The organism is Micromonospora zamorensis (assembly GCF_900090275.1).
Lineage (GTDB): Bacteria > Actinomycetota > Actinomycetes > Mycobacteriales > Micromonosporaceae > Micromonospora > Micromonospora zamorensis.
Genome location: NZ_LT607755.1, coordinates 4,619,693 through 4,675,533, shown reverse-complemented (window position 1 = coordinate 4,675,533; position 55,841 = coordinate 4,619,693). Strand labels below are relative to the sequence as shown.

The window sequence follows — 55,841 nt, the reverse complement described above, 5'->3', positions numbered from 1 at the left end:
ATCGTCCCCAGGGAGCCGCCGAGCGCGACGTCCACGACCAGTGCCACGGTGCCGGTGGCCAGGCTGGTGCGGGGGGCGACCCGGCGCAGGCCGACGGCCACGCACATCGCCAGCAGCGGCGGCAGGAACAGCGTCGTCGGTAGGCCCGCGTCCCGGTGGATCTGCGGTTGCCAATCCAGGGCGTACAGCGCCAGGCCGCCGGCGAGCGACGCGCCGGCGAGCGCGACGTCGCGGGCCAGGGTGCCGGAGCCGAGCCACGGTGGCGGACGCATGCCCCGATCCCACCACAGCGGCCGACCCTCGGACACCGTCCGCAGGAGGAGCCCGCCGACGCCGACATGCGCCGAAAGGGGTACGCGGACCCCGAGTCGCCGACGCGATAATGATCATCATGACCGATGTGGGAACCCTGGCCGCGCTGGCTCGCGAGATCGACACCACCTGCCGGCTGACCGGCACGTTCGTGCTCCGCTCCGGGCGGACCGCCGACGAGTACTTCGACAAGTACCGCTTCGAGGCCGACCCCCGTCTGCTGGACCGGGTGGCCTCCCAGCTGGCGCTCCTGGTCCCGACCGACACCGAGGTGCTGGCCGGTTTGGAGATGGGCGGCATTCCGGTGGTGACCGCGCTCGGCCGGCACACCGGGCTGCCCTGCGCCTTCGTCCGCAAGAGCGCCAAGCCGTACGGGACTGCCCGGCTGGCCGAGGGGGCGGAGCTGGTCGGTCGGCGGGTGCTGGTGGTCGAGGACGTGGTCACCTCCGGCGGCCAGGTGGTCATCTCCACCGGGCAACTGCGCGACCTGGGTGCCCGGGTGGAGCACGCCCTCTGCGTCATCGACCGGGCCGAGGGTGGAGCGCAGGCGCTCGCCGGCCACGGCGTGGCGTTGCGAGCGCTCTTCACCCGCGCCGACCTGGAGGCTCACCGCACCCGCTGAGCACCGCTCCGCCCCGGCCGCGCCCCCACGGTGAACGGCACGAAAAGAAGCTGTGAACTGCGTAACCAGGTCCCGCGCTCCCCGTCGTCCGGATGAACCGCCCGGTCCTGACCCCGGGGTACGCGGCGCGCGGCCCGCCGGTCCCGGCCAGTACGGTGACAGGGCACGTCGGGGGGAGCACCCGAGGTTGGGACGAGTGTGAGGAGACCGGGGATGGCGCACGGGGAGGCCGAGCACGGCTGCGCCCAGGGCGAGCCCTGCCGACCGGGGCACCACGACCCGCAGGCGGCTGGCAAGCACCGCCGGCCGGTCGGCGGCGCACCGTCGCACCCGGTGGAGCCGCTCGCCGGCCGGGCCGACGACGATGCCGCCCTGCCGCGCCAGCGCTCCGGGGAGCCCAACATCCTCGCCGAACCCGACTCGGACGTTCCCGCTGGTTGCCTCAGCGAACTTCCCGGCTGGGCCGGGGCGCATCGGCACGGCCCGGTCCGACCTCGGCCGCGGGCCACCCGCCGGCAACGCCCACCGCGCCGCTGGTGCTGACCACCGGGCGGGGGTAGCTCAGCGGGTGCGGCGACGGATCAGCAGGGCGATCCCGGCGAGGCCGACCGTGATCGTGAGCATCACCCCGACGTTGAGCAGCAGCAGGCGTTGCAGGTCGCCGAGCGCCTTGTCAAGGTCCTTCGCGGGGTCGAGCGTGTTCTCCGGGAGCGCCCGTTCGCCGCCGCCCACGCCACCGCTGACCGTGTCGAACTGCCGCTCCAGCGGGACGCCGGCGGTGCGCAGGGTCTCGGACATGCTGAGCCGACCCAGGAACCAACCGGCGCTGATCTTGCGGCCGTCCGGCTGCTTCGCCGGCCGGTAGACGCGGGGGCCGCCGACCGCCTTGGGATAGAGATCGTAGGTCTGCTTCGGCGTCTCGCCGGCGAGCACCACGACCGTGTACTTCGGACCGAGGTCGGCCGGCTTCGGGCCCTTCGGCATGCCGGTGGGGGCCAGGAAGTTGACCTGGTCGATGACCGCGCCCACGTGGGTGGGCTGCGTGTCGGCGCGCAACCGCAGCGGCGCGGAGAGGCCCTCGCCGGCGATGTCCACTCCGGCGGGTGGCGGCTTCGGCGCCGCCGAGGCCGGGCCGGCAGTGCCTAGTGACAGCAACGCCGTGGCCAGCGCGCCCGCCAGCACGGTTGCCAACCACCTCATGTGACGGACCATCCCGCCTCCTCGCCCCGTTCGATGGATGGCATCGTTGTGACGTCTGGATCGGTCTGCCGATGCGGCACCGACCAGATGGTCGGGCTCACCCTTACAGACTCCGGAAAACGTCGATGAGTTGCAGCTTGTGGAACAGTAATTGGAACTATCTGCGATCTCTGCTCGACTAATGAGGAGCGGTTAGATCAGCGGGCGGATCGTACCCTTACGGAGGGGTTCATGGGGGGCAGGGTTACACGTATGGCACGGGTCGTGCCAGTGGTGTTCGGCGTGGCGTTCGGTGTGTCGTTCCTGGCGCCGGCAACGCCAGCCGCCGCGCACAACTCGCTGACTGGCAGCGACCCGCGCGACGGTGCCCGGGTGGCGACGGCACCCGCCCAGATCGAGCTGCGGTTCCTGGCCAAGCCGGCACCGGCTACGACGAAGATCACAATAACCGGGCCGGACAATGTGGTCGCTGGCGGCCCGCCGGCCTTCGACGGCAGCCGGGTGCGGGTGCCGTTCAAGCCGGCGGCGGCCGGGCTCTACATCGTCGGTTACCAGCTCGCGTCCTCGGACGGACACCCGGTGAAGGGCGAGGTGCGATTCACCCTCACGACCGGCACCGCCGCCGACCCGTCCGCCTCGCCGGCGACCGCTGGCGGCTCCGCCCCGACCGCCGGTGGCTCCGCCCCGACCGCGGCGGCGGGTCCGACCTCCGGCGGGGCGTCGTCGGCAGCCCCGGCCGTCACCGCGACCGCCGGTGCGACCGCGGCGGGCAGCCCGGTGCCGGCCGCGCAGGAGAGCAGCCAGATGCGCGGCTGGCTGTGGACGATCGCGGCGGCCCTGCTGGTGGGCGCGCTCGTCGTCGGGTTGCAGCGGTGGCTCCGAGCCCGACGCCGCTGAACGGCCGGGCATCAGCCCGGTTGGCCGGCGACCGGCGGCGGAGACGGCGCCGGAGCTCGGAGGTCAGACCAGTCGGAGCCGGGCGGCGCGCATCCGGGTCAGGGCGCGCTCACGACCGAGCACCTCCAGCGACTCGAACAGCGGCAGGCCCACGGTGCGGCCGGTGACCGCGACGCGTACCGGCGCCTGCGTCTTGCCGAGCTTGAGGCCACGCTCGGCGCCGACCGCCTCCAGCGTCGACTTCAGCGACTCGGCGTCCCAGGACTCCAGCGCCTCGAACGCCGCGACGGCGTCGTCGAGCAGCTCGGCGGAGCCTTCCTTCATCGTCTTGGCCCACGCGGCCTCGTCGATCAGTGGCGAGGCCAGGAAGAGGAAGTCGACGTTCGGCACGATCTCGCTGAGCACCGTGATCCGGGTCTGGGCCAGCGGGGCGACTGCGGCGAACGCGTCGGCGTCGAACTCCTCGGGCTGCCACGGCGGCGGCGCGATGGTGCCGGTGCCGGTCAGCCACGGCTGGCAGGCGTCGATGAACTCGTCCACCGGCAGCGCGCGAATGTAATCGCCGTTGAACGCGCGGAGCTTCTTCTCGTCGAAGAACGCGGGGGAGGGGTTGACCTCTTCGAGCCGGAACTCCTCCTCGATGACCGACCAGGGAACGATCTCCCGGTCGCCCGACGGCGCCCAGCCGAGCAGCATCAGGTAGTTGCGCATGGCGCCGGGGAGGTAGCCCTCCTCGCGGTACGCCTCCAGAGCGACCTTGTCCCGGCGCTTGGACAGCTTCTGCCGCTTCTCGTTGACCACCACCGGCACGTGGGCCCAGATCGGCGGCTTGACCCCGAGGGCGTCCCAGAGCAGCTGCTGCTTGGGCGTGTTGGGCAGGTGCTCCTCGGCCCGGATCACGTGGGTGATCCCCATGGTCATGTCGTCCACGACGTTGGCCAACAGGAAGACCGGCGAGCCGTCGCCCCGGGCGATGACGAAGTCCTCGATGAGCTTGTTCTCGAAGGTCGGCTCACCGCGGATCAGGTCGACGACCACTGTCGCGCCCTCGTCCGGCGTACGGAAGCGCAGCGCGTGCCCCGGGCCCGGGCCGAGGCCACGGTCGCGGTGGTAGCCGTCGTAGCCCTGGTACTGCGAGCCGGTGCGGGCCTGCACGTCCTCGCGGGTGCAGTCGCAGTAGTAGGCGCGACCCGACTCGTAGAGCCGGGCGGCGGCGGCCCGGTGCTCGCCGGCGTTCTCCGACTGGAAGTGCGGGCCCTCGTAGCTGCCCCGCGAGATGCCGATCCAGTCCAGCGCGGAGAGGATCCCCTCGGTCCACTCGGGCTTGTTGCGCGCCGCGTCGGTGTCCTCGATACGCAGCACGAACACCCCGCCCTGCTGCTTGGCGTAGATCCAGTTCTGCAGCGCCGAGCGGGCGCCGCCGACGTGGAACATGCCGGTCGGGGAGGGGGCGAAGCGCACACGTACTGTCACGTCCCCCAGCCTACGGCGACGGTCGAGCGCATTCCGCCAGGGGCCTCGACTCAGGGAACCGAGCGGATCTTGACGACCAGCGCGCTGCCGATCAAGGTGACCACGGCGGTGACGGCGTAAAGGGTGGGATAGCCACCCAGGTACACGACGAGCGGGGCGGAGAGCGCCGGGCCGAGCACCTGCGGCGCGGAGTTCGCGATGTTGATGACGCCCAGGTCCTTGGCCCGGTCGGTGGCCCGGGGCAGCACCTGCGTGATCAACGCGGCGTCCACGGCGAGGTAGACGCCGTAGCCGGCGCCGAGCAGCAGCGCGGCGACGATCGCCATCGGCCAGACCGGCGCCACCGCCAGCAGCAGCGCCGCCACCGCCATGATCACCCCGGATGCGATGACGTAGATCTTGCGGCGTCCGGAACGGTCCGACAGCCGTCCGGCGACCACAGCGGTCAGCATCATGCCGAGCGTGTAGAGCAGGATCAGCACCAGCAGCCCACCCTCAGGATCGGGGTGGCGCACCCCGTCGGTGAGGAAGTACAGCAGGTAGAGGGTGCCCAGGGCGTTGCCGAGCTGCACCAGGAACCGGGTGATCCAGGCCCAGGCGAAGTCCGGGTGCCGACGCGGGCTGATCCACATCGAGGCCAGCAACGCCCGGGTGCGCACCACGGGCCGGTGCGTACGTGGCAGCGGCTCGTCGGGGGTGAACAGCGCGAACGGCAGCGACAACAGCAGGATGGCCACGGCGATGGCCAGATAGCCGGCGGCGTTGCCGGTGACCACTGCGGTCACCAGTACCGCGCCGAGCACCAGCCCGAGCGCCTGCGGGATGCCCACCCAGCCCGAGACGCCACCGCGCTGGGTCACCGGGACCCGGTCCGGGACGGCGGCGCTGAGGCTGGCCAGCATCGCGTTGAAGCAGACCTGCGCGGCCACCCAGCCGAGCGCGACCCCGAGGATGGTCCGCTGCTGGGCCAACAGCACCAGGGCCGCCGCGCCCAGCAGGGCCCCGCCCGCCGTCCAGACGTGCCGGCGACCGAACTCGCGGCCGGCCACCCGCAGGCAGGTGCGGTCGGAGAGCGCGCCGGCGAGGGGGTTGGCGAGCACCGCGGCCAGGGCGCCGAGGCCGGTGACCACGGCCAGCATGTTCTCCTTGTCGCCGGGTGCGATCTGCTCGATCTGCTGGGGCAGCAGCACCTGGATGGGCGTGAAGAACGCCATCCAGACGCCGAGGTTGGCGGCGAAGATCAACCCGATCCAGCCGCGTCGCACCGGCACGGTCGGCTCGGCGAGCGCCGCCGGCAGCGACGCCGGCGTCGGGTCGAGGGTGGTCACCGCGCCGACCCCGGCCGGGAGGCCGCGATCACGTCCCGCAGCCAGGTGTACGACGACTTCGGCGTACGCCTCTGGGTGGCGTAGTCGACGTGCACCAGGCCGAAGCGTTTGGTGAACCCCTCGGCCCACTCCCAGTTGTCCAGCAGCGACCAGACGAAGTACCCGCGCACGTCGACTCCGTCGTCGATGGCGGCCCGGACGGCGCGCAGGTGCCCGTCGAGGTACGCGATCCGCTCCGGGTCGGCCACCTGCCCGTCGGTGTCCGGCGCGTCGTCGTACGCGCAGCCGCTCTCGGTGATCTCGATGGGTGGCAGCGCGTCGCCGTAGGTGTCGTGCAGCCAGCCGAGCAGCTCGTGCAGCCCCTCGGGGGCCACCGGCCAGTCGAAGGCGGTACGCGGGTAGCCGTCCAGCGGCACCAGGTCGAACGGGAGCGGTGAACCCTCCTCGGCGGCCCGTACGCCGGTGGGGTTGTAGTAGTTGACCCCGAGCACGTCGATCGGCGCGGCGATCGTGTCGAGGTCGCCGGGGTGGATGACGCTCGGGTCGAAGCCGGGCAGCTCCGGGTAGCCGCGACCGAGCAGCGGGTCGGTGAAGAGCCGGTTGTGCAGCGCCTCGTAGGCGGCCCCGGCGGCCCGGTCGGCGTCGCGGTCGCCGAGCACCCGCACGGGCGAGTAGTTGTTGGCGATCGCCACCGGGCTGGTGGTGCGGGCCCGCAGCGCGGTGACCGCGAGCCCGTGCCCGAGCAGTTGGTGGTGGGCGACCGGAAAGGCGTCGAAGAGCATCATCCGACCGGGAGCGTGCACTCCCATGCCGTACCCGAGGCTCATGTGGATGAATGGTTCGTTCAGGGTGATCCAGAGCCGGACCCGGTCGCCGAGTCGGGCGGCGGTCAGGTCGGCGTACTCGGCGAACCGGGCGGCGGTGTCGCGGTGCAGCCAGCCGCCGGCGTCTTCGAGGGGTTGGGGCAGGTCCCAGTGGTAGAGGGTCGCCACGGGGTCGACGCCGGCGGCCAGCAGCTCGTCGACCAGCCGGTCGTAGAAGTCCAGGCCGGCCGGGTTGGCCAGGCCGGTGCCGGTGGGCTGCACCCGGGGCCAGGCGATCGAGAACCGGTACGCGGAAACGCCCAGCCCGGCCAGCAACGCGACGTCCTCGGTGTGCCGGTGGTAGTGGTCGCAGGCCACCTCGCCGGTGCTGCCGTCGCCGATCCGGCCGGGGGAGCGCGCGAACGTGTCCCAGATGGACGGACCACGCCCGTCGACCGCTGTGGCGCCCTCGATCTGATGGGCCGATGTGGAGACACCCCAACGGAAGCCGGTGGGGAACTGGGGCATCGGTGCGGTCGACATGCGCCCTCCCGGTCAACGTGAAACGTGCTCGGGACTTTAGGGCGCTCTCGATGAATGCGCCATAGGCCGGCTTGGCGCAATCCGCAATGGTTGATCGGCGTGTCTTTTTCCGAACCCGTCCAGGTAAGTCCGATTTAACGCATAGAGTGCCGATATCGTGGGATGTCCTCACCGGAGGAAGACGGAAATGATCCTCGTTGAACGCAGTGCGCACGTGGCGGCGCCGATTGAAGTGGTCTGGGATGTTGTCCAGCGGGCCGAGCAGTTGCCGGCCTGGTTGGCGGGTGTCCGCGCGGCCGAAGTGCTCTCGGGAGAGGGCTTCGGCCGGCGACAACTGGTCCAGGCGGGGCGCGGCTCGGCGCATGAGGCCGAGGTGATCGCCTACCAGGAGCCGACGCTGATCGGCTGGCGGGAACGGGCCAAGGGTGCCGGTGCTCGTGCGGAGGCGCGCACCGAGATCTACGTCCAGCTCACCACCGACGAGGAGGAGGGCGGGACCGTCGTGCGGCTCATCGTCGTCCGCTGGCCGGCCGGTCCGGTCAAGGCGGCCCTGCTGCGCCTCGGACTACGTCGGGTCGGCGCCGACCTGGAGGACTCGCTGGCCCGGCTCACCGACCTGGCCGCCGTCGGCTGACGAGCGCACATCCTCCCGGCGTCACCCGCGACGGCGGTGGTCCGGATCCCCGCCAGGGACCCCGGACCGCCGCCGCTTCCGGCTCCGGACCGCCGCTGGGCCCTCCGCTGGGCCCTCCGCCGGGCCGTCCGCCGGGCCGTCCGCTGCGGTCGATCATGGAGTTGTGGTGCCCGTTGCGAGGTGACTTGACAGCTTCGTCCCCCACCACAACTCCATGATCGACCCGAGTGGGGGTGGGTCGTACCGAAGGAAGGGCCCGGCGCGCAAGCGCCGGGCCCTTCCTTGGTCGTGCTGGTTCAGCTGTCGCCGCCGGTCTCGCCGACCGGGGCGGCGTTGACGTCGTCGATCGCGTACTTCTTGGCGGCCTCGGCCGGCACGGTGGCCGCCACCGCGCCGCTGCGGGCAAGCTGCCGCAGCGTGGCCACCACGATCGACTCCGCGTCGACGTGGAAGTGTCGACGCAGCGCGTGCCGGGTGTCCGACATGCCGAAGCCGTCGGTGCCGAGCGACGTGTAGTCGCCTGGCACCCAGCGGGCGATAAGATCCGGCACCGCACGCATCCAGTCGCTGACCGCGACCTTCGGCCCGTCCGCGTCGGCCAGCTTCTGCTGGATGTACGGAACCTTCGCCTCGGCGCCCGGGTTGAGGAGGTTGTATTCCTCGGTCTCCACCGCGTCGCGGCGCAGCTCGGTCCAGGAGGTCACCGACCAGACGTCGGCGGCCACTCCCCAGTCCTGGGCGAGCAGCTGCTGGGCCTTGAGCGCCCACTGCATGCCGGTGCCCGAGGCGAGCACGTTGGCCTTCGGGCCGTCGACCTCCGGTGCGGGGGAGTAGCGGTAGATGCCCTTGAGCAGGCCCTCCACGTCCACCCCGGCCGGCTCGGCCGGCTGAAGGATCGGCTCGTTGTAGACCGTCAGGTAGTAGAAGACGTTCTCCTGCGCGTCCCCGTACATCCGGTGCAGGCCGTGCTCCATGATGTGCGCGATCTCGAACGAGAACGCCGGGTCGTACGCGACCACCGCCGGGTTGGTGGCGGCGATCAGCATCGAGTGGCCGTCCTCGTGCTGGAGGCCCTCACCGTTGAGCGTGGTGCGACCGGCGGTGGCGCCGAGCAGGAAGCCCCGGGCCATCTGGTCGGCCGCCGCCCACAGGCCGTCGGCGGTCCGCTGGAACCCGAACATCGAGTAGAAGATGTACATCGGGATCATCGGCTCGTCGTGCGTGGCGTACGCCGAACCGGCCGCGGTGAACGAGGCCACCGAGCCGGCCTCGTTGATCCCCTCGTGCAGGATCTGCCCGGTCGTCGACTCCTTGTACGACAGGAACAGCTCCCGGTCGACCGAGGTGTAGCGCTGGCCGTGCGGCGAGTAGATCTTCGCGGTGGGGAAGATCGAGTCGAGACCGAAGGTGCGGGCCTCGTCCGGGATGATCGGCACCCAGCGCTTGCCGAACTCCTTGTCCTTCATGATGTCCTTGAGCAGGCGGACGAAGGCCATCGTGGTGGCCACCTTCTGCTTGCCCGAGCCGCGCTTGACGTCGGCGAACCGCTCCGGACCGGGGATGGTCAGCCGCTTGGTGCTGGTCCGCCGGGACGGCAGGTAGCCGCCGAGCTGCTCGCGCCGCTCCTTGAGGTACTGGATCTCCTCGGACTTCTCACCCGGGTTGTAGTACGGCGGCAGGTAGGGGTTGTCCTCCAGCGCCTTGTCCGGGATGTCCAGGTAGAGCCGGTCGCGGAAGGTCTTCAGGTCCTCCAGAGTCAGCTTCTTCATCTGGTGGGTCGCGTTGCGGCCCTCGAAGTGCGAGCCGAGCGTCCAGCCCTTGATCGTCTTCGCCAGGATGACGGTGGGCTGACCGGTGTGCTCGGTGGCCGCCTTGTAGGCCGCGTAGAGCTTGCGGTAGTCGTGCCCACCCCGCTTGAGGTTCCAGATCTCGTCGTCGCTGAGCGGGTCGACCATCTTGCGGGTCCGCGCGTCGCGCCCGAAGAAGTGCTCCCGCACGTACGCGCCCGACTCCGCCTTGTAGGTCTGGTAGTCGCCGTCGGTCGTGGTGTTCATGAGGTTGACCAGCGCGCCGTCGGTGTCCGCTGCGAGCAGCGGGTCCCACTCGCGGCCCCAGACGACCTTGATCACGTTCCAGCCGGCGCCCCGGAAGAACGACTCCAGCTCCTGCATGACCTTGCCGTTGCCCCGGACCGGGCCGTCCAGCCGCTGGAGGTTGCAGTTGATCACGAAGGTGAGGTTGTCTAGCTCCTCGCGGGCGGCCACGCCGATGGCGCCCAGCGTCTCCGGCTCGTCCATCTCACCGTCGCCCAGGAACGCCCACACGTGCTGCTGCGAGGTGTCCTTGATGCCGCGGTGCTGTAGGTACCGGTTGAACCGGGCCTGGTAGATCGCGTTCAGACCGCCGAGACCCATCGAGACGGTGGGGAACTCCCAGAAGTCCGGCATCAGCCGCGGGTGCGGGTACGACGGCAGCCCGCCGCCGGGGTGCGACAACTCCTGGCGGAACCCGTCGAGCTGGTGCTCGCTGAGCCGCCCCTCCAGGAACGCCCGCGCGTACATGCCGGGGGAGGCGTGGCCCTGGTAGAAGATGTGGTCGCCGCCGCCCGGGTGGTTCTTGCCCCGGAAGAAGTGGTTGAAGCCCACCTCGTAGAGCGAAGCCGAGCTGGCGAAGGTCGAGATGTGCCCGCCGACGCCGATCTCCGGGCGCTGCGCCCGGTGCACCAGCATCGCGGCGTTCCACCGGACGTACGCCCGGATCCGCCGCTCGACGTGCTCGTCACCCGGGAACCACGGTTCGCGTTCCGACGGGATGGTGTTGATGTAGTCGGTGGTGGTCAGGGGCGGAACCCCGACCTGGCGCTCACGGGCCCGCTCCAGCAGGCGCAGCATGACGTAGCGGGCGCGTTTGGCGCCGCGTTCGTCGATGACACCGTCAAGCGACTCGACCCATTCGCTTGTCTCGTCAGGGTCGATGTCCGGAAGCTGGCTCGGTAGGCCGTCGCTGATCACCGGGCGCTTGCGTTCCGTAGCCACAGGCGTTCCCTCGGTTGTGTGTGGGATAGGTCTCTAGCGCCATCCTGCCCCCTGGTGGCACCCGCCGTCACGTCTAGGGGCCCCTGACGCGACGCTCAACACAGGTACCCGCCGGTAACTTAGCGCGACGACGAGCTTTCGACCCTTGTTCTCGTTTCCTACCGTGGTGACATGTTCGGGCGACGAGTAGTTGTCGGCGGTGCACTCCTGGCGGTCGGGGTGCTCGTGGCGATCCCAGCGACCTGGGTGCTCCTGTCGGGTGATCCCGCCGTGCTCCCGATCATCGTCCTCGGCCTGGCCGCAGCCGTCTTCGGCGCGGCCCAGTTGCGCGGCGGCCTGCGGGCACCTGCTGACCGGAGGGCGCGGCCCGTGCCCGGCCAGCCCCGCAGGCACGCGGACACAGGTATCCCGGCGACCTACTACGGGAGCGACTCGGGCGGCTGGGACTGGTCCGGCGGCGGTGGCGACTCCGGCGGTGGGGGTGGTGGGGACTCCGGTGGCGGTGGCGGCGGGTCCTGACCCGCTCGGGCAGAATGCGACGTATGCGCAGCGACGTCATCACCGTCCGGACCGGGTCCCGCCCGAGCGTCCACGACATCACCGCAGAGGCCCAGCAGTTCGTCTCCACTGAGGGTGACGGCCTGCTGCACGTCTTCGTGCCACACGCCACCGCCGGCCTCGCGATCATCGAGACGGGCTCCGGCTCCGACGACGACCTGCTGACCGCCATCGACGCGCTGCTGCCCACCGACGACCGCTGGCGGCACCGGCACGGCTCGCCCGGCCACGGCCGGGACCACGTGCTGCCGGCGTTCATTCCGCCGTACGCCACACTGCCGGTGCTCGGCGGCCGGCTGGCCCTCGGCACCTGGCAGTCCGTCTGCCTGGTCGACACCAACGGTGACAACCCCACCCGCCAGGTCCGCTTCTCCTTCCTCCCCGGCTGACCGCGCCTCGCGCCGCCGTCGCGCGCTCAAGATCCGCGCAACTTCCCTGAAAGTGCTGCCTCAACGCGCGCCGAGACAGCAACTTCCCTGATGTTGCGCGGATCTAGAGGCTTCGGTCGGGGGCCTCGGTGACCGGCCCCGTGCGTACGATGTGGCCGTGACGCAGGAGGTGGGTTCCGCAGCAGGTGGGCCGGTGGATCGGGCCGGTCTCGCCGCCGATGTGCTACGCCGGATGGCCCACGTGAGCGACGCCCTGCGGCACCGGCAGGGCTCCGCGTTCGCCGAGTTGGGACTCACCCCGGCGGCGGCCCGGGCGTTGCGTGAACTGGACCCGGACCACCCGCTGCCCGCCCGTGACCTCGCCGGCCAACTCGGCTGCGACCGGTCGAACGTGACGGTGCTGGTCGACAAGCTGGAGCACGCCGGGTTGGTCGAGCGCCGCACCGACCCGGCGGACCGCCGGCAGAAGACGTTGGTGGTGACCGAGAAGGGGCGCGTCGAACGGGACCGGGTGACCGAGGTGATGTCTGACTCCCGACTCCTGTCGGGGCTGACCGACCGGGAGCTGAGCACCCTTCGTGACCTGGTGTGGAAGGTGTCCGACGGTGGCTGCCCGGAGCCCTGCGGGCCGGAGTGAGCCGACCCGCCCCAGCCGTGTCCCACTGGGCGAGGCGGCCTCCCGTCGGTAATGCTGTCCGACGTGACCACCCCGCAAGACCTCGACGACCGATTCCGGGAGACGCTGGCGGCGCTGCCCGCCGCGCAGCAACGGCGTGATCCCGCTGACCCGGTCACCGACGACGCCCCACTGACCGGCGCGCAGGTGCTGGACCTGTTCGACGCACAGGTGACCAGCCGGCAGCTCGACCTGGCCGGCCGTTGGCTGCGCAGCTTCGGGGAGGGCTTCTACACGATCGGCTCGGCCGGGCACGAGGGCAACGCCGCGGTCGCCGCCGCGCTACGTCCCACCGATCCGGCGCTGCTGCACTACCGCTCCGGCGCGTTCTACTGCCAGCGCGCCGCGCAGGCCGCCGCCGAGGCGACACCGGCGGACCAGGCACAGCGGGCCGCCGACACGCAACCACCCCCTGGCACGCAACCAGCCACCGGCACGCCACCAGGCACCGGCACGCAGCCCGCCGTGGACCCGCAGCGAGCCGTGGACCCGGGGCCCGCCGCCGAACCCGAGGCAGCCGACCAGTCCGAGCCGTCCGAGCCGTCCGGGACCGAGCCGCCGACCGGTGGGTTCGCGGCGTACGCGGACGCGGCCCGGGACGTGCTGCGCGGCATGGTCGCCTCCAGCCAGGAGCCGATCGCCGGCGGTCGGCACAAGGTGTTCGGCCGGGCCGACCTGGCCATCGTGCCGACCACCTCCACCATCGCCTCGCACCTGCCCCGTGCGGTCGGCATGGGACTGGCCGTGGAACGGCTGCGCCGGCTGGACAGCGCCGGGCGGCGTACCGGGGCGGGGGTCCGGGCCGGCAGCGGCGCGGGCGCCGCGCACGCTCCCTGGCCACCGGACGCGATCGTGGTCTGCTCGTTCGGCGACGCCTCGGTCAACCACGCCAGCGCCACCGCCGCCTTCAACACCGCCGGGTGGTACGACCACGGCAAGCTGCGCATCCCGGTGCTCTTCGTCTGCGAGGACAACGGGCTGGGCATCAGCGTCCGTTCACCGGAGGGCTGGGTCGAGGCGACCCTGCGGGCCAAGCCGGGTATCCGCTACTTCAGCGCGGACGGGGCCGACCCGGTGCAGACGTACGCGGTGGCGGCGGAGGCCGCGGCCTGGGTACGCCGTACCCGGCGGCCTGCCGTGCTGCACCTGCGCACCGTACGGCTGATGGGGCACGCCGGGGCGGACGCGGAGTCGGCGTACCGCAGCCCGGCCGAGCTGGCCGAGGACCTGGACCGGGACCCGGTGGCCGCCACCGCGCGGCTGCTCGTCGACACCGGTGTGGCGACCGGCGAGGAGCTGCTGGCCCGGTACGACGAGACCGGCTGGCAGGTACGCCGGCTGGCCGAGGAGGTGCTGGGCGAGCCGAAGCTCGCCTCCGCGGCCGACGTGGTGTCGACGTTGGCGCCCCGCCGCCCGATGCGGGTGGCGCGGGCGGTGGCCGACGCCGCGGCGCGGGCCAGCGGCCCGGGCGCGGGTGCCCGGGCGGAGGCGTTCGGTGGCAAGCCGCCGGAGCTGAGCGGGCCGATGACCCTGGCGCAGAGCATCAACGCGGCGCTCGCCGACGGGATGCTCGACCACCCGCAGATGGCGATCTTCGGTGAGGACCTGGCTGCCAAGGGCGGCGTGTACGGGGTGACGAAGGGGCTGCGCGACCGTTTCGGGGCGGCCCGGGTCTTCGACACCCTGTTGGACGAGACGTCGGTGCTGGGGTTGGGCCTGGGCGCGGGGCTGGCCGGGATGCTGCCGGTGCCGGAGATCCAGTACCTGGCGTACCTGCACAACGCCGAAGACCAGCTGCGCGGCGAGGCGGCCACCATGCGGTTCTTCTCGCAGGGGGCGTTCCGCAACCCGATGGTGGTGCGGGTGGCCGGGCTGGCGTACCAGGAGGGGTTCGGCGGGCACTTCCACAACGACAACTCGGTGGCCGTACTCCGGGATGTGCCTGGTCTGGTGGTCGCGGTGCCGGCGCGGCCGGACGACGCCGCGCCCATGCTGCGGACCTGCCTGGCCAGCGCGGCGGTGGACGGCAGTGTCTGCGTGTTCCTGGAGCCGATCGCGCTCTACCACACCCGCGACCTGTACGCCGATGGCGACGGGGAGTGGCTGGCCGGATACCCGGAGCCGGGGGCGTGGGTGGCCGGGCACGTGCCGATCGGCCGGGCCCGGGTCTACCGGGTCGGTTCGGCGGACGACCTGACCATCATCACCTTCGGTAACGGGGTGCGGATGTCGCTGCGGGCAGCGGCCGTCCTCGCCGAGGAGGGGGTGGGCACGCGGGTGGTGGACCTGCGCTGGTTGGCCCCCCTGCCGGTGGCCGACATCATCCGGGAGTCCTCGGCGACCGGTCGGGTGCTGGTGGTGGACGAGACACGCCGCTCCGGCGGGGTCGGCGAGGGAGTGATCGCCGCGCTGGTCGACGCCGGATATGTCGGTGCCGCGCGACGAGTAGCGGCAGTTGACTCGTTTGTACCATTAGGTCCGGCAGCACGTCACGTACTGGTCTCCGCGGAAGCCATTACCGACGGTGCCCGTACGCTGCTGGCACGGTAAATTCCGTTCCACCCGGTGCGCCACTTGCGCGCGGACGCACAACTGTGTGGACTTTGCCTGACGGCGTCGCACCGACGCCGCGAGCAGGGACGAGATGAGGAGGCACGCGACAGTGAGCGCGACCGCTGGTCAGGCCGCCGACGGGGTACGCAGCCTGGCGGACCGGTTCGGAATCGAACCGGGGATGGTCGTCATGGAGATGGGGTACGACGACGACGTCGACCAGGATCTCCGAGACGCCCTGACCGACCGCTGTGGAGATCTGGTCGACGAGGACACCGACGAGGTGGTCGACGCCGTGCTGGTTTGGTACCGCGACGGCGACGGTGACCTTTTCGAGCTTCTCGTCGATGCCCTCGGCCCGCTGGCCGACAACGGGGTCGTGTGGCTCCTCACCCCGAAGGCGGGGCGTGACGGGCACGTCGAGCCGAGTGAGGTCGCGGAGTCCGCACCCACCGCCGGCCTTCAGCAGACCTCGACCGTCAACGCCGGCCGGGACTGGAGCGGCGCACGTCTGGTGCTGCGCCGAGGGGCCAAGGCCAAGAAGTAGCCCGTGCCGCTTCGCGCGCCCGGCGGTCTGCACCGCCGGGTGGCAAGCCGGTGCCGTTTTCGTGACCCGACCCGAGGAGAGTTCGCATGCCCATCGAGGTTGGTGCCGAGGCACCGGACTTCGTGCTGAAGGACCAGAACAACCAGGAGGTCCGGCTCTCGGGCTTCCGGGGCAGGCGCATCGTCCTGCTGGTCTTCTACCCGCTCGCCTTCACCGGCACCTGCCGGGGTGAGCTGTCCGAGATACGGGACAACCTCGACGAGTACGTGAACGACGACGTCCAGGTGCTGACCGTCAGCGTCGACTCGGCCTACAGCCACAAGATCTGGGCTGACCGCGAGGGCTACCAGTTCCCCATGCTGGCCGACTTTTGGCCGCACGGCGGTGTCGCCCAGGCGTACGGGGTCTTCAACGACGTCGCCGGGTTCGCCAACCGGGGCACCTTCGTCATCGACAAGGCCGGCGTGGTCCGCTTCGCCGAGATGAACGGCCCGGGCGAGGCCCGCGACCAGCAGGGCTGGCGCAAGGCCATCGCCGCAGCGACCGTCTGACCGGGGTACGCCGTGCGCCGGGACCGGTGGCGGGCAAGGTAAGCTTGCCCACCACCGGCCCGCCGCACGGGCGATCCGGGCGCGTAGCTCAGTGGGAGAGCACCCGCCTTACAAGCGGGGGGTCGCAGGTTCGAAACCTGCCGCGCCCACCCCTCATCATGAAAACGGCAGCAGTACGTGCCCGCGAACGATCCCTGGCAGCTCAGCAGCGCGGCGTTCGGCGTGTCGAGCTGCCCGACCGCCAACCATCGACCGCGTGCTGACCCGGAGTCGACCCGCGCCCGGGTGACGACGCCCACTGCGCGCGCCGCCATGATGGCCGGGTGCAGGACACCGTCGCCGTCGCGCTGATCACCTCACTGTCCACGCTGGCCGCCGCCGCCCTGACCGGGTTGGTCGGCGCGTTGAGCACCCGACGGCAACTGGCCCACCAGCTCGCCGTGGCCCGGCAGGAGAGCGTCGAACGGCGGGCGACGCGCCGGGACGAGCTACGGCGGGACGCGTACGTCGGGTTCCTGAGCGCCTGCGACCAGGCGTACCGGCAGTTGGACCGGCGGTGGCTCGACGCCGGCGGGAGTGAGCCGGTTTCGGGCTACGACGAGGCGTACGTGGCGATGCGCGCCGTGGACGAGGCGTACAACCTGGTGTTGTTGGAAGGGCCGGCGGAGGTCGAGGCGGCGAGCCGGGCTGTGCTGACCAGCATCGGTGCGGAGCACGCCGACCAGCGTCGGCTGGGCGACGAGCCGGGCGGGGCGACGACGCCCTTGCGCGAGGGCCATCGGGAGCGCTGGCTCGTCGCGATCGAGGCACGGGCGAATCACCGGATCTCGTTCGTCGACACCGTTCGTCCGGTCTTGAATCGGGGCGAGTGACGCCGACCGTGCTGCTGCCGTCTCTCACCCACCAGCCCGGCGGGCCCGCCTGACGCGTCGATCGTCGAGCCACAGCGCGATCCGTTGGCGGCTCGCGTACAACACTCCGACCGTGACCAGCATGGTGACGAGACCCGTCCAGAGCCAGAACCGACCACCCACTCCGCCCGGCGGCTGCGCGTCGCGGACGCGTCCGCTGCGGACCACCTGGTCGGCGACGTCGACGGCGATGACCTGGTCCGGCGCGGTCAACACGGTTCGCGGCGCGGTGGCGCCGGGCGTGAGCGCCAGCACCCGCACGGTGCGCACGCGCTGGTCGCTCGTGGGCGGGGCCGTCTGCTCCTCGAGCGGCAGGTCGGGGGCGAGGGCGTCCGGCTGATAGGCCGCCACCAGGGCCGACCCGTCCGGCGCCCAGCCGAGCAGCCGGATGGCGACGACCCCGGACACAGCGGGCAGGCGTAGTGGACCGACGTCCCGGCCGCTGGCGGGGTCGACCTGACGCAGGGTCCACTCGCTGTCCGCCCGGCGGACAGCCAGCGTCAGGTTCGTGCCGTCCGGACGCCATGCGCCCTTGCCGGCCAGCCATGTCTCGTCGGGCAGGGCGAACGAGGAGAGCTCGCGGCCAGCCAGATCGGTCACCGCGACGGTGCGGCCGTACTGGTAGGCGAGCCGACCCGGGGCGGCGGCGACGGTCGAGCCGAAGCGGGCCTCCTGGGCGCCGGCGGCCAGCCTGGTCCAACGCTCCCCGCCGAGGGTCACCGCACTCAGCACGGTGGTGTACGTGGCCCCTTCGAACGCGACCGGCACTTCGTCACTGACCACCAGCGACCCGCCGTCAGCGGACCAGCCGACAGGTGTGCTCCAGACACTGCGGTCGACGGGCGACGTGAGTCGCTGGGTCCGGCCGGTGATCAGGTCGATGACCTCGACGCCCGGATCGTCCTGGACCCCGTCCGGCCGGGCCACGTACCGGCCGTCGGGGGAGAGGTGGACCGACACGCCTGCCAGTGACTCCCCGCCCATCCGCATGATCCGGTAGCGGTCGGAGTCCGCGTCGACCACGCCGACCACGTTCACGTCGTTCCAACCGTGCAGACGCGGCGCCGGCCCGTCGAAGATGACCGACGCCGGACCGAGCCGGGGACGGTCGGTGACATGCAGCGTGCCGATCGGCGGCAGGGCGATGTGGTCGGGCAGCGCGGCGTTCGCGGCGGCGGCCGGGTCGAGGCCGGGGGTACGCGTCAGCGGCACCACGACGCCGGCCAACGCGAGCAGCAACAACGCCGCGGCGCCGACGCCCACGCGGCGCAGACGGTCGCGGCGGGCGGTGGCGAGAGCGCGCTCGTACACCGGGTAGGTGGGCACGTCCTCGGCGGTGGCACGCAGTGCGTCGCGGAGCCGGGCGGTCATCGGGTGCTCCTCTCCGCGGCGGCGTCCAGCAGGTCGGGAGCGACCGCTCGGAGTCGGCGCAGTGCGTCGTGGGCGTGGCGTTTGACGGTGCCGAGAGAGCAGCCGAGCAGGTCGGCGACCTGCGCTTCGGTGCGGTCCTCGTAGTAGCGCAGCACGATGACGGCCCGTTGGCGGGGGGTGAGGTGGCGCAGCGCGGCGGTGAGGGTCAGTCGTAGGGCGGTGGTGTCGGTGTGGTCGCCGCCGGCTCGTTCGGTGGGTTCGGCTTCGAGTCGTTCGGCGAGGCGTCGGCGTCGCCACCAGGAGACCTGTTGGTGGTACATGACGCGGCGGACGTACGCCTCGGGATCGCCGTCGCGGATGCGTCGCCAGTGGCGGTAGGTGCGCGCCAGGGCGGTCTGCACGAGGTCTTCGGCGAGTTGATGGTCACCGGTGAGGAGGTAGGCGGTCCGGGACAGGGCCGGCGAACGCTGCACCACGAACTCGTGGAACGTCTCGGTCATGCCCACCCCCTCGGTGAGAAGAACGCCTCCCGTGCGGCGGATGGTTGAGGCCCCCTGCCGAGCTGAGGACACCACCCGCCAAGATCCGCGCAACTTCAGTGTTGTTGCTGCCTGGGCAGTCGGCGAGGCAGCAGGATCCCCGAAGTTGCGCGGATCTTGGGGCGGGGGAGCGGGGCGGCTATTGTCGTCCGACGAGCATCAGGGGGAGCGTGGCGTGACATTGGCAGGCATCGGCGCGGTGCTGTTCGACATGGATGGCACCCTGGTCGACTCCGACGCCGCCGTCGAGCGGGCCTGGGAGCGGTGGGCCGTCGAGTACGCCGTCGACCCCGCTGCGGCGCTGGCGATCGCCCACGGCAGCCCCGCCGACCGGACCATCCGCCGGCTGCTGCCCGCGCTCGACGACAGCGCGGTCGCCGCGGCTGCGGCGCGGCAGCTCTCGTTGCAGTACGACGACCTGTCCGACGTGACGGCCACCGTCGGGGCCCACGACCTGCTGAGCGCGCTGGCCCGGTTGGGGTTGCCCTGGGCGGTGGTGACCAGCGCGGACGCGCGACTGGCCGAGGCTCGGCTCGGTGCCGCCGGCATCGTCGCGCCGGTGCTGGTCACCGTGGAGGACGTGCGGGTGGGCAAGCCGGACCCGGAGGGCTATCTGCGGGCCGCCGCTCTGCTGGGCGTGCCCGTGGCGCGGTGCCTGGTGGTCGAGGATGCCGAGGTGGGGCTGCGGGCCGGGCGGGCGGCCGGTGCGATGACCGCCGCGCTGAAGGGCCTCGACGGCGATCTGCGCCTTGCCGACCTGGCGCAACTGGCACGCCACCTGCAGTCGACGCCGACGACGCCCTGACCCGCCCGCCGGTCAGCGGGGGTCGACGCCGACGGCGCCCTGACCCGCCCGCCGGGTCACCGGAGGCGGGTGGCCAGCCACGGGAGCAGGGCGTCGGCCTGGGCCTGCTGAAACGCGCGGACGGTGGGGATGCCCTGCGGTGGCGGACGACGAGCGCCGTCGGCGAAGAACCCGGCCAACCCGGCGTACACGCCGGTGAGCGTCATCGGGTCGACCTCGGCGGTGATCGGCAGCCGGCGCAGCAGGGACTCGGTGTCGTGCCCGCCGTGCAGCCGGACGTTGACCAGCAGCAGCGCGGTGTCCAGCCAGGCCGGCCCCCGGCAGGCCCACGGCCAGTCGACGACGGTGACCGTGCCGGTCGCGTCGAGCAGCAGGTTGTCGGCCCGTACGTCCACGTGGCAGAGCGTGTCACCGGTCAGCGCGGCGATGCCGTGGTCGGCGGCGGCGCGCAGCTGGTCCAGGTGCTCCCGGGCCCACGGGTCCAGCACAGCCGGTGGGTCGGCGGCGATCCGGTGCCACCCGGCGAAGTCCTCGGCCAGCCGGTCGGCGGCGGTCGGCACGTGCGTCACCGGGCTCGGGGTGAGCACCGCGGCCATCACCTCCAGGGCCTTCAGGACGCGGGTCAGTTCGTCGGCCCGCCACGGGGTGGCCGGGTGTCGACCGTCCACGTCGGAGAAGACCAGCGCCACCCACTCGCCGTCGTCGTGGCAGCCCAACAGTCGGGGCGTCGGTGCCGAGGCCGGCAGGGCGGCGGCCGTGCGGGCCTCCGCCCGGTGCATCCCGGGGCTGTCCGGGTTCTGCGCCGGGCTGATCGCCTTGACGAACGCCCGCCGACCGGTCGCGGTGCGGACCCGGTCCGCGGTGCCCGGCGAGTAGCCGCCCGGTTGGGACACCGCCTCGACCACCCGGTCGCCGATGATCTCCTGCACCGACGTCCGGACCCGCTCGGGCAGGTCCGTCCAGCCGATCCGGTTGGTGGTCTGCTGCGTCACCTACTCACCGTGCGCCCCGTCCACGCCGCCGGACAACCCATTTCCCCGCCGGTGGCCACCCCCTCCGGATTGTCGAGGTGGCCATCGCTGACGTGAGCTCGTCATCATGGCCGGGTCGCGCACGCCTGGCCGTCCCGCCGTGGCCAACCCGGTGGCGTGTCCGGGCGGGTTCTGCTGCACTACCCGCTGGCAACGACGAAGGGGAGCGACTGTGGAATTGACATTGACGCCGATGACGGCGCAGGAGTTGGCCCGGCTGCTGGTGTCGCTGGAGCAGGGGTACGCCGATGACCTGGTGGCGCACCGGGGGATGACCCCGGAGGCGGCCCTTGATCGGTCGAGCAGCCAGATCCGGGAGTCGCTGCCGGCGGGCGCGGCCACCGAGGGAGCGCTGCTGCGGATGGGCCGGGTCGGTGACACCGAGATCGGCTGGATCTGGGTGACCCTGCCGACGGCCGCCGCCCCGGACCAGGCGTGGATCCACAACATCGAGGTGCACGAGGAGCACCGGGGACATGGGTACGCACGCCGGATGATCCAGCTCATCGAGGTCGAACTCGCCCAGCTCAAGGTGCCCGAGCTGGGTCTGAACGTGTTCGGGACGAACACCGTGGCGATCGGGCTCTACCGCAGTCTGGGCTTCGAGGTCACCTCACAGCAGATGGCGAAGCGGATCGACCCGGCGAGCTGAGGTCGGAAGCGAGACCCCAGGACGGTCCCCCCGGCAGGACTGTTCACCTGCCCAGCGGGAAACCGGCGCGGACCGCACCTGGGGAGGAGCGACGGATGACGCACGGTGCCGGACTGACCATCGGTGTGCTGGGCTCGTACGGTGGGCGAAACCTCGGCGACGAGGCGATCCTCACTGGCCTGCTCACCGATCTGCGTACGCAGGAACCGAATGCCCGGATCATCGTCTTCTCCCGTAACCCGGAGCACACCCGGGCCGCCCATCCGGACGTCGAGGCGGTGCCCTGGGAGGGCGTCAGCCGCACCGACTCCGCCCTGGTCCTGGCCCAGCTCGACCTCCTCATCCTGGGCGGCGGTGGCATCCTCTACGACCGGGAGGCTCGCCGTTACCTGCGGGTGGTCCGGGTCGCCCAGGAGCGGGGCCTGCCGCTGATCACGTACGCGGTGGGGGTCGGGCCGCTCAGCGACGGGGTGGACACCGGCATGGTCCGGGAGACGCTCTCCGGCGCGACTCAGGTGACCGTCCGTGACCAGGAGTCCCGGATGGTGCTGGAGGAGGCTGGCCTGCTCAACCCGATCACGGTCACCGCGGACCCGGCCTTCCTGTTGCAACCGGAGGAGTTCCCGGCGCACCTGCTGGCCGAGGAGGGTGTGCCGGTCGGCAAGCGACTGGTCGGGATCAGCGTGCGGGAGCCGGGGCGGGCCGCCGAGCGGCTGGACGTGGACGGCTACCACCGGCTGCTGGCCCAGATCGGTGACTTCCTGGTGCACCGGATCGACGCGTACGTGCTGTTCGTGCCGATGGAACGCGACGACATCCGGCATGCCCACGGCGTCCTGTCCCACATGGTCGCCGCCGAGCGGGGCCGGATCCTGCACGGCACCTATTCGCCGCAGCAGGTGCTCGGGCTGATGCGCCACTTCGACCTGGCCGTCGGCATGCGCCTGCACTTCCTGATCTTCGCGGCGATGGTCGGCACACCGTTCCTGCCCCTGCCGTACGCCGGCAAGGTCTTCGACCTGGCCCAACGACTCGGCGTGCCGGCGCTGCGCGGTGTCGAGCGGGAGGTCGAGGGGCCGCTGCTGGCCGAGGTCGACCGATTGTGGGACGAGCGGGAGCAACGCGCCGAGGCCACCGCCCGCCGGGTGGCGGAGGTGTGCGAGCAGGCGCGGGGCACCTCGGAGGTCACCCGTGGCGTGTTGGAGAGCCTGCGCAGTCAGGCCCTCACCCGGGTCTGACCTGGGCTGTCACACCGCCGGGCCGGTCCACCGGTAGCGCCACTCGCGGGCCTCTTCCCGGGCGGTCTCCAACTCGTAGATCTGCGCGTCGGCCAGCCCACCGGAGCCGATGTGGTGGTGGGTCAGCGGCGGACGGCCGTTGCTGTCCAGTTCGACGGTGATGGTCTGCCCGTCCGCCGTGCCGCCGACGAGAAGGATCTGCACGGATGAAGCCATGCGCCCATCCTGCCCGTAGTGCCGCCCGCCCGCAGCGGATAGCGGGGCAGCGGGGAGCCCCGCTTCGTCACTAGGGTCGGCGGATGGAGCAGACGATCGATCCGACGCTCGGTCCGGTGCTCGCCCGCACCGCCGACGAACGCGCCGTCCTGGACTCGTTCCTCGACTTCCACCGAGCCGTGCTGCTGCGCAAGCTGCGCGGTCTCTCCGACGCCGACGCGCGCCGCCGGCTGGTGCCCTCGGCGACCACGCTCGCCGGGCTGGTCAAGCACCTGACGATGGTCGAGCGGAACTGGTTCCCGACCCTGCTGGCCCCCGAGCCGGGCGACGTCTACCTGACCTCGGACGAGGACGCGGCGGCGCATTTCGCGGTCGGCGACCAGGACACCGTCGCCGGGCTCACCGAGGCGTACGAGCGGGCCTGCGCCCGATCCCGGGTCGTCGCCGCGAGCCTCGACCTCGACCACGTGGTGCCGCACCCGCAGCTCGGTGAGGTGTCGCTGCGCTGGGTGCTGGTGCACATGATCGAGGAGACGGCCCGGCACGCGGGTCACGCCGACATCCTGCGCGAGTTGACCGACGGCGAGTCCGGCGCGATCTGATCTTCGATCACCCCGGGCGGCCTTTGACGGCGACGCGGTGAGCCCTGGGTGGGATGCGCCGGACCCGCAGGGGGCCGCCTATCCTGGGCGCGGGCGGCGACGAGGGGGAGCAGGTGCTGGTCATCCACGGGCTGTGGCTGCCCGGCGACAGCCCAACCGGCGGTCTCGCCGTCTGGGCCGAGGACAGCGCCGCGCCTTCCGCACCGACCCGTTCCGGTCGGTCACCCCGGGAACGCCCGCATCCCTTCGCCGCCGGGCACACCGACCTGGTCGCCGTCCTCGCCGACGCCGCCGAGCCCGCCCGCCCGGACACCGCGCTGCTCACCCTGCCCACCCGGGCCGGCGCGCCGACCGACTCACCCGAGCTGATCCGGACCGCCGTCGCACCCCCGACCCGCGGCCGGCTCACCCTGGCCGGGTGGCGGGTCCCCGTGCTGGTGTACGCCCCGGACGACGCGCTGCCGCTCCTGCGCGCCCTGGACGAACTCCCGGCGGTGCCCGGGGCCACCCTGCGTCACCTCGCCGAGCTGGCTGACTTCGCCGCCGACCTGGTGACCCGTGGCCGTGTCCTCCCCGGCGTCCGCACGACGGAGCCGAGCACACCGTCAGCCGCCGAAACGCGGTCGGCCGCCGAAGCGCCGTTGGAAGCCGGGGCGCAGGTGCCGGCGCTGGCGGTCTGGCGTCCCCTGCTGACCGGCACCGACGCCGCATGGGCCCGTTCGCTGGCACTGGCCCTGCCACCAGCCACCCGAGCCGTCACCACCACCGGGACCACCGGCCCGGGTGATGGTGAGCTGACCGCTGCCGACGTGGTAGCGGATGCGCTGGACGCGCTGACCGACGCCGCCGCGCGGGCCGCTCTGGCGACCACCACCCTGGCGCGTGGGCTGCGGCCGGGTGGCCCGGCACCGGCGTGGTTGGCCGCGCTCGCCGGCCCCCGGCGCGACTTCACCGTCGACCCGACCGCGTTGGCCACCCTGCGCGACGAGCTGGACAACTGGCAGCGCGACGCCGCGGGCGGCCCGGTGCGAGCCAGTTTCCGGCTGGTGGAACCGGCCCCCGACGAGGTCACCGAACCGATCCTGGCCACCCGCCCGGCGCCGACCGACGTCGTCCCGGCGTCGGTCGAGCCGACCGGCGGTGGGCGCTGGCGGTTGGAGTTCGGGTTGCAGGCCGCCGACGAACCCGGCCTGCACGTCGACGCCGGGCAGGTCTGGCGGGCGCCGCAGACGCTCGGCGGCCTGGCCGGTCGGACGACCAGCCCGCAGGAGACGCTGCTCGCCGAGCTGGGGCGGGCCAGCCGGCTCTGGCCGGATCTGGACGCCGCGCTGCGGACCGCCGCCCCGGAGGCGATGGACCTCGACGTCGAGGGGGCGCACCGGTTTCTCAGCGAGGGCGCTCCGGTGCTGCACGCGGCCGGTTTCGGGGTGCTGCTGCCGTCCTGGTGGCAGCGCCCGTCGGCGCGGCTCGGCGCCCGGTTGCGTGCCCGCAGTCGCACCGCGCCCGGCACTGTGGGTGGCACCGAAGCCGGCGTCGGTCTGGACGCCCTGGTCGACTACCGCTGGGAGGTCGCCCTCGGTGACCATCCGCTGTCCGCCGACGAGTTGGCGACGCTGGCCGAGTTGAAGACCCCGCTGGTGCGGCTGCGCGGCCGGTGGGTGGAGCTGGACCCGGGGCGGCTCGCCGCCGGTCTGCGCCTGCTCCGTTCCGCGGGTGAGTTGACCGTCGCCGACCTGCTCCGCCTGGGGCTGGCCGACGGCGAGGCCACCGGGGCGCTACCGGTGCTGGAGGTGAGCGCCGACGGGGCGCTCGGCGACCTGCTCGCCGGTGCGGTCGAGCGCCGGCTCACCCCGTTGGATCCGCCGCCGAGCTTCGTGGGAACGCTGCGGCCGTACCAGCAGCGTGGGTTGGCGTGGCTGGCCTTCCTGCGCTCGCTCGGGCTGGGTGGTGTGCTCGCCGACGACATGGGGCTGGGCAAGACCGTCCAACTGCTCGCGTTGCTCGCCGGGGACCCACCGGAGGCCGGCCCGACCCTGCTGGTCTGTCCGATGTCGCTGGTCGGCAACTGGCAGCGGGAGGCGGCACGGTTCACGCCGACGCTGCGTGTGCACGTACACCACGGGGCGGAGCGGGCGCGGGGGGCAGAGTTCACCGCGGCAGCGCACGGCGCGGACCTGGTTCTCACCACCTACTCGGTGGCGGCCCGCGACGCCGTCGACCTGGCCGGCATCGACTGGCACCGGGTGGTGGTGGACGAGGCGCAGGCCATCAAGAACGCGTCGACCCGGCAGGCCGAGGCGGTCCGCGCGCTGCCGGCCCGGCAGCGGGTGGCGGTGACCGGTACGCCGGTGGAGAACCGGCTCGCCGACCTGTGGTCGATCATGCAGTTCGCCAACCCGGGTCTGCTCGGGCCGGCGGCGACGTTCCGCAAGCGGTTCGCCGAGCCGATCGAGCGGCACGGCGACGCCGAGGCCGCCGAGCGGCTGCGCCGGATCACCGGCCCGTTCGTGTTGCGCCGACTCAAGACCGACTCGTCGATCATCTCGGACCTGCCGGAGAAGCTGGAGATGGAGGTTCTCTGCAACCTCACCGCCGAGCAGGCAGCCCTGTACCGGGTGGTGGTCGACGACATGCTCACCCGGATCGAGACCAGCGACGGCATCGAGCGACGTGGCCTGGTGCTGGCCACCATGACCCGGCTCAAGCAGGTCTGCAACCACCCGGCGCAGTTGCTCCGCGACGGTTCGGCGCTGGAGGGCCGCTCCGGCAAGCTTTCCCGGCTGACCGAGATCGTGGAGGAGGTGCTGGCGGCGGGGGAGCGGGCGTTGCTGTTCACGCAGTACGCCGAGTTCGGGGCGATGCTGCGCGGTCACCTGTCGGCGCGCTTCGGCCGGGAGGTGCTGTTCCTGCACGGCGGCCTCGGTAAGGCCGAGCGGGACGCCATGGTGCAGCGCTTCCAGTCGGCGGACGGCCCACCGCTGTTCGTCCTCTCCCTCAAGGCCGGTGGCACCGGGCTCACCCTGACCGCCGCCAACCACGTGGTGCACGTGGACCGGTGGTGGAACCCGGCGGTGGAGGACCAGGCCACCGACCGGGCGTTCCGGATCGGGCAGCGCCGACGGGTGCAGGTTCGCAAGTTCGTCTGCGCCGGCACTGTGGAGGAGAAGGTCGCCGCGATGATCGCCGACAAGCGTGCCCTCGCCCAGCGGGTGGTGGGCACCGGCGAGCAGTGGATCACCGAGCTGTCCACCGGCCAGTTGCGCGAGCTGTTCGCCCTGGAGGCCGGGGCGGTGGTGGAGTAGTGAGCGAGGGAAGCTCTGGCGTGAGCACCGACAGGTTCGCCGACTACGGCCGCCCTCGCAAGGTCGACGGGGGTCTGCGGGCGCGCAGCGCCCGGGGCGCGATCGGCCGGTCCTGGTGGTCCCGGCGTTTCCTGGAGGTGCTGGAGTCGTTCGCGCTCGGCACCCGGTTGACCCGCGGCCGGTCGTACGCGCGGGCCGGTCAGGTGCTCTCGCTCGACATCACACCCGGGCTGGTCAGCGCGGTGGTGCAGGGCTCCCGGCCGCAGCCGTACCAGGTGTCCATCGCGCTGCGGCCGTTCCCGGCGGCGCTCTGGTCCCGAATCGAGGAGGAGTTGGCCGGGCAGGCGTTCTTCAGCGCCCGGCTGCTCGCCGGGGACCTCCCCGACGAGCTGGAGGAGCTGTTCGTCGCCGCTGGCGCGCCGCTCTTCCCGGCCGCCGTGGACGAGCTGACCCAGCGGTGCAACTGCCCCGACTTCGCGGTGCCGTGCAAGCACCTCGCAGCGACGTTCTATCTGCTGGCCGAGGCCTTCGACGCGGACCCGTTCGAGCTGCTGCACTGGCGCGGACGGTCCCGCGCCGAGCTGCTCGCCGAGCTGCGCGCCCGTCGGGTGCAGGCCACCGGCGCCGCCCCACAGCCCCAGCCGGTCCTCGCGGTGTCCGAACCGGACACTGACAAGTCGACAGTGGACGTCGCGGCCCCGGTCGGCGCGGCCCGCGCGCTCGCCGGGCTGTCGACGACGCCGCTACCGGAGGCGGCAGACCGGTTCTGGCTGCCGCCGGTGCCGTTGCCTGATCGGCCGCCGCGACTGGCGACCGGTCCCGACCTGCTGCTACGCCAGCTCGGGGCGCCAGCCCCGGCCATCGGCGGGCCGGGACTGCTCGAACGGCTGCGCCGCGCGTACCGGGCGTTCGGCCCGGGTGAGCGGTGAGCCGTCACGTCCAGCGGCGGCGGAACCGCCACATGATCGCGGCGTTGACCACGAGCACCACCGCGCAGATCGCACCGGTCATCCGACCGGCGAACACGGCGATCGCCGGCAGCGACGCCCACAGCACGATGGTCAACAACATCAGATAGCGGCCCCTGCGGGCCCGGACCCGGTGGTCCAGCCGGGCGAAGAAGGCCGGGTCACTCTCCCGGAGCTGACGGGTGATCTGGTCGAACCTGCGCTGATCCTCTTTGCTGAGCATGGCGCTGCCTTCCCCTCACGCGTTCAGCGGTTCGGCGGCATACCCGCTGCGGTGGCGGCTCACGCTCGACCGCCGCTGCTACTTTTCCTCCACGTGAGGGCACCTCATGTCCGGCTTATCTGAACCTTAAGTTTGTCTGTGGTGGTGAACGGCGCGGAAAGTGTCGCGTACTGCCGCGTGGTCCGTTCCGTGCCCGGCTGCCGCGCGTACGCCCTGCTGGGGAGGTCCGCGCCGGTGCCCGGTCAGACATTGGTCGCCGACGTCGTACTGAGCGCTGTCTTAAGTGCCCTCACGATGGTGTTCGACCCACCTTGAAGGCCCATGGGGCCTTGGTTACCTTGCCGTAGCAACCCCCTCAGGCAACAGTCGCCGCACCTGCCGCACCTGTCCGGTCGCAGCTTCCGGCGCTCATCAGAAATCGGGATTGGTACATGGCCGACCAGAATGTGCCACCACGTCGACCGCGGGACGACCGCGGTTGGGACGGACGCCAGCACCACAACGCGGACGGTTACGGCGACCCCAACACGCCCGCGCCCTACGGGTACGACTCGCCCCACCCCTACCAGGGCGGCTACCCGGCGCAGGCCGACCCGCGCGAGCAGTACGGCGAGGCTTACCCGCCCGCCGGGCACCCCGCCCCCGCCCCGCGCGGGCCGCAGTGGGTCGGCCCGGAAGGGCTCGGACGCCCGGCCCCGGCGCGGCCCGCCGGCAGCGGACTGCCCACCCTGGACGATGACGACGAGCCGGGCCGCAAGGTCGGCCGGCGCAAGGCCATGGTGGCTCTCGGCGGCACCGCCGCCGTCGTCGCCGGTGGTGCGGCGCTCGCCATGACCCCGCAGATCCGCGGCCTCTTCGGTGACGAGGCGGCGGCCGGTGACGCCACCGGCAGCACGGTGACCGACGGCACCGCGGCGCGGCCCAGTGGCCAGCAGCCCAGCACGGTGCGTACCTACACCGAGCAGAACGAAAGCTACATGGGCTCCCGGGCCGGCGAGGCGCTGAAGAAGAACGCGCCGGCCGGTGGACGGAGCTTCTCCGGGCCGGCCGCCGCCGCCGCGGCGACCCAGGTGACAGTGAAGACGGTGCTGGCCAAGGATCCGATCCTGCACCTGGCCCGGCGGACCACCTTCGGGCCGACGCCCGCGGTGATCGCCGACATCAAGAACCAGGGCATCGACGCCTGGATCCGCGCCCAGATGGACCCGGAGAAGATCGCGCCGAGCAAGGCCGAGCTGAAGCTCGCCGAGCTGCCGACCCAGAAGCTCAACGTGCAGCAGTTGCGCACCCAGCGGGACCAGCTCAACGAGCAGGGCGCCCAGCCGGAACGGGAGATGATCGACGCCACCATCGCCCGGCAGATCTGGTCGAAGCGCCAACTGTTCGAGGTGATGGTCGACTTCTGGAACGACTTCCTGCACGTCGCCGCCGACTTCGACGGTGGCGAGGTGTACCGCAACTCGTTCGACCAGGACGTGGTGCGCAAGCACGCGCTGGGCAGCTACCCGGAGATGCTGGTCGCCGCGAACAAGCACCCCGCGCTGCTGATCTACCTGAACCAGAAGGACTCCCGCAAGGACGCGATCAACGAGAACCTCGCCCGGGAGAACCTCGAGCTCTACTCGGTGGGCGTCGACGGCGGCTACAAGGAGCCGGACGTGCGCCAGGCGGCCATGCTCCAGACCGGCCGCGGCATCGACAAGGACGGCAAGTACGTCTTCAAGCCCGAGCAGCACTACGTCGGCAAGGTGAAGATCCTCGGCTTCACCCACGCGAACAACTCGACGGACCCGAAGAAGGCCGACGCGGCGATCGACGCGTACATCACGTACATCGCGCTGCACCCGTCGACCGCGAAGTACGTCGCGCAGAGCCTGGCGACCCGCTTCGTCTCGGACACCCCGCCGAAGTCCCTGGTGGACCGGCTGGCCAAGATCTACATCACCAACAACGGCCTGATCAAGCCCGTGCTGATGGCGATGTTCTGCTCCTCCGAGTTCTGGGCCGGCGTGGGCCAGAAGGTGCGCCGGCCGATGGAGTACCTGGTCGCCACGTACCGCACCCTGGGTGTCTCGCCGGACGCGTCGCCGAAGCACAACAACGGTGACAGCAAGCGCACCCCGTACGCCCGCGGCCTGCGGCAGATCCACGACAAGCTGCGCGAGCTGGGCCACTACCCGATGGGTCATCCCACCCCGGACGGCTACCCGGACGTCTACGTCGCCTGGACGTCGGCCGGCACCATGGTCAACGGCTGGAACGAGGCGGGCGAGGTCCTCGCCGGCTACCGCACCGCCTTCACGTACACGGCGCCGGAGAAGCTGGTCGCCAAGCCGCCGGCCACCGCCGGGGCGTACGTGGACGCGCTCTCCCAGCGGCTGGTGGGTCAGAAGCTGAGCACGCGGGAAAAGAATCTGATCCTCGGCGTGGCCGGCGTGCCGGCGACCGCCAAGGTCGACGCCACGTTCAACGGGGCCATCACCGCCGTCGCGCGGGCGATCCTCGCTTCCCCCCAGCACCACCTCCGGTGAGGCACCCGATGGAGAAGACTGTGTACAACTCTTTCCCCCTGCACCCCGAATGCCCCGACGTGCGCCGGCTGGCCGACAACCCGGCCGAGGCGTTGCTGCGCGCGGAGGCGGACATCGTCGCCGCCGAGAACGCCGCGGAGCTCGACCGCTACCGCACCCTGGAGAACCTGGAGGAGGCCCAGCAGGACGGTCGTGGCGTCACCCGGCGTACCTTCGTCGCCGGTGCCGCGGCCACCGCCACCGCCCTGGCCACCGCCCAGTTCGTCACCACATCGGCGTCGTTCGCGGCGACCAAGACGGGTACCCTGATCCACGTCTTCCTCTACGGCGGGCTGGACGGGCTGAGCCTGATCGCACCGGACAACGACCCGGTGCTCGCCAAGGCCCGCCCCGACCTGCTGCTCGGCAACGATTCGCTGGCCCTGGGCCGCGGCTTCAAGCTGACCAGCGCGTTCAAGCCGTTGGAGAAGTGGCTCGGCGCCGGCCAGTTGGGCTTCATCCCGGCGGTCTCGGACGAGCGGCTGTCGCGCAGCCACTTCCAGGCCGCGGACGCCTGCAACCTGGGCGGGCTGCCCAACGAGACCGGCGGTCGCGGTTGGCTGGACGGTCTGGTCGACAACCTGGGCAAGGGCACCGCGTTCCGCAGCGTCGGCATCGGCAGCACCCTGCCCCGCTCGCTGGTCGGCAACAACGGCGCGATCTCGCTGAACAGCATCGGATCGTTGCGGCTCAACGGTGACGAGCGGTTCCGGGCCGCCACCGAGAAGGCCATCAAGGGGCTGTTCACCGGGATCAACCACCCGGTCGAGGAAGCCGTGCAGGAGGGCATGGGCGCGTTGGCCACCGCCCAGAAGCTCGCCGCCAAGCCGTACCAGCCCGTCGAGGGCGTCACGTACGAGGGCGTCGGCAACGCGTTCAAGCAGCTCGCCCAGCTGATCAAGGGCGGCGCCAACGTCCGGGTCGCCACCGTCGGCATGGGTGGCTACGACACCCACGAGAACCAGGGCACCAGTGCGGGCGGCCAACTGCACCGCCGGTTGAACGACCTGGCCAGTGCCATGGCCGCGTTCTTCACCGACCTCGGCCCGCAGGCCGCCGACGTGACGATCATGGTGTCCAGCGAGTTCGGCCGTCGGGTCGGCTCCAACACCGGCGGCACCGACCACGGGCACGGCGGGGTTGTCACAGTGCTGTCCGGCAAGAAGCTGGCAGGCTCGCTGCTCGGCACCTGGAACGGCCTCGACAAGCTGGATTCCGGTGACGTGCCGGAGTACAACAACATGTTCAACGTCTACGGCGCTGTGGCTCAGGGCCGGTTCGGGCTCACGAACGCGGAGGTCGAGAAGGTCTTCCCCCGCCAGAAGTACGCCCCGATGAAGCTGTACGCGTGACGTACCCGCACACCCACGCCGCCGGCCGTCGTACCGGGACTTCGTCCCGGCACGGCGGCCGGTCGGCTGCGCCCGTACCCCCGCAGATCCCGGACCGGCGCGGACCCGGCGGCCGGCGGCTGCTGGGCGTGCTGCTCCTGGTCGGCCTGGTCGCCAGCGTGCTGCCGTGGTGGCTGGGCACGTCCGCCGGCTCGTTGAAGACCACCGCGGCGACCGTCACGGCGGCGGGTCGGATCTCCGGTCTGATCGCCGGTTACCTGCTGCTGGTGCAGGTGCTGATGATGAGCCGACTGCCGGTGCTGGAACGGTGGATCGGCGGCGAGCAGACGGCACGCTGGCACCGGGACATCGGTGCCACCCTGCTGGTCACCGTGCTGGCGCACGTGTCGCTGATCCTCGTCGGCTACGCCGACCTGCGTAAGCAGTCGGTCCTCGCCGAGGTCGGCACGTTGCTCGGCGAGTACGAGGACATGGTCTCGGCGTTCGTCGCCGCCGGCATCATGATGCTGGTCGGGTTCAGCAGCATCCGGGCGATCCGGCGGGCGTTGCCCTACGAGATGTGGCACCTGCTGCACCTGTCCAGCTATCTGGTGCTGCTGCTCGGCTTCGGCCACCAGTTCACCCACGGCGCGCAGCTGTACCGGCCCGGCCCGGTGCGCACCGGCTGGATCGCGCTCTACCTGCTGGTGGTCGCCGCCCTGCTCTGGGGTCGCGTGATCGCGCCGCTGGCGTTCAACCTGCGCTACAAGCTGCGGGTCGCCGACGTGGTCGCCGAGAGCCCGGACACCATTTCCGTCTACCTCACCGGGGAGCGGCTCGGCCGGCTGGCGATGCTCGGCGGCCAGCACTTCCGGTGGCGGTTCCTCACCCGGGGCTGCTGGTGGCAGTCGCACCCGTTCTCCGTCTCGGCCGCCACCAACGGCCGCTGGCTGCGGGTCACCGTCAAGGTGGTCGGCACCCACACCGCCGACCTGCGCGACCTGGAGCCGGGCACCCGGGTCTGGGCCGAAGGTCCGTCGGGTACCTTCACCGCCGCGCACCGGGTCCGCGAACGGGCCCTGCTGATCGCCGGCGGCAGCGGCATCACCCCCATCCGGGCCATGCTGGAGGAGCTGCCTCCGGGTGCGGCCCTGATCTACCGCGCGAGTACCCCGGCCGACGTGCTGCTCAGCCGTGAGCTGGACTGGCTGGCCCAGGAGCGGGACACCTCCGTCTGGTACGTCATCGGCTCCCGCGACGACCCCGGCCCCCGTCAGTTGATGAGCCCGGACGGGTTGCGTCAGCTGGTGCCCGACGTGGCCCGGCGCGACGTCTACCTGTGCGGGCCACCCGGGCTGGTGGAACAGTCGGTGCGCGCGCTGCGCCGAGCCGGCGTGCCCCGACGGCAGATCCACCTGGCCACGTTCGAGTTGTAGGAGAGGCATCCCATGCGTCGCGCGTTCCTCGCGATCACCGGTCTGGCCGCCAGCACCACCGCGCTGGTGGTGTTCAAGGGCTCGACGAGCGCCACCCCGGTCGCCCAGAACCTGCCGACCGCCCAGCCGGTCAACCCCGCCGGGCCGGGCACCGATCCCAGCGCCGCCCCGGACGCACCGGGTGCCGATCCGGCGGGCGTAGCGCCTTCGTCGTCGGCCAGCGCCGGGCCGTCGACGTCGCCCAAACCCGGCAAGACCACCGCCCGCCCGTCGGCCACCAGGACGACGAAGGCCCCCAGCGCTCCGCGGACCACCACCAAGGCGCCCCAGTCGACCACCCGCCGGGTCACCGGCGCCCCCTTCGACGCGAAGAACGACCGCGAGATCTACGGGTCCGTGCAGGTGCAGATCGTGGTCTCCGGTAACCGGATCATCGAGGCCGTCGCACTGTCGCTGCCCACCGGGGGTGAGTCCGACATCCACAGCGGCGACGTCAGCAACCGCTACGACGGCACCGGCGGCGAGGTGGTGCAGAAGCAGAGCGCCAATCTCAACACCGTCTCCGGCGCCACCGAGACCAGCAACGCCTACAAGCAGTCCCTGCGGTCCGCCATCGAGCAGGCATTCTGACGTGCCGGCCGCGCTGACCCGACCCGGGCTGTGCCGGGTCGAACAGATCATGGGTACGGCGATCACCCTGGATCTCGCCGACGACCTGCCACCGGCGACCCTCCGCGAGCTTGCGGACGAGGTCTTCGCCTGGATGCGTGAGGTGGACGCCCGGTTCAGCACCTACAAGCCGGACAGCGAGGTGTGCCGCTTCGACCGGGGTGAGGTGCTGCTCTCCGAGGCGTCCGCGGATCTGCGGTTCGTGCTGGAGGCCTGCGCCGACCTGTGGGGCGCCACCGACGGGTTCTTCGACGCGTACGCCACCGGGCGGCTCGACCCGTCCGGTTTCGTCAAGGGCTGGGCGGCCCAGGTCGCCTCGGATCGCCTGCTCGCCGCCGGTGCCGCGAACCACTGCGTGAACGCCGGCGGTGACGTGCGCGTACGGGGTCTCTCGCCGTCGGGGGAGCCCTGGCGGATCGGCATCCGGCACCCGTGGGACGCGATGTCGACCTGCCTGGTGCTCACCGGGACCGACCTGGCCGTGGCAACGTCCGGCGTCTACGAGAGGGGCCGGCACGTGCTGGACCCGCGTCGGGGCGCGCCGGCCAGCGGGTTGCGCTCGGTGACCGTGGTCGGCACCGACCTGGGGGTGGCCGACGCGTACGCCACCGCCGCCCTGGCCATGGGGACCACCGGGCTGGGCTGGCTGGACCGTCTGGACGACGGCCACACCCACGCCGTCGTCACCGACGACGGCCGCCAGTACTACTCCGCCGCCATCCCGCTGACCGACTAGCGGACCGGGCGGTGGGTGCCGGCCGGGCGGGACCCGGTGGGGCGTGGGCGGCCGGGGCGCGAGCCGGACGGTCGGGTGCCGGCCCAGCGGTGTCGTGGGTGGTTGCGCCGGGGCGGCTCGGTGCCGCCGGGATGAGAGGCTCTGTCGTCCGTGGACATCGTTCCCCCGTTCGTGGCGCGCGTTCGCGCCGTCCCCCTGTCAACGAGGACCGGCGCTCCGGCGACGCTGTCGGGCACCGGATGGAATCGTCGACCGGGCCTGTTTCACATGCCTCGTCGGGGCAGGGGCAGGTGACCGGGGAGCAGGTCGGGGGTGAGCGTCACCCCGGTGGCGCGCAGCGCCCCGATCAACGTGTTCTGCACCAGGTACGAATCCGGGAGTTGCCAGCGGGCCTGCTCGGGGGCGACCGCCCAGCGGACAGTGCCCTCGGGCAGCCGGGTCGGCGGCGCGGGGATCCACGAGCCGGGGCCGTGCCGGACCACGTGGAAGCAGTGCTCCAGCTCCGGTCGGAGCGGGTCGCCGGGGCGGACCAGGAACATCCACCGCCCGGTGGGAGTGACCAGCACCGGCCCGCGTACGCCGGTGCCGGCGGGGTGGATCTGCACCGCGTCGAGCACGTGCCGGCCGAGGTGGGCGGGCACCTCCAGCACGTCGAAGGCCCGGCCGGTGGGCAGCAGCACCCCGTGCGGGCGACTGCGCCACCAGGTCGCCACCCGGGCCGGGTCGGCGCTGGCAGCCAGCTCCCAGTTCTCCAGGGCGGGGTGGCAGCCCACTGTGGGACAGCCGGCCCGGCCGCAGACGAAGCGACTGCGGGCCAGGCAGGCACCCGGGGTCACCTCCCAGCCGTGTGCGGCGTACCGCATGGCGACCCGGCGCAGCCGGACCCGTTCCAGCGGCGACAGTTCGGCCACGCGCGGTGCGACATTTCCCCACATGTGTGCCATCTCCCCTCTTCTGGCCCGGCGGTCGCCAGGTCGCATGTCGAGCACCGTCACTGCCGTAACCCACGATCGTTGAGGTTGACGAACGGCTCGTGCAACTTGCACGAAAAGTACGAGGACTGGCTGTACGGCTGACGTACATCGTGTGCGACCAGCGAAAACCTGAAAGTGAACGACAGTCGCCGCACCCGCGGACATCGCCTCGACTCAATGGGTCCTGGGCGGCAGGGGAGGATGGGCAGATGGACGAGCTACCCATAGGACGGCGAGTGGCCTACTGGCGGGGGCGACGCAAGATGTCGCAGCAGGTCTTCGCCGACCGGCTCGGCAAGTCGAAGAGCTGGGTGGACAAGGTCGAACGCGGCGTTCGTCGACTGGACAAGTTCTCCGTCCTGTACGAGATCGCCGACATCCTCCAGGTGGACGTCCAACTGCTCATGGGCAAGGACCCGGAACGCCGCACCGACGCGCTGAACTGCATCGACCAGATCGAGGTGCAGGAGATCCGGGCGGCGCTGGAACGCTACGACTCGATGAGCGCGTACTTCGACGCGGCGCCCTCCCCGCCGCCGCTGGACGACATGCGCAAGGCCGTCAACCACGCGTGGCTCACCTACCAGTACGGCCGCTACGGGATGCTCACCCGGGCGCTGCCCAAGCTGCTGCGCGACGCACAGGCGGCCGACGCCGCGTACGGCGGTGAGCGGGCCCCCGAGGCGGCCCACCTGCTCGGGCAGGTCTACCAGATCGCCTCGTCGGTGCTGCGCAAGCTCGGCGAGTGTGAGCTGGCCTGGCTGGCCGCCGACCGGTCGATGGCGGTGGCCCAGCGGGCCAACGACCCGCTGCTGGCCGGGATCGCCACCACCCGGGTGTGCGCCGCCCTGGTCGCGATGGGCCGGGCTCGTCCCGCGCTGGAGTTGAACGTCCAGATCGCCAACCGGCTGGCACCGGGCGGCAGCAACGAGGTCTCCCCGGCCCGGCTGTCCGTCTACGGGATGCTGCTGCTCCAGGGTGCGATGGCCGCCTCCCGCATCGGTGACACGGCCAGCGTCGACGACCTGATCAACTGCGCGCAGGAGGCCGCCATCCTGCTCGGCGGCGACCACAACCACTACTGGACGTCGTTCGGCCCGACGAATGTCGAGCTGCACCGGGCCGCCGCCGCGGTGGAGCTGGGCGACGGCGGTCGGGCCGTGGAGGTGCACCAGCTGCGCATCGCCGAGCCCTCCTTCAACGCGCTGCTGCCCGAACGTCGCGCCCACCACCTGCTCGACATCGCCCGCGGGTACGCCCAGATCGGCGACGTGGCGAACGCCGGCGAGATGCTGCTGCTCGGTGATCGACTCGCTCCGTCCGAGATCCGTTGCCGTCCGATCGCGCACGAGGTGATGTCGGACATCCTGCGTCGCACACGTGGTGCGCCGCCTTCTCCGGTAGCGGAGTTGGCTGAGCACATGGGAGTAGGGGTATGAGCGCGGAGCCGGCTTGATGGCCGGCCCACCGTGCACCAGCGGGCACCGCGAGGTGCTCTACGTCATCGCCTGCGGTTCGCCGTTGGCACGGCACGTCGGCCGTCTGGTCGACCTTGCCCAGCAGGATGGTTGGGACGTCTGCGTGGTCACCACGCCGGACGGCGCGAAGTTCGTCGACCAGTCGGCACTGGTTCGGCAGACCGGCCACCCGGTGCGGACGCACTACAAGAATCCCGGTGACCCGGACGTGCTGCCGCCCGCCGACGCCATGATCGTCTGCCCGGCCACCGTCAACACGGTCAACAAATGGGCGGCCGGGATCACCGACACCCTCGCGCTCGGGCTGCTGATCGAGGCGCAGGGCAAGGGCGTCCCCATCGTGGCGGTGCCCTACACCAATGCGGCGATGGCCGCCCACCCGGCGTTTCGGGCCGGGGTGGCTCGGCTGGCCGAGTGGGGTGTCACGGTGCTCTTCGGGGATCACGTGATCGCCCTGCACCCGCCGGGAACGGGGGAGCAGCACCTGCCCGCCTTCCCGTGGGCGAAGCCGCTGGCCGCGCTGCGCGCCGTCTCGGTGAGCGCCGCCTAGCGCTCCCGGCAGGGCTCTCACTCGGCGCGGCCGGGCCGGGCGTCGCCGCCCCACGGTCCCCGCGCCGGTAAGCTGGGCCGCCGTGAGCACAAGCGGATCCGCGCCGACGGTGACCGACGTCGTGGCCGAGCTGGAACGGCGCTTTCCGCCGGTCTGGGCCGAGGAGTGGGACCGGGTGGGCCTGGTGCTCGGTGAGCCGTCCGCCCCGGTGCGCCGGGTGCTCTGCGTCGTCGACGTGGTGCCCGAGACGGTCGCCGAGGCGCTGGCCGTCGACGCCGACATGATCGTCGCGCATCACCCCCTGCTGCTGCGCGGGGTCTCGTCGGTCGCTCCGACGACCTTCAAGGGGCGGATCATCCACCAGCTGATCCGGGCCGGGGTGGCGCTCTACGCGGCGCACACCAACGCCGACGTCGCCTCCCCGGGCGTCTCGGACGCCCTCGCTGCCCGGTTCGGGCTGACCGGGCTGCGCCCGCTGCTGCGCCCCGCGCCCGGCTCGCCCGCCCACGGCGACGACCGGGGCTTCGGGCGGATCGGCGAGCTGCCCCACCCGATGACCCTCGCCGAGCTGACCCGGCACGCCGCCGCCGTGCTTCCCGTCACGTCCTGGGGAGTTCGCGCCGCGGGGGATCCCGGGCGTATGGTTCGTACCCTCGCCGTCAGCGGCGGGTCGGGGGACAGCTTCCTCGGCGCCGCGACCGCCGCCGGGGTGGACGCCTTCCTCACCGCCGACCTGCGGCACCACCCGGCCGGCGAGCACCTCGCCGCCGATGGTCCCGCCCTGATCGACGCCGCCCACTGGGCGACCGAACGACCGTGGCTGGACGACCTGGCCGCCCTCCTCCGGGAGGCGCTGGGCGTCGAGACGCTGGTGTCCGACCTGGACACCGACCCGTGGACCGTGCACGCCGCCGCACCCGTTGTGGACGACAAGGAGCCCGACCGTGAAGGCTGACCCTCAGGTGCAGCGCCGCCTGCTCGACCTCCAGGCGATCGACACCAACCTCGCCCAGCTCGCCCACCGCCGGCGGACGCTGCCCGAGCGGGCCGAGCTGGAGTCGCTGGCCCGGGAGTTGTCGTCGCTGGAGGACGAGCGGGTCCGCGCCCAGGTGGCGGTCGACGACCTCGACCGGGACATCGCCCGGCTGGAGAAGGACGTCGAGCAGGTCCGGGTCCGTAAGCAGAAGGACGAGAACCGGCTGGCCGCCGGCACCGGCCCGGCCCGGGAGCTGGAGGCCCTCCAGCACGAGCTGGTCTCGCTGAACCGGCGCCAGGGTGACCTGGAGGACGCCGAGCTGGAGCTGATGGAGCAGCGGGAGACCGCGCAGGGCGTACTGGACGGCGTGGAGCAGCGGCTGGCCGACACCCGCGACAAGCGGGCCGCCACCGAGCAGCGCCGCGACGAGGCGATGGCCGAGATCGCGAAGGAGGAGGAGTTCAAGCGCGGGGCCCGTCAGCCACTCGCCGCTGACCTCCCGAGCGACCTGGTCAACCTCTACGACAAGATCCGCGCGGACACCGGGCTGGGTGCCGCCCTGCTCACCGCGGGCCGCTGCGGCGGGTGCCGGTTGGATATCTCCGGCGCCGACCTGGCCCGCATCCGCAAGGCCGCCCCGGACGACGTGGTCCGCTGCGAGGACTGCCGGCGGATCATGGTCCGCACCAACGAGTCGGGTCTGTAGGTCGTGGCACCGCGGGTGGTCAGCGTCGAGGCCGACGGCGGGTCCCGGGGCAATCCCGGCCCTGCCGGCTACGGCGCGGTGGTGCGTGACGCGGAGACCGGCGAGGTGCTCGCCGAGCGCTCCGAGTCGCTCGGCACGGCGACCAACAACGTCGCCGAGTACCAGGGGCTGATCGCCGGGCTGACCGCCGCCGCCGAGCTGGGCGCCGCCGAGGTGGACGTCCGGATGGACTCCAAGCTGGTGGTCGAGCAGATGTGCGGCCGGTGGCAGATCAAGCACCCCGGCCTGCGGCCCCTCGCCGCCAAGGCGGCCGGGCTGGTGGGCCGCTTCGCCGCGGTCCGGTTCGCCTGGATCCCCCGCGAGCAGAACCGGCACGCCGACGCGCTCGCCAACGCCGCCATGGACGCCGCCGCCGGCCGGCCCCCGTCGGCCCCGAAGACGGGCCAGCCGCCGGCGACGCCCGCGACCGGCAGTGACCCGGCCACAGCGCCGGCGTCCTGGGAGCCCCGGCCGAGCTTCACGGCCACCCGGCTCATCCTGGTCCGGCACGGCGAGACCGAGTACACCGAGCAGCGGCGCTACTCCGGCCGCGGCGACGTGCCGCTCTCCGAGAAGGGCCGCGCCCAGGTCCGCGCCACCGGCGCCCGGGTGGCCGAGCTGGCCCCGTCCGTCGGGGCCGTGCTCAGCTCACCGCTGTCCCGGTGTACGGCCACCGCGGCGTCGATCGCCGAAGCGCTCGGCGGCGACGTGCCGGTGCGCACCGAGGACGACCTGATCGAGTGCGACTTCGGCCAGTGGGAGGGTCGCACCTTCACCGAGGTCCGCGAGCGGTGGCCGGGGGAGATGGACGCCTGGCTCGCCTCACCCCGGATCGCCCCGCCGGGCGGCGAGTCGTTCACCCACGTCGCCGAACGCGCGCACCGCGTCGTCACCGGGCTGCTCACCGCGTACCCCGGGGAGACCGTGGTGGTCGTCTCGCACGTCTCGCCGATCAAGCTGATGCTGCGCGACGCGCTCGCTGCCGGCGACGGGTTCCTGCACCGGCTCTTCCTGGACGCGGCCGGCATCTCGGTGCTCGACATGTGGCCCGACGGCGGCGTCGCCGTCCGGACGGTCAACGACACCGCCCACCTCACGAAGATCGACTAGTTCCCATCTGTCGGGAGGGTTTCGGGTCGAGGGCCCGAACCTGTGGGGAACCTGTTGACAGTGGATGGACCCCGCTTCAAGATCGGTTCGTGCGAAGCGTTCACCTGACGAAGCGAGGTCACATCGACCTCCTGCGCGTCGCCAGCGCGGCCTGTCGACGCTCCCTCTGACGCCGGGTTCCTCCCTCCCTCGCACGCTGCAGGCGTTTCCCATCCCCGCTGGTCTCCGGCCCGGCGGCGCGTTCGCCTGCGCGTACCCTCCGACAGGAGATCCGTCATGCTGTCCGCAAGACCTCTCGCCCGCCTCACCGCGACCGCGGTGAGCACCGCGCTGCTCGCGACCATGGCCCTGACCGGGCCGGTGTCCGCCAGCGCGCTGCCCACGGTGCCGTCGGTCCCCGTCGACCTCTCCGACGTCCGGGGCTATCCCCGGCAGAGCACCCTCCCGGTCTGGCCGGACAACCCGGCCGACGCTTCCATTCCGATCGGCGTGATTCCGTACGACGAGATCGCACCGAAGCTGAACGCGCTCCAGCGGGCCAGCGACCGGGTCTCCGCCCGGGTCGCGGGGAAGTCCGCTGGCGGTTACGACCTGTACGCGGTCACCGTGACCGCGCCGGAGAGTCGCGCCGAGGCGCGGCAGCAGGAGACCTGGAAACGGCTCATCGAGGACGAACCCGCCCGAGCGCAGCGGGACCGCAGGCTGCTCGCCGGCTACAAGACCCCGCTCTTCGTCAACGCCAACATCCACGGCAACGAATGGGAGGGCACCGACGCGGCGCTGCGGGTCATCGAGGAGTTCGCCACCGACCGCAGCCCGGAGGTCGCCGAGCTGCTGCGGCGCAACCGGCTGGTCTTCAACATCACCTCGAACCCGGACGGTCGGGTTGCCGGCACCCGGGCCAACTCGGCCGGCTACGACCTCAACCGCGACCTGACCATCGTCGCGCAGCCCGAGACCAACCTCATCCGTGACCTGATCATCGACACCAAGCCGATCATCACGCTGGACCTGCACGGGTACGTCAACCCGACCCTGCTGCACCCCAGCACCCCGCCGCACAACGTCAACAACGAGTACGACCTGTACATCAAGCACGGCCTGCCCAACGCGTTGGCGATCGAGGAGGACCTGCGCGGTCTCGGGTACGCCGAGACCCAGCGGGCCCGGATCCCCTTCCGCGACGACGAACCGGGCGTCTGGGACGACTTCCCACCGATCTACGTGCCGTCCTTCGCCATGTTGCAGAGCAGCATCCCGTACACGATCGAGGCCCCGCTGAACCCGCGCGGCAGCACGCTCACCCCCGCCGAACGGGTCCGTCGCTCCGGTATCAACACCGACGTGCACGAGGTGGCCATCCGCACCTCGCTGCGCTACATCCAGGACCACCGGGCCGAGGTGCTGCACGACCAGGCCGAGGTCTACCGGCGGGGCCTGGCCGGTGAGCCGTTGCGCGACATCCCCGACGGCTATGTGCCGGGCTGGGGTCCGGAGGACAACTACAACACCACCTTCCCCCGGGCGTACGTCATCCCGAGCGGCGCCGGGCAGCGCTCCGAGCCGGCCGCGGCCCGCCTGGTCGACCTGCTGATCGACAGCGGTGGCCGGGTGTGGCGGGCGAAGACGAACTTCACCGCTGGCGGCAACCGCTACCAGGCCGGCTCGTACGTCGTCGACCTGCAACAACCCAAGCGCGGCCTGGTCAACTCGCTGCTCGAACCGGGTGCCGACATCACCGACCGGGTGAACGACCTGTACGCGGGCCCGGCGGCCTGGAGCCAGGGGCTCACCTGGGGCGCCACTGTGGACACCGTGTGGGACAACCTGCCCCGGGTACGCCTGGAGCGGACCTACGACGGGCGGGCCAAGGGCACTCTGCCCGCCGGTCGGTCCGACCTGCGCCTGGACCTGCGCGACGCGGCAGACCTGCTGGCCGTGAACTCGCTGCTCGCGAAGGGCGTCGAGGTCCACCGGCTCGCGGACGGGTCGGTGGTCGTCCCCGGCACCCCGGCCAACCGGAAGCTGGCCGCTGCCGAGGTTCGCGCCCACGCGGTCAGCTTCGAACGCGCGCCGGCCCGTTGGCAGGGAACCCCGCTGGACCGGGTCGTGGTCGGCTATCTCGGTACGGTCGAGGAGCGGGACACCCTCGCCGACCTCGGTTTCGAGGGCCGGGAACTGACCACCGCGACGCTGGTCGGCACGCTGACCGACGACGTCGACGTGCTGCTGGTCGCCAACAACGTCAACCTGGCGACCCTGACCGCCGAGAACCGGGCGGCCCTGGACCGGTTCCTTGCCCGGGGCGGCGGCGTGGTCGGCCTGGGCACCGCCGGGGCGTCCCTCAGCAACGCCGCAGGGCTGCTGACCGTGACCGCCACCGCGGCGCCGAGCCTGGCGAGTGGGGTGGCCAACATCGTCAACAACGGGGGACCGGTCACCACCTCCGCCATCCCGCACGCGTTCATCAGCCAGCCCGTCTGGTTCACCGACCTGGGCGCAGGCGTCGAGGTCGACCAGTCGTACGCTGCCGACCCGCTGCTCTCCGGCTGGTGGGCCACCGACGGCGCCAACGGGCAGGTGTCTGCGGCCAACCAGGCCAGCATCGTGCGGGGCGTCTCCGCTGCCGGAAACGGCGTGGTGCTGTTCGGCACCGACCCGACGTTCCGCCTGCACCCGAAGGGTTTGCAGTCGCAGCTCGGCCGGGCCGTGCTCTGGGCGGCACAGCGGTGACCCCGACCGGGTGAGCCGACGATCGACAGATGTGTGGGGCCCGGGTGCCGTCGGCACCCGGGCCCCACACCGTCGTCGGCCAGGTGCACCCGCTCATCCGTCAGATCACCTGGGCCGCCGTTCGGCGCAGCCGGTCGGCCGTTCGGCGCAGCACCTTCCGGGCGGGTCGGGTGACCGCCGTCACAGAGTCGTAGCCTCCGGCCGTTACATCGAGAGCCACGACTCCCCGGAGGTGTGTCAGATGGCTGCACCGGAACCGGAGGCGCCGACCACGGCGCCAACCAGGGCGAAGGACCACAGTCCCTGGAACTGGTTGCTCTTCATTCCCATCGTGGTGCCGCTGATCCCGGTCTTCTTCAATGGCGACTCGCCCCGGGTCTTCGGCTTCCCACGCTTCTACTGGCTGCAACTGGCGTTCATCCTGCTCGGCGTCAGCACCACGACGCTGGTCTACCAGATGACGAAGAAGCGGGGTGACCGCTGATGTGGCGTGACCATCTCACCGAGATCATCGTCTTCTCGTTCCTCTTCCTGCTGGTGAGCGTGATGGGCTTCGTGGCCGCGCGCTGGCGGGCACCGAAGGACATGGCGCACCTGGACGAGTGGGGGTTGGGCGGTCGCAGCTTCGGCGGCTGGATCACCTGGTTCCTCGTCGGCGGTGACCTCTACACGGCGTACACGTTCGTGGCGGTGCCGGCGCTGATGTTCGGTGCCGGAGCGGCCGGGTTCTTCGCCGTGCCGTACACCATCGTGATCTACCCGCTGGTCTTCCTGGTGCTGGTCCGGCTCTGGTCGGTGTCGCACCGGCATGGGTTCGTCACGCCAGCCGACTTCGTCCGCAACCGATTCGACTCGCCGGTGCTGGCGCTGCTGATCGCGATCACCGGAATCGTCGCCACCATGCCGTACATCGCGTTGCAGCTGGTCGGCATCGAGGCGGTGCTCAAGACGATGGGGGTCACCGGCGACAACGCGCTGGCCCGGCACCTGCCGATCATCATCGCGTTCGCCATCCTGGCCGCGTACACCTACCAGTCGGGGCTGCGCGCGCCGGCGCTGATCGCGTTCGTCAAGGACAGCCTGATCTACATCGTCATCCTGGTGGCGGTCGTCTACCTGCCCTACAAGCTGGGCGGCTGGGGTGACATCTTCGCCGCCGCGGACGCGAAGTTCGACGCCTCGCCCAATCCGAACGACGGCATCCTGCTCAACGGCAACAACCAGCTTCAGTACGTGACGTTGGCGCTCGGTTCGGCGTTGGCGCTCTTCCTCTATCCGCACAGCATCACCGGTGTGCTGGCCAGCCGGAACCGCGACGTGATCAAGCGGAACATGTCGGCGCTGCCGGCGTACAGCCTGCTGCTCGGGCTGATCGCGCTGCTCGGCTACATGGCCATCGCGGCCGGGGTGAAGCCGTTGCCCGGCTCGAAGGAGGGCACGGTCGACAGCAACACCGTCGTGCCGCTGCTGTTCGACCAGCAGTTCCCGGACTGGTTCGCCGGTGTCGCGTACGCGGCGATCGGCATCGGGGCGCTGGTGCCCGCGGCAATCATGTCGATCGCGGCGGCGAACCTGTTCACCCGCAACATCTACAAGGAGTACCTGAAGAGGGACGCCTCCCCGGCGCAGGAAGCCAACGTCTCGAAGATCACCTCGCTGGTGGTGAAGGTCGGTGCGGTGGCCTGCATCGTCTTCCTCGACCCGCAGTTCTCCATCGACCTTCAGCTGATCGGTGGCGTGATCATCCTTCAGACGCTGCCGGCGGTGGCGCTGGGTCTCTACACCCGCTGGTTCCACCGCACCGGCCTGATCGTCGGCTGGGCGGTCGGCATGGGGTTGGGCATGTGGATGCTCTACCAGGTGGCCAGCCCGACCCGGAAGCACTTCGGTGGCTCGGCGTTCCCGTTGTCGGAGTTCGGGTTCGACACCACCAGGACGATCTACGTCGGCATCGTGGCGGTGGCGGTCAACCTGGCCGTCGCGGCACTGGTGACGCTGGCGCTGCGGGCCGCGAAGGTGGACGAGGGAGTCGACGGCACCGAGCCGGACGACTACTTCGCCGACGAGGGCGACCCCCGCGTCACCCCCGGCACCGACCGCGACGCCGACTCCGCCCGGGAGCCGGTCGCCTGAGATCGGGTACGCGCCCGGGTGCCGACGTGGTCGGTGCCCGGGCGCACCTTTTCCGCCGCGATCGTGCGGGGTGCCGTCCGGGCGCTGCGGGTGTTGCTCGGACGCTGTGGAGCTGATGTCGTAAACGAATCAGGGCGTTTCCCGCCGCTCAGGCGCGTTCGGCTCAGGCGCGTTTCGGCACTCAGCGGGGGCGGCTGCGGGAGACCAGGGCCTGGTTGAGACGGCCCAGCAGGGTCGCCAGGGAGGTGCGGTCCTCGGCGCTCCAGTCGGCCAGCATGTCGCCGTAGAGCCGGGTGCGGGCGTTCTGCACGGCGGCCATCCGCTGGAGCCCGGCCGGGGTCGGAGAGATGACCGTGCCTCGGCCGTCCGTCGGGTCGGGGGCGCGCGCGATCAGGCCGTCGCGTTGCAGCGCGGACACCTGCCGGGTGACGGTCGAGCCGTCCAGGTTGAGCCGGGCGGCGAGCGCGGAGACGTTCTGCGGGCCGGCGGTGTCCAGGTGACGCAGGATCACGTACGCCGCCCGGTCGAGCACCCGGTGCTCGGCGGTGCCGGTGGCCCGCCGGGTCGCCTCGCCGAAGCGCATCAGCAGGGCAACCTCGGTCTCGATGCGGCCGAGGGTGATCTCGTCGTCGTCACTCATAGCTGTATGATACAGGATAAGTACCTGTACCATACAGCTATCTGAGGAGTCGGAGTGGATCGGCGTTCCGAACCGAACCGCAGTGCCATCTACGCCACCACGCTGGTGGCCTTCCTCGCCATCGCCGGCATCGCCGTCGTCGACCCGATCCTGCCCGCCATCGGCGAGGCGATCGGCGTCACCGCCTGGCAGGTCGAGCTGCTGTTCACCGCGTACATCGCGGTCATGGCCCTGGGCATGATCCCCGCGACCCTGGCCAGCGGCCGCTTCGGCTTCAAACCGGTGCTCATCACCGGCGTCTCCGTGGTCGGCCTCGCCGCGATCCTCGCCTCGTTCAGCGACAACATCGTGCAGCTCTCCGTGCTGCGCGGCGTCTGGGGTCTGGGCAACGCGATGTTCTTCGCCACCGCCATGGTGGTGCTGGTCAACCTGGCCGTCGACCGGGAATGGGTGGTCGGCCTCTTCGAGACCGCCCTGGGCATGGGCTTCGCCGTCGGCCCGCTGATCGGCGGCCTGCTCGGTGAGATCAGCTGGCGGCTGCCGTTCTTCGTCTGCGGCGTCTTCATGGTCCTCGCCCTCGGCGTGGCCTCCCGCAAGCTGCGCGAGCCAACCAACCGCCAGGCCCCGGTACGCGTCGGCCAGATCTTCGCCACCTACCGCCGGCCGGCGTTCATCGTCCTCTGCGTGGTGACCGGCGCGTACAACTTCGTGTTCTTCGTGGTGCTCGGCTACACGCCGCTCTTCCTCGGCCTGGACGTCATCCCGCTGGGGCTCGCCTTCACCGGCTGGGGGCTCGGCCTGGCCGCCGGCATCATGGTGATCGGCCACCGACTGGCCCACCGGATCGGCGCCGTGCAGACCGTCGGCGTGGCCATTGCCGGGCTGCTGGTCTGCATGGTCCTCTTCGCCACCTCCAGCAGCACAGCCGAAGCGCTCGTGGTGCTGGTGCTCGCCGGACTCTGCATGGGCCTGGCCAACGCCAACCTCACCGACCTGGCGCTCGGCCTCGGCTCCAGCGACCGGCGCGTCGCCACCGGCGCGTTCAACCTGGTCCGCTGGGGCGCCGCCGCGCCAGCGCCGATCATCTCCGGCAAGCTCGCCGAGCACTCGCTGTCGCTGCCGTTCTGGGTCGGCTTCGGGGTGCTCGCCGTCGGCGTGCTGGTCTACCTGGCCTTCGCGCACCTGATGGCCGCCGGCTACGGCGAGCGTGTCCTCTGGTCCCGCTGGAACCGAGCCGCCGCCGACACCGAGAAGACTGCCGAGGAGCCGGTGGGCGAGGTGTACTGACCCCGTCTCAAGATCCGCGCACCTTCCGGGAAACTGCTGCCTCGACGCGCGCTGAGGCAGCAGTTTCCCCGAAGTTGCGCGGCTCCTGACGTCAGCTCAACGCGCGCCAGAGCAGGTAGAGGCCGATCGTCGTACCGAACACCACGATCAGCGTCTTCAGCAGCACCGGCGGCAGCCGGCGGACCAGTCGGGCACCCGCGTACCCCCCGATCAACGTGGCTGGCGCGACCACCGCGACGGCCGCCCAGTTCACCGGGCCGAACAGGGCGAACACCACCAGCGTCGTGAACCCCACCACCGCGGACAGCAGATTCTTGATCGCGCTCACCCGCGCCAGGGTCGCGTCCAACACCAGGGCCAAGCCGGCGACCAGCATCACCCCGAGCGCCGCACCGAAGTACCCGCCGTACACCGCACCGAGCCCGACCATCGTCTGCACCGCGACCGTCCGCTGGCGGGGCGACATGTCCCGGGGGTGACCGACCAGCCGGCGCAGCGGGTCCTGGAAGGCCAGGACCGCTGTCGCGCCGAGGACCAGAAACGGTACGACCAGCTCGAACGCGCGGGCCGGCGTGGCCAGCAGCAACAGCGCCCCGAGGATCGTGCCGACGATCGTGGTGGGAACCAGAGTGGCCAACGCGCGGGGACGCGGCAGGTCCTGCCGGCTACCCGCCACGCTGGCCAGGTAGCCGGGGAACACGGCCACCGAGTTGCTGACGTTCGCCGGCACCGGGGGCAACCCGACCGCGATCATCGCCGGGAAGGTGATCAGAGAGCCACCACCGGCCACCGCGTTGACCGTGCCAGCGGCGACACCGGCGGCGAGCAGCAGCGCGGCGTGGGAGAGATCCATAGCCCCACGAGGCTAGCCGTCCCCTCGGAGGGCGAAGACCTCGCCCTCGACCCCTCCTGACCTGCGCGATCTTGCCCAGGTGGGGCGGGAGTGCCGACGGACCGTCCGTCGTTAGGATAGGAGCGCGACGGACGAGTCGACCGGGCGGTCGCGTCGGCGGGCTCAGGCCCGCCGCCGAGGAACGTCCGGACTCCACAGGGCAGGGTGGTTGTTAACGGCAACCCGGGGCGACCCGCGGGACAGTGCCACAGAAAACAGACCGCCGACCCCAACGGGGACGGTAAGGGTGAAACGGTGGGGTAAGAGCCCACCAGCACCCCGGGTGACCGGGGTGGCTAGGTAAACCCCACCCGGAGCAAGGCCAAGCAAGGGCCGTCACCGCAAGCTGACGACCCGGCGCAGACGCTTGAGGGCTGCCCGCCCGATGTCTGCGGGTAGGCCGCTGGAGCCTGCCGGCAACGGCAGGCCGAGATGGATGGCCGCCGCCGGCGCAAACCCTTCGGGGTACGCGTCGCGCACAGAATCCGGCGTACAGGTCGACTCGTCCGTCGCCCACCAGCTCAGAGCCGTGATCAAGGCTCTGAGCTGGTCGTCTATTGGGTGCAGTTGGTTGACCTTGGTCATCGTTGGGTGGCGTTTGACGGCCTGGCCACGGCCTGGGACGGCCTGAGCGGGGGCTCAGTCAACCTCGGATCCGGCTACGCCCTGCGTCGTCCTGAGGGCCTTTCGGCGACGTGTGGGCTCTGCCGCTGTGCCGCCGGCTGCCGCGAATGCTGGGCACGTCCTGGCGGTGGAGCTGGTGCCTCGACCCCGTCACACGGTGGCAAGCCAGTCCCGGGGTTGGACCGACGGTGACCGGACAACCTGGTCGTCGCCGAGGCCCGCCGCGGCACTACCCTCCAGCTGCGGCCGCTGCGGCAGGGCCAGTGATCCCGAGCGGCAGCTCCGTAACCGTCTGACCAGGTTAGCCGACCGGATGCACGCCCGACACGTCGAACGCCTGTCCGTCTACTTCTGCGAGATGATCGGACAATTCCCTCTCTACATTGAGGCGCATCATCTGCTGTGGCGCTGCTTTTCGGCGAAGTTGACTCGGCGGGGCGGTTGCCCTGTCGATGCGAGCAGAGCAGACTGAGGGAGGTTGCACTTCGTAACTGCGAAGGGCAGGAACTCTGGTGATCCTCGCAAGTTCGGTCATAGACATCGGCGCAACTGCGGCCTCGTATTCCCAGGTCGCCGGCGTTCTCGCCGGTTTCGCCTTTAGTGCGCTTCTCCTATACCTCAACCGAACGCCTGGAGCGTCGGAACATGTGCAGTCGGTGAACAAGCGGCGTCCCGACGAAGGCTCACAGGTCCACCAGCAGGTTACAGTGGTCCTATTCAATACGCTCGGCTCCTTGATTATATGTGCGGTATCATACGGGATACTCGCGAGTCATCCACCTGATTCTGAGATCGCCTTTTCTGCTATATTTCTTCACGGTCCCGCGTTCTGTCTGGCGATTCTCGGAATGTTCTACGCTACGGCGCTCGCAGCTGCGCCGTTTGGCCATCTATTGCCGATGCTGGCGTCGGCCCGGATCTTGGTCGGGGTGATCGGCCCCGTTGTAGCAATGACCCTTATCGCCGCTGCAGCGTTGGACATTGATATAAGAGGCTGTATCGGCCAAGCAGCGGTCGGCCAGGGTGTCTCCGACGTGTGCCGAGTCAACAAGGAGGTCGCGCTTACTCGTCCCTATGGGTTCGGCCTTTTGCTCAGTGCGCTCACCGTGCTGATAGGAGTGCTCGCGCTGGTCGTGTTTCGCAAGCCGCGCACGCCCCCGCCACTGTGGATTCCAAAGGTGATGGCCCGCCTCATCATCGGATCGGCGGTTACCATGATTGCCGGTACGGTGTTCGTGGGCACGAAACCTGTAACGTACCTGCTGCCCGACCCTGCCCTTTTTGGCGTGCTGGCTTTGAGTTTTGCCATCCTCACCTCATTCGCCGTCTTGGCTGCCCGTAGCTGCCACTACTTCCCAGACGTCCGGTCAAGCGGGGACTATCCGGGGAGCGGCCAAGTCGAAGGCGAGAGAGATGTCGTTCCTTCGCGTGTGCGGTCGGCGGTATTCCGACGCGGTGGGCGTGCGCGCAGAACTACCGTGCCACGAATGCCCAGTGACTAGCGGCGGTTGGTCCGACCAAGCGGGTGCCCCAACTTGCCTGCTCGTGCCGTGCTTAGACCTATGCTAGGGGCGAGATGGAAGAGGATTCGGTAAGACGAGTACGAGAACGACTTGAGAATCAAGCCAGCAATCATTGGCATGAATTTTCAGTAATCGTAGCGAGTGCCAACATCCTGCTTGCCATTGTACTGCTTGGTCGCGTCGTTATGGGTAAGCAGTCCACTTCGGTGGAGTACATCTCATTCGGAGTTGCTGCTGCCTCCATATTGGGTGCCGTTCTTGCCTATTATAGTATCCAAGTTGGCACTCTGCTTCTATTTGGACCACTGCGCCTTACGCAGGTCCTCGCCTCCTTCTCGATCGCTGGGGCGCAGCTAGCCCTCTTCCTCTGGCCTACTTACGTGCTCAGCAGGGAGGCTGCCACATCAGTGGCGGTGGTTAGAGACCTACGGCACTGGCTACTGTTTTACTCGGCCTTCTCGTTCGCGGCCGTCATAGCTAACTGGCACGCTTCAGTCGTTCGTAAGAGAGAGATTCGAGGTAGTGCCTTCAAAAATTACGAGGCCGCCCAGAAAATCGACCTACTGGCGGCTGGCGTCATCGGCATAGTAATCATTTTCTGCTGGGCGCTGAGCTATATCTGGTTACTTCCGTCGATCGTCATTGGCATTCTCGTGTCTATCATGTCTTCAGTCCTGGGAATGGCAACCCAAGCCCAAACCTCGGCGCGACTTAGGCGCGACCTTGGACGTTAAGCATTTAGGCAGTCAACCAGTCCGTCGCCACTGATCGGCATCCCGTCGACCGCACTCCCTGGAGCGGGCTTCGACCCGCGCTCCAGTCACCAAACGGGCCGGGCCGATTGGCGCGCGTTCGGCGCGGTTACGGCCGCTCGGCGACCTGGACGACGAACCTTGCCCAGGCTACTGGGGCGAAGGTCAATGCCGGCCCGGCGGCGGGCTTCGAGTCGCGGACGGCCACGACACCGCGCAGGTTGCTTGCCACTCGACGCAGTTCCCGCCGCTCGCACCGCTGCGGGTGGACTTGTGCCACAGGGCGTTGCTGATGTCCATGATGGCTCCCGACAAGGGGGTCGCTCGCCGCGGATCCGCACAGGGCGTCTGCCGTCGAGGGGGCGTGGGCGTTGCTATGGCATTTCGCCGGCGTCCGTGACCATGCGGACGAGGGTGTCGACGAGTTCGTCGGCGGTGGTGTGCCACTTGCCTGTGTCGAGGTAGCCGCTGATCTCCATGCTCGCGATGCCGTGGGCGCTGGTCAGCAGCAGGGCGCCATGGCGCCGTGCGTTTCGCTCTCCCACGAGGTCCGCGACGATGTTCAGGAACTCGCCCTGAAAGCGTTCGGCCGCGCGGTCGGCCACGGCCGGGTCGCCTTCCGGCCCGCATAGCTGACGCCGGATGCGATCCATCCCGTCGCCGAGTTGCCCAGGAAGGTTTGCGCGTCGCCTGAACAACACCTGGTACAGGTGCGGCTGCTTCCGGCCGACGTCGATGAGGGTACGGAGAGCGCCGCGCAGCTTATCGGAGGCGGACAGGGCCGGGTCGGTCCGAAGGGCGTGCACCTGGTCGCCGATGCGTTCCCAGCTTTCGGCCGCGACGGAGGTCAGCAGGCTGTCCTTGCCAGTGAAGTGCCGGTACGGCGCTCCCCGGGTCACGCCTGCCCGCGCGCCCACCTCGCGCAAGGTGACCGCGTCGGGGCCGCCGAGGTCGAGGAGTTCGGCGGCCGCGTCGAGCAGAGCGCGACGGGTGGCGGCGGCGGACTCCGCACGGGTGGTCATGACGCCCATCATAGGGTTGACAGTGTCATCTGAAACAGTAGGGTAGCTAAGATGACAACGTCATCTGAAATCCAAAGGCTGGTCGTCGTGACTGGAGCGTCCACGGGCGTGGGCGCGTCAGCCGCCCGCGAGCTGGCTCGCCAGGGATTTCACGTCCTGGCCGGTGTGCGACGCGACCGTGACGCCGACGTCATCCGATCGACAGACATCGAGCCGGTCATCCTCGACATCACCAAGTCCGAGCACGTGGAGGCACTCGCCGCGCGGGTCGCCGATGACCCCCGTGCACTGCACGCGCTCGTCAACAACGCTGGCGTTCAGGTGAACGCTCCAGTCGAAGTCCTGCCGATGACGGAGTGGCGGCGGGCGTTCGAAGTCAACCTGTTCGGCCACATCGCTGTCACTCAAGCGCTCCTACCCGCGCTGCTACGCAGCAAGGGTCGTGTAATCAACATCAGCTCGGTGGGCGGCAAGTTCGCCATGGCCACATACGGCGCGTACGCCGGCGCCAAGTTCGCCCTGGAGGCGGTCAGCGACTCGCTTCGCCGGGAGGTCGCTCCACTTGGCGTACAGGTGGTGGTGGTCGAGCCCGGCGGCGTCCGCACGGAGATGGCTGCCCGCGGGGTCGAGGCGGCGAACCACCTGGCCGCCCAGATGACGCCGGAGCAGGACGAGCGCTACGGCAGCCTCGTCCAGGCCAACAACAAGTTGATGACCTCGGGCACTGCTTCAGGGCTGACCGCCGACGCCGCCGCCCGGGTCATCGCGAGGGCTGTGACGACGCGTAGACCGCGCACCCGCTACACCGCCGGCCGGGATGCCGCCCTGATCATGCGCCTGGGCCCGATGCTCTCCGACCGCACGCTCGACCGCGTCCTCGCCGCCAACCTGCGCCGCCACTACCCGAAGGGAGCCGTCGGCCGATGAGGACTCCGCGAACTGCTCCGATCGACGACGTACACGGTCTGGGTCTGCGTCCTAACCTGCCGGCGATGCCCGCGCGGTTCCTCGGGTGGTTGTCCCTGGCCCGACGGCCCCGCCGGTCCGGTCGAGCCTGGTAACCACACGACGCCTGGCGGGGGATTCCAGCCCAGCCAGGCGTCGGGCTTGCATCTGATATCTGGGTACAGGCTTACCGTCGACGATATGAGTGATCGCCACATCACGACGGACGACGCCTGGGTGCCGGACGCCTGCACCCTTCCGACGGCTGAACAGCCGCTGCGGCTCGCCGAGTTTGACCAGTTCTTCACCGATGCGGTGCGGGGCCTCGACCGCGTGTCGGCGCAGCACCTGCGGTTGCGGCTCGATGGTGGTGCGCAGGTCGAGGAGATGGTGCGGGACCTGACGGCCCGTGAGTCGTCCTGCTGCTCCTTCTTCACGTTCGGCCTCTCCCGGCCGGGCCCCGACTCGCTCTCGCTGGACGTCCGGGTGCCGGCAGCCCACGTCGCCGTGCTCGACGCCCTCGCCGAGCGGGCCGTGTCTCTGCGAGATCAGAGGTGACCGGGTCGGGCCTGCGCAGCGGTCAACTGGCCGACGCGGCAGGAGTCAACCAGCAGACGTTGCGCTACTACGAGCACCGGGGCCTGCTCGACTCGCCGCAGCGGTCGCCGGGCGGGCACCGGCTATACCCGGCCGAGACGGTCACCCTGCTGCGAGTCATCAAGACCGCGCAACGCCTGGGCTTCACCCTCAACGAGGTTGCCGATCTGCTCGACGCCGGCCGGCACCAGCAGAGGGCCCGAACCGACACCGGTCTTCAGGCGCGTGCCAGGGAGAAGCTCATCGAGGTCGAGCAGAGGCTGACGGACCTGACCGACATCCGCGACACCCTGCGGGACGCCATCTCGGCCGGTTGCGACGACCTGGTCGCCTGCGCCGAAAGCACCCGCTGCCCCCTGCCCTTCACTGAAATGGTGGAGAGGAACGACCGTGCCGACACCTCCTGAGTCGGCGCCGGTGGGCGGGTCAGCAGCGAGGGGCGTTGAGCGGGGCGGCACCGGCGAGCGCTTCGATGGTCGCCGTTGGTGCGACCGATTCGGACGGGGTCGGCGAGGGCGCGATGCTGGGGGACGGCGGAGCCGACGGTGAACTGCTGGGCGGCGTGGGAGAGGCGAGTGCGGCCGTGCTGCGTTGGACCTGCTTCGTGACCAGCCGGATCGCGGTGGCGGTCGCCTGGCGTCCGTACAGGTCGGTGACCCTGATGTTGTAGGGCCCGGGGCCGATCCCGCCTTCGACGGTCCAGTAGTTGTCGCTCTCGCGGGCCGCCTTGTGGAAGCCGCCGCCGGGCCCCTGTGCCTCGACCGAGCGGAGTGGGTTGCCGTGGTTGCCGACCTGCACCGCGAACCAGTACCGCGAGGCGCCGCCCTTCATCCGGAAGGTGAGGCCTCCGTCGAGCGGCGGGTTCACCACCGCCCGGTACGTCACCTGCGCGATGCCCTGCGCCCGGTCGGCAATCTTGGCGTACGCCTCGTCGGAGAGGTCGATCTTGCCGGTCCCGCACCCGCCGCACTGGTCCATGACCATGACGCGGACGGTGCCCTTCGGGCCGGTCACGTCCAAATAGCTGCCGCAAGCCGCGGACCCGGAGTACGCCGATGAGCCGAGGGCCACGTACAGCCGGTCCGCGGGTGGGCCGGGGAAGGAGCAGTTGCCGCCCGAGCGGCCGGCGTCGTAGAAGCTGGCCTTTGCTTTGTGGACGGCGTTTCCGGTTGGTGGCGCGGCGCAGGCCGGGGTGGCACCACCGCGTACGGCGAGGGTGATGCCGAGTACGGCGGCCAGGGCGGTGACCCCGGCGCCGGCCAACCAGTGTCTGACCCGCCGACGCGACCGGAGTGTGCCGACCGGGGTGTCGTTGAAGGGGGCCGAGCCTGGTGCCGTCACGGCGCCTGATGTTGCCGCAGCGTGCTGCGGCAGCGCAAAATCGTCGAGCAAAATTTCACTCACCGCACCGGTGGGGTAGCAGTCCGTTCAGGGCGGTGGGGGCGACGAGGTCGTCGTGGTCCCGGATACTGATCCGGTGATCAGCTTGCCGCACGGTCCGTCAGGTCTGTCCAAGGCCACCTGGACCGACGCCGACTTCCTGAGCATGGGTTGGCACGACTGCCGGATCCATGCGCTGAGCATTGCCGACTGTGTGGACGACACCCTTCCGCCTGCCAGGATGCTGCTCGATCTCGACTACATCGTGCGGTGGGTGCAACCTGCGGAAGAAGACCAGCGCTTCACCTTCTGGATCGCGCCCGCGACGCTCGTGTTCGACGGTGCGTGGGGCATCGACGGCCGGCTCGGCCCGCTCCACGACGTCATGGAGATCGCCGACCTTCACCGCCTCGAATCCCCTGACAACAACCCGGAGCCGTTGTGGCACATCGAGGGTCAGAATTTTGATCTCCGCCTCCGAGCTCCTGGCTACACCCAGTTCCTTCGGATGCCGCCGCAGCACGTCGCCCAGCAGATCCTCACCCCCGCCGAGCGCGCCGGGATCAGCTTCGCCGAGCTGTCGTTCGCCTGACATCGGGAGCATGTGCCCCGAGCCGGGAGCCACGTCGACCCGGCTTGGTCCACTCGGCTTCAAGGAAAGCGGGGTTTCCTGGGGCCGGGGATGGACCGGTTTCACGGAAGTCGAGTGGATCAAGCCGGCCGGCGGGGGCGCAACCCGTCGAGGGCGGTGGTGACGAC

The 55,841-nt window shown here is 70.9% G+C and carries 54 protein-coding genes, 1 tRNA gene, 1 other RNA gene and 3 pseudogenes (2 of these 59 running past the window's edge); 41 read left to right on the top strand and 18 right to left on the bottom strand.

Annotated features, from left to right (window positions below):
- Positions 1-272: the 5' portion of a sensor histidine kinase gene (locus GA0070619_RS20495; protein WP_088949565.1), read on the bottom strand. The gene continues 934 nt to the left of window position 1, outside the view; 272 of the gene's 1,206 nt are visible here — the first part of the coding sequence; its start codon is at positions 270-272; its stop codon lies beyond the left edge, outside the window.
- A 119-nt stretch (positions 273-391) separates the two neighbouring features.
- On the opposite strand from GA0070619_RS20495, the gene GA0070619_RS20490 reads away from it, so the two are divergent.
- On the top strand, positions 392-934 hold the full coding sequence (locus GA0070619_RS20490; RefSeq protein WP_088951930.1) for an orotate phosphoribosyltransferase: 543 nt from the start codon (positions 392-394) through the stop codon (positions 932-934).
- Positions 935-1,147: 213 nt separating this feature from the next.
- On the top strand, positions 1,148-1,477 hold the full coding sequence (locus tag GA0070619_RS20485) for a hypothetical protein (protein WP_088949564.1): 330 nt from the start codon (positions 1,148-1,150) through the stop codon (positions 1,475-1,477).
- Positions 1,478-1,495: 18 nt separating this feature from the next.
- Here the strand turns inward: GA0070619_RS20485 and GA0070619_RS20480 are convergent, their stop codons facing one another.
- Positions 1,496-2,146, bottom strand: coding sequence for a hypothetical protein (locus GA0070619_RS20480; protein WP_088949563.1), 651 nt, complete (start codon positions 2,144-2,146; stop codon positions 1,496-1,498).
- Between the two features lie 240 nt (positions 2,147-2,386).
- Here GA0070619_RS20480 and GA0070619_RS20475 point away from each other — a divergent pair, with 240 nt between their 5' ends.
- Positions 2,387-3,031 (top strand): copper resistance CopC family protein, encoded by a 645-nt coding sequence (locus tag GA0070619_RS20475; RefSeq protein ID WP_231927116.1) that lies wholly within the window; start codon positions 2,387-2,389, stop codon positions 3,029-3,031.
- 63 nt (positions 3,032-3,094) lie between these two features.
- On the opposite strand, the gene gltX is transcribed toward GA0070619_RS20475, so the two are convergent.
- From gltX to GA0070619_RS20460, 3 genes are read right to left on the bottom strand one after another with little or no spacing between them, the layout of a single operon-like run.
- The gene (gene gltX, locus GA0070619_RS20470) at positions 3,095-4,504 is read right to left on the bottom strand and encodes a glutamate--tRNA ligase (protein ID WP_088949561.1); all 1,410 of its coding nucleotides are present in this window, start codon (positions 4,502-4,504) and stop codon (positions 3,095-3,097) included.
- A gap of 50 nt (positions 4,505-4,554) precedes the next feature.
- Positions 4,555-5,832: an MFS transporter gene (locus GA0070619_RS20465; RefSeq protein WP_088949560.1), complete on the bottom strand. Its 1,278-nt coding sequence runs from the start codon at positions 5,830-5,832 to the stop codon at positions 4,555-4,557.
- Positions 5,829-7,178, bottom strand: coding sequence for a GH1 family beta-glucosidase (locus tag GA0070619_RS20460; protein WP_088949559.1), 1,350 nt, complete (start codon positions 7,176-7,178; stop codon positions 5,829-5,831). Before GA0070619_RS20460 ends, GA0070619_RS20465 begins: the two co-directional genes overlap by 4 nt.
- A 187-nt stretch (positions 7,179-7,365) precedes the next feature.
- On the opposite strand from GA0070619_RS20460, the gene GA0070619_RS20455 reads away from it, so the two are divergent.
- Positions 7,366-7,812 carry an SRPBCC family protein gene (locus GA0070619_RS20455; RefSeq protein ID WP_088949558.1) on the top strand — a complete coding sequence of 149 codons (447 nt, stop codon included), beginning with the start codon at positions 7,366-7,368 and terminating at the stop codon, positions 7,810-7,812.
- A 296-nt stretch (positions 7,813-8,108) separates the two neighbouring features.
- Here GA0070619_RS20455 and aceE read toward each other — a convergent pair whose 3' ends face one another.
- A complete protein-coding gene (gene aceE, locus GA0070619_RS20450; protein ID WP_088949557.1) occupies positions 8,109-10,847 on the bottom strand; it encodes a pyruvate dehydrogenase (acetyl-transferring), homodimeric type in 2,739 nt (912 codons plus the stop codon).
- 225 nt (positions 10,848-11,072) lie between these two features.
- On the opposite strand from aceE, the gene GA0070619_RS32530 reads away from it, so the two are divergent.
- The 8 genes from GA0070619_RS32530 to GA0070619_RS20415 all read left to right on the top strand — a co-directional run bounded on the left by GA0070619_RS32530 (position 11,073) and on the right by GA0070619_RS20415 (position 16,993).
- Positions 11,073-11,366, top strand: coding sequence for a hypothetical protein (locus GA0070619_RS32530; protein ID WP_157744061.1), 294 nt, complete (start codon positions 11,073-11,075; stop codon positions 11,364-11,366).
- A gap of 23 nt (positions 11,367-11,389) precedes the next feature.
- On the top strand, positions 11,390-11,794 hold the full coding sequence (locus GA0070619_RS20445) for a YjbQ family protein (protein WP_172862082.1): 405 nt from the start codon (positions 11,390-11,392) through the stop codon (positions 11,792-11,794).
- Between the two features lie 232 nt (positions 11,795-12,026).
- A complete protein-coding gene (locus tag GA0070619_RS20440; protein WP_088951929.1) occupies positions 12,027-12,431 on the top strand; it encodes a MarR family winged helix-turn-helix transcriptional regulator in 405 nt (134 codons plus the stop codon).
- Positions 12,432-12,482: 51 nt separating this feature from the next.
- Positions 12,483-15,020 (top strand): thiamine pyrophosphate-dependent enzyme, encoded by a 2,538-nt coding sequence (locus GA0070619_RS20435; RefSeq protein ID WP_088949555.1) that lies wholly within the window; start codon positions 12,483-12,485, stop codon positions 15,018-15,020.
- 112 nt (positions 15,021-15,132) lie between these two features.
- Positions 15,133-15,570: a DUF3052 domain-containing protein gene (locus tag GA0070619_RS20430; RefSeq protein WP_007463483.1), complete on the top strand. Its 438-nt coding sequence runs from the start codon at positions 15,133-15,135 to the stop codon at positions 15,568-15,570.
- Between the two features lie 86 nt (positions 15,571-15,656).
- Positions 15,657-16,121 (top strand): peroxiredoxin, encoded by a 465-nt coding sequence (locus tag GA0070619_RS20425; protein ID WP_088949554.1) that lies wholly within the window; start codon positions 15,657-15,659, stop codon positions 16,119-16,121.
- A gap of 77 nt (positions 16,122-16,198) precedes the next feature.
- Positions 16,199-16,270: transfer RNA gene (locus GA0070619_RS20420), tRNA-Val, on the top strand.
- A gap of 174 nt (positions 16,271-16,444) precedes the next feature.
- Positions 16,445-16,993, top strand: coding sequence for a hypothetical protein (locus GA0070619_RS20415; RefSeq protein WP_088949553.1), 549 nt, complete (start codon positions 16,445-16,447; stop codon positions 16,991-16,993).
- A gap of 24 nt (positions 16,994-17,017) precedes the next feature.
- On the opposite strand, the gene GA0070619_RS20410 is transcribed toward GA0070619_RS20415, so the two are convergent.
- On the bottom strand, positions 17,018-18,403 hold the full coding sequence (locus GA0070619_RS20410) for a hypothetical protein (RefSeq protein ID WP_088949552.1): 1,386 nt from the start codon (positions 18,401-18,403) through the stop codon (positions 17,018-17,020).
- A complete protein-coding gene (locus tag GA0070619_RS20405) occupies positions 18,400-18,903 on the bottom strand; it encodes a SigE family RNA polymerase sigma factor (RefSeq protein ID WP_088949551.1) in 504 nt (167 codons plus the stop codon). The genes GA0070619_RS20410 and GA0070619_RS20405 overlap by 4 nt, the downstream gene beginning before the upstream one ends.
- Before the next feature lie 214 nt (positions 18,904-19,117).
- On the opposite strand from GA0070619_RS20405, the gene GA0070619_RS20400 reads away from it, so the two are divergent.
- Positions 19,118-19,747: an HAD-IA family hydrolase gene (locus GA0070619_RS20400; RefSeq protein ID WP_088949550.1), complete on the top strand. Its 630-nt coding sequence runs from the start codon at positions 19,118-19,120 to the stop codon at positions 19,745-19,747.
- Between the two features lie 56 nt (positions 19,748-19,803).
- Here the strand turns inward: GA0070619_RS20400 and GA0070619_RS20395 are convergent, their stop codons facing one another.
- On the bottom strand, positions 19,804-20,739 hold the full coding sequence (locus tag GA0070619_RS20395; protein ID WP_088949549.1) for a phosphotransferase family protein: 936 nt from the start codon (positions 20,737-20,739) through the stop codon (positions 19,804-19,806).
- A gap of 211 nt (positions 20,740-20,950) precedes the next feature.
- On the opposite strand from GA0070619_RS20395, the gene GA0070619_RS20390 reads away from it, so the two are divergent.
- Positions 20,951-21,430 carry a GNAT family N-acetyltransferase gene (locus tag GA0070619_RS20390; RefSeq protein ID WP_157744060.1) on the top strand — a complete coding sequence of 160 codons (480 nt, stop codon included), beginning with the start codon at positions 20,951-20,953 and terminating at the stop codon, positions 21,428-21,430.
- A gap of 95 nt (positions 21,431-21,525) precedes the next feature.
- Positions 21,526-22,668, top strand: a complete 1,143-nt coding sequence (locus GA0070619_RS20385; protein WP_088949547.1) for a polysaccharide pyruvyl transferase family protein — start codon at positions 21,526-21,528, stop codon at positions 22,666-22,668.
- A 9-nt stretch (positions 22,669-22,677) separates the two neighbouring features.
- On the opposite strand, the gene GA0070619_RS20380 is transcribed toward GA0070619_RS20385, so the two are convergent.
- On the bottom strand, positions 22,678-22,884 hold the full coding sequence (locus GA0070619_RS20380) for a hypothetical protein (protein WP_088949546.1): 207 nt from the start codon (positions 22,882-22,884) through the stop codon (positions 22,678-22,680).
- 83 nt (positions 22,885-22,967) lie between these two features.
- On the opposite strand from GA0070619_RS20380, the gene GA0070619_RS20375 reads away from it, so the two are divergent.
- The 4 genes and pseudogenes from GA0070619_RS20375 (at position 22,968) to GA0070619_RS20365 (ending at position 27,717) form a co-directional block, all read left to right on the top strand.
- Positions 22,968-23,486, top strand: coding sequence for a DinB family protein (locus GA0070619_RS20375; RefSeq protein WP_088949545.1), 519 nt, complete (start codon positions 22,968-22,970; stop codon positions 23,484-23,486).
- Positions 23,487-23,599: 113 nt separating this feature from the next.
- Positions 23,600-24,551: pseudogene (locus GA0070619_RS34140) on the top strand (serine/threonine-protein kinase); the annotation flags it as partial.
- 71 nt (positions 24,552-24,622) lie between these two features.
- Positions 24,623-26,788, top strand: a pseudogene (locus GA0070619_RS20370) (DEAD/DEAH box helicase); the annotation flags it as partial.
- 20 nt (positions 26,789-26,808) lie between these two features.
- Positions 26,809-27,717 carry an SWIM zinc finger family protein gene (locus GA0070619_RS20365; RefSeq protein WP_172862081.1) on the top strand — a complete coding sequence of 303 codons (909 nt, stop codon included), beginning with the start codon at positions 26,809-26,811 and terminating at the stop codon, positions 27,715-27,717.
- 4 nt (positions 27,718-27,721) lie between these two features.
- Here the strand turns inward: GA0070619_RS20365 and GA0070619_RS20360 are convergent, their stop codons facing one another.
- A complete protein-coding gene (locus GA0070619_RS20360) occupies positions 27,722-27,979 on the bottom strand; it encodes a DUF3040 domain-containing protein (RefSeq protein WP_088949542.1) in 258 nt (85 codons plus the stop codon).
- Between the two features lie 431 nt (positions 27,980-28,410).
- Here GA0070619_RS20360 and GA0070619_RS20355 point away from each other — a divergent pair, with 431 nt between their 5' ends.
- Genes GA0070619_RS20355 through GA0070619_RS20335 form a run of 5 tightly spaced genes read left to right on the top strand, consistent with a single transcriptional unit; the run spans position 28,411 to position 34,721 of the window.
- On the top strand, positions 28,411-30,510 hold the full coding sequence (locus GA0070619_RS20355; RefSeq protein ID WP_088949541.1) for a DUF1800 domain-containing protein: 2,100 nt from the start codon (positions 28,411-28,413) through the stop codon (positions 30,508-30,510).
- A gap of 8 nt (positions 30,511-30,518) precedes the next feature.
- Positions 30,519-31,901: a DUF1501 domain-containing protein gene (locus tag GA0070619_RS20350; RefSeq protein WP_088949540.1), complete on the top strand. Its 1,383-nt coding sequence runs from the start codon at positions 30,519-30,521 to the stop codon at positions 31,899-31,901.
- Positions 31,898-33,316: a ferredoxin reductase family protein gene (locus tag GA0070619_RS20345; RefSeq protein ID WP_088949539.1), complete on the top strand. Its 1,419-nt coding sequence runs from the start codon at positions 31,898-31,900 to the stop codon at positions 33,314-33,316. Before GA0070619_RS20350 ends, GA0070619_RS20345 begins: the two co-directional genes overlap by 4 nt.
- Before the next feature lie 12 nt (positions 33,317-33,328).
- On the top strand, positions 33,329-33,946 hold the full coding sequence (locus GA0070619_RS20340) for an FMN-binding protein (RefSeq protein WP_088949538.1): 618 nt from the start codon (positions 33,329-33,331) through the stop codon (positions 33,944-33,946).
- 49 nt (positions 33,947-33,995) lie between these two features.
- Positions 33,996-34,721 (top strand): FAD:protein FMN transferase, encoded by a 726-nt coding sequence (locus tag GA0070619_RS20335; RefSeq protein WP_088951928.1) that lies wholly within the window; start codon positions 33,996-33,998, stop codon positions 34,719-34,721.
- 263 nt (positions 34,722-34,984) lie between these two features.
- Here GA0070619_RS20335 and GA0070619_RS20330 read toward each other — a convergent pair whose 3' ends face one another.
- The gene (locus GA0070619_RS20330) at positions 34,985-35,656 is read right to left on the bottom strand and encodes a bifunctional DNA primase/polymerase (RefSeq protein WP_088949537.1); all 672 of its coding nucleotides are present in this window, start codon (positions 35,654-35,656) and stop codon (positions 34,985-34,987) included.
- Positions 35,657-35,904: 248 nt separating this feature from the next.
- Here GA0070619_RS20330 and GA0070619_RS20325 point away from each other — a divergent pair, with 248 nt between their 5' ends.
- From GA0070619_RS20325 to mctP, 9 genes are all read left to right on the top strand, one after another.
- The gene (locus GA0070619_RS20325; RefSeq protein WP_088949536.1) at positions 35,905-37,134 is read left to right on the top strand and encodes a helix-turn-helix domain-containing protein; all 1,230 of its coding nucleotides are present in this window, start codon (positions 35,905-35,907) and stop codon (positions 37,132-37,134) included.
- Positions 37,135-37,150: 16 nt separating this feature from the next.
- Positions 37,151-37,723, top strand: coding sequence for a flavoprotein (locus tag GA0070619_RS20320; protein WP_088949535.1), 573 nt, complete (start codon positions 37,151-37,153; stop codon positions 37,721-37,723).
- A gap of 82 nt (positions 37,724-37,805) precedes the next feature.
- Positions 37,806-38,678: a Nif3-like dinuclear metal center hexameric protein gene (locus tag GA0070619_RS20315; protein ID WP_088949534.1), complete on the top strand. Its 873-nt coding sequence runs from the start codon at positions 37,806-37,808 to the stop codon at positions 38,676-38,678.
- The gene (locus tag GA0070619_RS20310; protein ID WP_088949533.1) at positions 38,668-39,405 is read left to right on the top strand and encodes a zinc ribbon domain-containing protein; all 738 of its coding nucleotides are present in this window, start codon (positions 38,668-38,670) and stop codon (positions 39,403-39,405) included. Before GA0070619_RS20315 ends, GA0070619_RS20310 begins: the two co-directional genes overlap by 11 nt.
- A 3-nt stretch (positions 39,406-39,408) precedes the next feature.
- A complete protein-coding gene (locus GA0070619_RS20305; protein WP_088949532.1) occupies positions 39,409-40,554 on the top strand; it encodes a bifunctional RNase H/acid phosphatase in 1,146 nt (381 codons plus the stop codon).
- Positions 40,488-40,724: a putative leader peptide gene (locus GA0070619_RS34135; RefSeq protein ID WP_414855611.1), complete on the top strand. Its 237-nt coding sequence runs from the start codon at positions 40,488-40,490 to the stop codon at positions 40,722-40,724. The genes GA0070619_RS20305 and GA0070619_RS34135 overlap by 67 nt, the downstream gene beginning before the upstream one ends.
- A 106-nt stretch (positions 40,725-40,830) precedes the next feature.
- Positions 40,831-43,287 carry a M14 family zinc carboxypeptidase gene (locus GA0070619_RS20300; RefSeq protein ID WP_088949531.1) on the top strand — a complete coding sequence of 819 codons (2,457 nt, stop codon included), beginning with the start codon at positions 40,831-40,833 and terminating at the stop codon, positions 43,285-43,287.
- Positions 43,288-43,528: 241 nt separating this feature from the next.
- Positions 43,529-43,771 carry a DUF3311 domain-containing protein gene (locus GA0070619_RS20295; RefSeq protein ID WP_088949530.1) on the top strand — a complete coding sequence of 81 codons (243 nt, stop codon included), beginning with the start codon at positions 43,529-43,531 and terminating at the stop codon, positions 43,769-43,771.
- Positions 43,771-45,420 carry a monocarboxylate uptake permease MctP gene (mctP, locus tag GA0070619_RS20290; protein WP_088949529.1) on the top strand — a complete coding sequence of 550 codons (1,650 nt, stop codon included), beginning with the start codon at positions 43,771-43,773 and terminating at the stop codon, positions 45,418-45,420. The genes GA0070619_RS20295 and mctP overlap by 1 nt, the downstream gene beginning before the upstream one ends.
- 181 nt (positions 45,421-45,601) lie before the next feature.
- Here mctP and GA0070619_RS20285 read toward each other — a convergent pair whose 3' ends face one another.
- Positions 45,602-46,060, bottom strand: a complete 459-nt coding sequence (locus GA0070619_RS20285; RefSeq protein ID WP_088949528.1) for a MarR family winged helix-turn-helix transcriptional regulator — start codon at positions 46,058-46,060, stop codon at positions 45,602-45,604.
- Between the two features lie 54 nt (positions 46,061-46,114).
- Between GA0070619_RS20285 and GA0070619_RS20280 the strand changes: the two genes are divergently transcribed.
- The gene (locus GA0070619_RS20280) at positions 46,115-47,347 is read left to right on the top strand and encodes an MFS transporter (RefSeq protein WP_088949527.1); all 1,233 of its coding nucleotides are present in this window, start codon (positions 46,115-46,117) and stop codon (positions 47,345-47,347) included.
- 91 nt (positions 47,348-47,438) lie between these two features.
- Here the strand turns inward: GA0070619_RS20280 and GA0070619_RS20275 are convergent, their stop codons facing one another.
- On the bottom strand, positions 47,439-48,200 hold the full coding sequence (locus GA0070619_RS20275; protein ID WP_088949526.1) for a sulfite exporter TauE/SafE family protein: 762 nt from the start codon (positions 48,198-48,200) through the stop codon (positions 47,439-47,441).
- 132 nt (positions 48,201-48,332) lie between these two features.
- Here GA0070619_RS20275 and rnpB point away from each other — a divergent pair.
- From rnpB to GA0070619_RS32520, 3 genes are all read left to right on the top strand, one after another.
- Positions 48,333-48,748: RNase P RNA component class A (gene rnpB, locus GA0070619_RS20270), an RNA gene on the top strand.
- Positions 48,749-49,375: 627 nt separating this feature from the next.
- Complete coding sequence (locus GA0070619_RS32525; protein WP_157744059.1) at positions 49,376-50,365, top strand: hypothetical protein; 990 nt, start codon at positions 49,376-49,378, stop codon at positions 50,363-50,365.
- 74 nt (positions 50,366-50,439) lie between these two features.
- Complete coding sequence (locus tag GA0070619_RS32520) at positions 50,440-51,120, top strand: hypothetical protein (RefSeq protein WP_157744058.1); 681 nt, start codon at positions 50,440-50,442, stop codon at positions 51,118-51,120.
- Positions 51,121-51,247: 127 nt separating this feature from the next.
- On the opposite strand, the pseudogene GA0070619_RS20265 reads toward GA0070619_RS32520, so the two are convergent.
- A pseudogene (locus tag GA0070619_RS20265) lies at positions 51,248-51,438 on the bottom strand (DUF397 domain-containing protein).
- A 74-nt stretch (positions 51,439-51,512) separates the two neighbouring features.
- Entirely contained in the window at positions 51,513-52,160 is a 648-nt protein-coding gene (locus GA0070619_RS20260) for a TetR/AcrR family transcriptional regulator (RefSeq protein WP_172862080.1), read from the bottom strand.
- Between the two features lie 87 nt (positions 52,161-52,247).
- Between GA0070619_RS20260 and GA0070619_RS20255 the strand changes: the two genes are divergently transcribed.
- The 3 genes from GA0070619_RS20255 (at position 52,248) to GA0070619_RS20245 (ending at position 54,109) form a co-directional block, all read left to right on the top strand.
- Complete coding sequence (locus GA0070619_RS20255; RefSeq protein ID WP_197699556.1) at positions 52,248-53,087, top strand: SDR family NAD(P)-dependent oxidoreductase; 840 nt, start codon at positions 52,248-52,250, stop codon at positions 53,085-53,087.
- A gap of 219 nt (positions 53,088-53,306) precedes the next feature.
- Complete coding sequence (locus GA0070619_RS20250) at positions 53,307-53,663, top strand: hypothetical protein (protein WP_088949523.1); 357 nt, start codon at positions 53,307-53,309, stop codon at positions 53,661-53,663.
- A complete protein-coding gene (locus GA0070619_RS20245) occupies positions 53,660-54,109 on the top strand; it encodes a MerR family transcriptional regulator (protein WP_088949522.1) in 450 nt (149 codons plus the stop codon). Before GA0070619_RS20250 ends, GA0070619_RS20245 begins: the two co-directional genes overlap by 4 nt.
- Positions 54,110-54,128: 19 nt before the next feature.
- On the opposite strand, the gene GA0070619_RS20240 is transcribed toward GA0070619_RS20245, so the two are convergent.
- Positions 54,129-55,043 carry an expansin EXLX1 family cellulose-binding protein gene (locus GA0070619_RS20240; protein ID WP_088949521.1) on the bottom strand — a complete coding sequence of 305 codons (915 nt, stop codon included), beginning with the start codon at positions 55,041-55,043 and terminating at the stop codon, positions 54,129-54,131.
- Positions 55,044-55,179: 136 nt separating this feature from the next.
- On the opposite strand from GA0070619_RS20240, the gene GA0070619_RS20235 reads away from it, so the two are divergent.
- Positions 55,180-55,674 carry a hypothetical protein gene (locus GA0070619_RS20235; RefSeq protein WP_088949520.1) on the top strand — a complete coding sequence of 165 codons (495 nt, stop codon included), beginning with the start codon at positions 55,180-55,182 and terminating at the stop codon, positions 55,672-55,674.
- A gap of 119 nt (positions 55,675-55,793) precedes the next feature.
- Here GA0070619_RS20235 and GA0070619_RS20230 read toward each other — a convergent pair whose 3' ends face one another.
- A protein-coding gene (locus GA0070619_RS20230; protein ID WP_088949519.1) for a TetR/AcrR family transcriptional regulator crosses the window boundary here: on the bottom strand, positions 55,794-55,841 show its end. The gene runs 552 nt beyond the window's last position; 48 of the gene's 600 nt are visible here — the last part of the coding sequence; the start codon falls outside the window, past its right edge; it ends in the stop codon at positions 55,794-55,796.

What these genes read in the sequence shown, in the direction of transcription:
- GA0070619_RS20490 (WP_088951930.1), top strand. Translation starts at nt 392, where the DNA reads ATGACCGATGTGGGAACCCTGGCCGCGCTGGCTCGCGAGATCGACACC.
- GA0070619_RS20485 (WP_088949564.1), top strand. Translation starts at nt 1,148, where the DNA reads ATGGCGCACGGGGAGGCCGAGCACGGCTGCGCCCAGGGCGAGCCCTGC.
- GA0070619_RS20480 (WP_088949563.1), bottom strand. Translation starts at nt 2,146, where the DNA reads ATGGTCCGTCACATGAGGTGGTTGGCAACCGTGCTGGCGGGCGCGCTG.
- GA0070619_RS20475 (WP_231927116.1), top strand. Translation starts at nt 2,387, where the DNA reads ATGGCACGGGTCGTGCCAGTGGTGTTCGGCGTGGCGTTCGGTGTGTCG.
- GA0070619_RS20460 (WP_088949559.1), bottom strand. Translation starts at nt 7,178, where the DNA reads ATGTCGACCGCACCGATGCCCCAGTTCCCCACCGGCTTCCGTTGGGGT.
- GA0070619_RS20455 (WP_088949558.1), top strand. Translation starts at nt 7,366, where the DNA reads ATGATCCTCGTTGAACGCAGTGCGCACGTGGCGGCGCCGATTGAAGTG.
- GA0070619_RS20445 (WP_172862082.1), top strand. Translation starts at nt 11,390, where the DNA reads ATGCGCAGCGACGTCATCACCGTCCGGACCGGGTCCCGCCCGAGCGTC.
- GA0070619_RS20440 (WP_088951929.1), top strand. Translation starts at nt 12,027, where the DNA reads ATGGCCCACGTGAGCGACGCCCTGCGGCACCGGCAGGGCTCCGCGTTC.
- GA0070619_RS20435 (WP_088949555.1), top strand. Translation starts at nt 12,483, where the DNA reads ATGCTGTCCGACGTGACCACCCCGCAAGACCTCGACGACCGATTCCGG.
- GA0070619_RS20425 (WP_088949554.1), top strand. Translation starts at nt 15,657, where the DNA reads ATGCCCATCGAGGTTGGTGCCGAGGCACCGGACTTCGTGCTGAAGGAC.
- GA0070619_RS20410 (WP_088949552.1), bottom strand. Translation starts at nt 18,403, where the DNA reads ATGACCGCCCGGCTCCGCGACGCACTGCGTGCCACCGCCGAGGACGTG.
- GA0070619_RS20405 (WP_088949551.1), bottom strand. Translation starts at nt 18,903, where the DNA reads ATGACCGAGACGTTCCACGAGTTCGTGGTGCAGCGTTCGCCGGCCCTG.
- GA0070619_RS20385 (WP_088949547.1), top strand. Translation starts at nt 21,526, where the DNA reads ATGACGCACGGTGCCGGACTGACCATCGGTGTGCTGGGCTCGTACGGT.
- GA0070619_RS20380 (WP_088949546.1), bottom strand. Translation starts at nt 22,884, where the DNA reads ATGGCTTCATCCGTGCAGATCCTTCTCGTCGGCGGCACGGCGGACGGG.
- GA0070619_RS20375 (WP_088949545.1), top strand. Translation starts at nt 22,968, where the DNA reads ATGGAGCAGACGATCGATCCGACGCTCGGTCCGGTGCTCGCCCGCACC.
- GA0070619_RS20360 (WP_088949542.1), bottom strand. Translation starts at nt 27,979, where the DNA reads ATGCTCAGCAAAGAGGATCAGCGCAGGTTCGACCAGATCACCCGTCAG.
- GA0070619_RS20355 (WP_088949541.1), top strand. Translation starts at nt 28,411, where the DNA reads ATGGCCGACCAGAATGTGCCACCACGTCGACCGCGGGACGACCGCGGT.
- GA0070619_RS20350 (WP_088949540.1), top strand. Translation starts at nt 30,519, where the DNA reads ATGGAGAAGACTGTGTACAACTCTTTCCCCCTGCACCCCGAATGCCCC.
- GA0070619_RS20340 (WP_088949538.1), top strand. Translation starts at nt 33,329, where the DNA reads ATGCGTCGCGCGTTCCTCGCGATCACCGGTCTGGCCGCCAGCACCACC.
- GA0070619_RS20335 (WP_088951928.1), top strand. Translation starts at nt 33,996, where the DNA reads ATGGGTACGGCGATCACCCTGGATCTCGCCGACGACCTGCCACCGGCG.
- GA0070619_RS20330 (WP_088949537.1), bottom strand. Translation starts at nt 35,656, where the DNA reads ATGTGGGGAAATGTCGCACCGCGCGTGGCCGAACTGTCGCCGCTGGAA.
- GA0070619_RS20325 (WP_088949536.1), top strand. Translation starts at nt 35,905, where the DNA reads ATGGACGAGCTACCCATAGGACGGCGAGTGGCCTACTGGCGGGGGCGA.
- GA0070619_RS20320 (WP_088949535.1), top strand. Translation starts at nt 37,151, where the DNA reads ATGGCCGGCCCACCGTGCACCAGCGGGCACCGCGAGGTGCTCTACGTC.
- GA0070619_RS20300 (WP_088949531.1), top strand. Translation starts at nt 40,831, where the DNA reads ATGCTGTCCGCAAGACCTCTCGCCCGCCTCACCGCGACCGCGGTGAGC.
- GA0070619_RS20295 (WP_088949530.1), top strand. Translation starts at nt 43,529, where the DNA reads ATGGCTGCACCGGAACCGGAGGCGCCGACCACGGCGCCAACCAGGGCG.
- mctP (WP_088949529.1), top strand. Translation starts at nt 43,771, where the DNA reads ATGTGGCGTGACCATCTCACCGAGATCATCGTCTTCTCGTTCCTCTTC.
- GA0070619_RS20285 (WP_088949528.1), bottom strand. Translation starts at nt 46,060, where the DNA reads ATGAGTGACGACGACGAGATCACCCTCGGCCGCATCGAGACCGAGGTT.
- GA0070619_RS20275 (WP_088949526.1), bottom strand. Translation starts at nt 48,200, where the DNA reads ATGGATCTCTCCCACGCCGCGCTGCTGCTCGCCGCCGGTGTCGCCGCT.
- GA0070619_RS32520 (WP_157744058.1), top strand. Translation starts at nt 50,440, where the DNA reads ATGGAAGAGGATTCGGTAAGACGAGTACGAGAACGACTTGAGAATCAA.
- GA0070619_RS20260 (WP_172862080.1), bottom strand. Translation starts at nt 52,160, where the DNA reads ATGACCACCCGTGCGGAGTCCGCCGCCGCCACCCGTCGCGCTCTGCTC.
- GA0070619_RS20250 (WP_088949523.1), top strand. Translation starts at nt 53,307, where the DNA reads ATGAGTGATCGCCACATCACGACGGACGACGCCTGGGTGCCGGACGCC.